The sequence below is a fragment of the Rhizobium sp. AN68 genome, from assembly GCF_030758035.1.
GTDB classification, from domain to species: domain Bacteria; phylum Pseudomonadota; class Alphaproteobacteria; order Rhizobiales; family Rhizobiaceae; genus Agrobacterium; species Agrobacterium tumefaciens.
Genome location: NZ_JARWMI010000002.1, coordinates 1,757,765 through 1,813,696 on the forward strand (window position 1 = coordinate 1,757,765; position 55,932 = coordinate 1,813,696).

At 58.8% G+C, this 55,932-nt stretch carries 52 protein-coding genes and 4 pseudogenes (1 of these 56 running past the window's edge); 29 read left to right on the forward strand and 27 right to left on the reverse strand.

The annotated features are described in order from the left end of the window. The 4 genes in view from pcaG to pcaD are tightly spaced (at most 3 nt apart) and all read right to left on the reverse strand, a layout consistent with a single transcriptional unit that may run on beyond the window. On the reverse strand, positions 1-15 hold the 5' end (the start) of the coding sequence (gene pcaG, locus RBH71_RS11425) for a protocatechuate 3,4-dioxygenase subunit alpha (protein WP_004431030.1). Its footprint begins 606 nt before the window's first position; the window shows 15 of its 621 coding nt (coding positions 1-15); its start codon is at positions 13-15; the stop codon falls past the left edge of the window. A gap of 2 nt (positions 16-17) precedes the next feature. Further along, complete coding sequence (pcaH, locus tag RBH71_RS11430; RefSeq protein WP_004431032.1) at positions 18-758, reverse strand: protocatechuate 3,4-dioxygenase subunit beta; 741 nt, start codon at positions 756-758, stop codon at positions 18-20. After that, a complete protein-coding gene (pcaC, locus tag RBH71_RS11435) occupies positions 755-1,177 on the reverse strand; it encodes a 4-carboxymuconolactone decarboxylase (protein ID WP_004431033.1) in 423 nt (140 codons plus the stop codon). The genes pcaH and pcaC overlap by 4 nt, the downstream gene beginning before the upstream one ends. 3 nt (positions 1,178-1,180) lie before the next feature. Beyond that, the gene (pcaD, locus tag RBH71_RS11440) at positions 1,181-1,978 is read right to left on the reverse strand and encodes a 3-oxoadipate enol-lactonase (protein WP_111800737.1); all 798 of its coding nucleotides are present in this window, start codon (positions 1,976-1,978) and stop codon (positions 1,181-1,183) included. A 95-nt stretch (positions 1,979-2,073) separates the two neighbouring features. Here pcaD and pcaQ point away from each other — a divergent pair, with 95 nt between their 5' ends. Continuing rightward, on the forward strand, positions 2,074-3,015 hold the full coding sequence (gene pcaQ, locus RBH71_RS11445; protein ID WP_019567002.1) for a pca operon transcription factor PcaQ: 942 nt from the start codon (positions 2,074-2,076) through the stop codon (positions 3,013-3,015). Here the strand turns inward: pcaQ and pobA are convergent. Next, a pseudogene (pobA, locus tag RBH71_RS11450) lies at positions 3,012-4,185 on the reverse strand (4-hydroxybenzoate 3-monooxygenase). The gene pcaQ and the pseudogene pobA overlap by 4 nt on opposite strands. A gap of 118 nt (positions 4,186-4,303) precedes the next feature. Here pobA and RBH71_RS11455 point away from each other — a divergent pair. Further along, positions 4,304-5,251: a helix-turn-helix domain-containing protein gene (locus RBH71_RS11455; RefSeq protein WP_038495095.1), complete on the forward strand. Its 948-nt coding sequence runs from the start codon at positions 4,304-4,306 to the stop codon at positions 5,249-5,251. Here RBH71_RS11455 and RBH71_RS11460 read toward each other — a convergent pair. Next, positions 5,197-5,958 carry an IclR family transcriptional regulator gene (locus RBH71_RS11460; RefSeq protein ID WP_323687299.1) on the reverse strand — a complete coding sequence of 254 codons (762 nt, stop codon included), beginning with the start codon at positions 5,956-5,958 and terminating at the stop codon, positions 5,197-5,199. The genes RBH71_RS11455 and RBH71_RS11460 overlap by 55 nt on opposite strands. Before the next feature lie 137 nt (positions 5,959-6,095). On the opposite strand from RBH71_RS11460, the gene RBH71_RS11465 reads away from it, so the two are divergent. The 9 genes from RBH71_RS11465 to RBH71_RS11505 all read left to right on the forward strand — a co-directional run bounded on the left by RBH71_RS11465 (position 6,096) and on the right by RBH71_RS11505 (position 15,493). Continuing rightward, positions 6,096-6,803: a 3-oxoacid CoA-transferase subunit A gene (locus RBH71_RS11465; RefSeq protein WP_038495098.1), complete on the forward strand. Its 708-nt coding sequence runs from the start codon at positions 6,096-6,098 to the stop codon at positions 6,801-6,803. Further along, a complete protein-coding gene (locus tag RBH71_RS11470) occupies positions 6,800-7,495 on the forward strand; it encodes a CoA transferase subunit B (RefSeq protein ID WP_038495101.1) in 696 nt (231 codons plus the stop codon). The genes RBH71_RS11465 and RBH71_RS11470 overlap by 4 nt, the downstream gene beginning before the upstream one ends. 10 nt (positions 7,496-7,505) lie before the next feature. Next, complete coding sequence (gene pcaF, locus RBH71_RS11475; protein ID WP_019567006.1) at positions 7,506-8,711, forward strand: 3-oxoadipyl-CoA thiolase; 1,206 nt, start codon at positions 7,506-7,508, stop codon at positions 8,709-8,711. Between the two features lie 403 nt (positions 8,712-9,114). Beyond that, positions 9,115-10,143, forward strand: a complete 1,029-nt coding sequence (locus tag RBH71_RS11480; protein WP_111800740.1) for a LacI family DNA-binding transcriptional regulator — start codon at positions 9,115-9,117, stop codon at positions 10,141-10,143. Between the two features lie 282 nt (positions 10,144-10,425). After that, entirely contained in the window at positions 10,426-11,367 is a 942-nt protein-coding gene (locus RBH71_RS11485) for a sugar ABC transporter substrate-binding protein (RefSeq protein WP_111795301.1), read from the forward strand. A gap of 143 nt (positions 11,368-11,510) precedes the next feature. Then, entirely contained in the window at positions 11,511-12,410 is a 900-nt protein-coding gene (locus RBH71_RS11490; protein WP_004431052.1) for a sugar phosphate isomerase/epimerase family protein, read from the forward strand. A 10-nt stretch (positions 12,411-12,420) separates the two neighbouring features. Next, positions 12,421-13,431, forward strand: coding sequence for a Gfo/Idh/MocA family protein (locus RBH71_RS11495; RefSeq protein WP_111800741.1), 1,011 nt, complete (start codon positions 12,421-12,423; stop codon positions 13,429-13,431). 9 nt (positions 13,432-13,440) lie between these two features. Then, complete coding sequence (locus RBH71_RS11500) at positions 13,441-14,226, forward strand: TIM barrel protein (RefSeq protein ID WP_111800742.1); 786 nt, start codon at positions 13,441-13,443, stop codon at positions 14,224-14,226. Positions 14,227-14,446: 220 nt separating this feature from the next. Then, positions 14,447-15,493, forward strand: coding sequence for a LacI family DNA-binding transcriptional regulator (locus RBH71_RS11505; RefSeq protein WP_179784459.1), 1,047 nt, complete (start codon positions 14,447-14,449; stop codon positions 15,491-15,493). Positions 15,494-15,503: 10 nt separating this feature from the next. On the opposite strand, the gene RBH71_RS11510 is transcribed toward RBH71_RS11505, so the two are convergent. The 6 genes and pseudogenes from RBH71_RS11510 to RBH71_RS11535 all read right to left on the reverse strand — a co-directional run bounded on the left by RBH71_RS11510 (position 15,504) and on the right by RBH71_RS11535 (position 23,650). After that, positions 15,504-16,550 carry a carbohydrate ABC transporter permease gene (locus RBH71_RS11510; RefSeq protein WP_188348448.1) on the reverse strand — a complete coding sequence of 349 codons (1,047 nt, stop codon included), beginning with the start codon at positions 16,548-16,550 and terminating at the stop codon, positions 15,504-15,506. 14 nt (positions 16,551-16,564) lie between these two features. Then, on the reverse strand, positions 16,565-17,560 hold the full coding sequence (locus tag RBH71_RS11515; protein ID WP_004431062.1) for a carbohydrate ABC transporter permease: 996 nt from the start codon (positions 17,558-17,560) through the stop codon (positions 16,565-16,567). A gap of 1 nt (position 17,561) precedes the next feature. Further along, positions 17,562-18,668 carry a sn-glycerol-3-phosphate ABC transporter ATP-binding protein UgpC gene (locus tag RBH71_RS11520; protein ID WP_323687300.1) on the reverse strand — a complete coding sequence of 369 codons (1,107 nt, stop codon included), beginning with the start codon at positions 18,666-18,668 and terminating at the stop codon, positions 17,562-17,564. After that, positions 18,668-20,020, reverse strand: coding sequence for a glycoside hydrolase family 28 protein (locus RBH71_RS11525; RefSeq protein ID WP_111800745.1), 1,353 nt, complete (start codon positions 20,018-20,020; stop codon positions 18,668-18,670). Before RBH71_RS11525 ends, RBH71_RS11520 begins: the two co-directional genes overlap by 1 nt. Next, entirely contained in the window at positions 20,017-21,111 is a 1,095-nt protein-coding gene (locus tag RBH71_RS11530; protein ID WP_013762386.1) for a glycoside hydrolase family 88 protein, read from the reverse strand. The genes RBH71_RS11525 and RBH71_RS11530 overlap by 4 nt, the downstream gene beginning before the upstream one ends. A 13-nt stretch (positions 21,112-21,124) precedes the next feature. Then, positions 21,125-23,650, reverse strand: a pseudogene (locus RBH71_RS11535) (hypothetical protein). Positions 23,651-23,844: 194 nt separating this feature from the next. On the opposite strand from RBH71_RS11535, the gene RBH71_RS11540 reads away from it, so the two are divergent. Continuing rightward, positions 23,845-25,125: an ABC transporter substrate-binding protein gene (locus tag RBH71_RS11540; protein WP_111800747.1), complete on the forward strand. Its 1,281-nt coding sequence runs from the start codon at positions 23,845-23,847 to the stop codon at positions 25,123-25,125. Between the two features lie 18 nt (positions 25,126-25,143). On the opposite strand, the gene RBH71_RS11545 is transcribed toward RBH71_RS11540, so the two are convergent. Further along, the gene (locus RBH71_RS11545) at positions 25,144-25,332 is read right to left on the reverse strand and encodes a hypothetical protein (protein ID WP_162632717.1); all 189 of its coding nucleotides are present in this window, start codon (positions 25,330-25,332) and stop codon (positions 25,144-25,146) included. Positions 25,333-25,355: 23 nt separating this feature from the next. On the opposite strand from RBH71_RS11545, the gene RBH71_RS11550 reads away from it, so the two are divergent. Further along, positions 25,356-27,338 (forward strand): acid phosphatase, encoded by a 1,983-nt coding sequence (locus tag RBH71_RS11550; RefSeq protein WP_111809793.1) that lies wholly within the window; start codon positions 25,356-25,358, stop codon positions 27,336-27,338. Positions 27,339-27,395: 57 nt separating this feature from the next. Here the strand turns inward: RBH71_RS11550 and RBH71_RS11555 are convergent, their stop codons facing one another. Next, positions 27,396-28,544, reverse strand: a complete 1,149-nt coding sequence (locus RBH71_RS11555) for an ROK family transcriptional regulator (protein WP_065688625.1) — start codon at positions 28,542-28,544, stop codon at positions 27,396-27,398. Between the two features lie 145 nt (positions 28,545-28,689). Here RBH71_RS11555 and RBH71_RS11560 point away from each other — a divergent pair, with 145 nt between their 5' ends. The 6 genes from RBH71_RS11560 (at position 28,690) to RBH71_RS11585 (ending at position 34,488) form a co-directional block, all read left to right on the forward strand. Then, the gene (locus RBH71_RS11560; protein WP_111800749.1) at positions 28,690-29,919 is read left to right on the forward strand and encodes an extracellular solute-binding protein; all 1,230 of its coding nucleotides are present in this window, start codon (positions 28,690-28,692) and stop codon (positions 29,917-29,919) included. Positions 29,920-30,004: 85 nt separating this feature from the next. Continuing rightward, a complete protein-coding gene (locus tag RBH71_RS11565) occupies positions 30,005-31,045 on the forward strand; it encodes an ABC transporter ATP-binding protein (RefSeq protein ID WP_111827933.1) in 1,041 nt (346 codons plus the stop codon). Continuing rightward, positions 31,045-31,899, forward strand: coding sequence for an ABC transporter permease (locus RBH71_RS11570; RefSeq protein WP_065660250.1), 855 nt, complete (start codon positions 31,045-31,047; stop codon positions 31,897-31,899). The genes RBH71_RS11565 and RBH71_RS11570 overlap by 1 nt, the downstream gene beginning before the upstream one ends. After that, on the forward strand, positions 31,899-32,762 hold the full coding sequence (locus tag RBH71_RS11575) for an ABC transporter permease (RefSeq protein WP_025594995.1): 864 nt from the start codon (positions 31,899-31,901) through the stop codon (positions 32,760-32,762). The genes RBH71_RS11570 and RBH71_RS11575 overlap by 1 nt, the downstream gene beginning before the upstream one ends. A 47-nt stretch (positions 32,763-32,809) precedes the next feature. Then, positions 32,810-33,706: a glycerophosphodiester phosphodiesterase family protein gene (locus RBH71_RS11580; RefSeq protein ID WP_111788527.1), complete on the forward strand. Its 897-nt coding sequence runs from the start codon at positions 32,810-32,812 to the stop codon at positions 33,704-33,706. Then, complete coding sequence (locus tag RBH71_RS11585; protein ID WP_162632723.1) at positions 33,694-34,488, forward strand: inositol monophosphatase family protein; 795 nt, start codon at positions 33,694-33,696, stop codon at positions 34,486-34,488. Before RBH71_RS11580 ends, RBH71_RS11585 begins: the two co-directional genes overlap by 13 nt. 91 nt (positions 34,489-34,579) lie before the next feature. Here RBH71_RS11585 and RBH71_RS11590 read toward each other — a convergent pair whose 3' ends face one another. Further along, on the reverse strand, positions 34,580-35,713 hold the full coding sequence (locus RBH71_RS11590; RefSeq protein ID WP_111827932.1) for an ROK family transcriptional regulator: 1,134 nt from the start codon (positions 35,711-35,713) through the stop codon (positions 34,580-34,582). Between the two features lie 295 nt (positions 35,714-36,008). Here RBH71_RS11590 and RBH71_RS11595 point away from each other — a divergent pair, with 295 nt between their 5' ends. The 4 genes from RBH71_RS11595 to RBH71_RS11610 all read left to right on the forward strand — a co-directional run bounded on the left by RBH71_RS11595 (position 36,009) and on the right by RBH71_RS11610 (position 40,942). Beyond that, positions 36,009-37,001, forward strand: a complete 993-nt coding sequence (locus RBH71_RS11595) for an ABC transporter substrate-binding protein (RefSeq protein WP_013762397.1) — start codon at positions 36,009-36,011, stop codon at positions 36,999-37,001. 117 nt (positions 37,002-37,118) lie between these two features. After that, the gene (locus tag RBH71_RS11600) at positions 37,119-38,204 is read left to right on the forward strand and encodes an ABC transporter ATP-binding protein (RefSeq protein ID WP_004431090.1); all 1,086 of its coding nucleotides are present in this window, start codon (positions 37,119-37,121) and stop codon (positions 38,202-38,204) included. Continuing rightward, positions 38,201-39,886, forward strand: a complete 1,686-nt coding sequence (locus RBH71_RS11605; RefSeq protein WP_035200257.1) for an ABC transporter permease — start codon at positions 38,201-38,203, stop codon at positions 39,884-39,886. The genes RBH71_RS11600 and RBH71_RS11605 overlap by 4 nt, the downstream gene beginning before the upstream one ends. Positions 39,887-39,985: 99 nt before the next feature. After that, a complete protein-coding gene (locus RBH71_RS11610; protein WP_111827931.1) occupies positions 39,986-40,942 on the forward strand; it encodes a hypothetical protein in 957 nt (318 codons plus the stop codon). Positions 40,943-41,126: 184 nt separating this feature from the next. Here the strand turns inward: RBH71_RS11610 and RBH71_RS11615 are convergent. The 4 genes and pseudogenes from RBH71_RS11615 to RBH71_RS11630 all read right to left on the reverse strand — a co-directional run bounded on the left by RBH71_RS11615 (position 41,127) and on the right by RBH71_RS11630 (position 43,476). Then, positions 41,127-41,691 (reverse strand): annotated as a pseudogene (locus tag RBH71_RS11615) (flavin reductase family protein). 11 nt (positions 41,692-41,702) lie between these two features. After that, a complete protein-coding gene (gene fdxA, locus RBH71_RS11620) occupies positions 41,703-42,038 on the reverse strand; it encodes a ferredoxin FdxA (protein WP_111800756.1) in 336 nt (111 codons plus the stop codon). Positions 42,039-42,142: 104 nt separating this feature from the next. Further along, the gene (locus RBH71_RS11625) at positions 42,143-42,742 is read right to left on the reverse strand and encodes a superoxide dismutase (protein WP_038495165.1); all 600 of its coding nucleotides are present in this window, start codon (positions 42,740-42,742) and stop codon (positions 42,143-42,145) included. Between the two features lie 164 nt (positions 42,743-42,906). Beyond that, positions 42,907-43,476, reverse strand: a complete 570-nt coding sequence (locus tag RBH71_RS11630; protein WP_111827929.1) for a TetR/AcrR family transcriptional regulator — start codon at positions 43,474-43,476, stop codon at positions 42,907-42,909. 46 nt (positions 43,477-43,522) lie between these two features. On the opposite strand from RBH71_RS11630, the gene RBH71_RS11635 reads away from it, so the two are divergent. Then, a complete protein-coding gene (locus RBH71_RS11635) occupies positions 43,523-44,050 on the forward strand; it encodes a dihydrofolate reductase family protein (protein WP_038495171.1) in 528 nt (175 codons plus the stop codon). A 92-nt stretch (positions 44,051-44,142) separates the two neighbouring features. Here the strand turns inward: RBH71_RS11635 and RBH71_RS11640 are convergent, their stop codons facing one another. Then, positions 44,143-45,210, reverse strand: coding sequence for a linear amide C-N hydrolase (locus RBH71_RS11640; RefSeq protein WP_323687301.1), 1,068 nt, complete (start codon positions 45,208-45,210; stop codon positions 44,143-44,145). 140 nt (positions 45,211-45,350) lie between these two features. Here RBH71_RS11640 and RBH71_RS11645 point away from each other — a divergent pair, with 140 nt between their 5' ends. From RBH71_RS11645 to RBH71_RS11655, 3 genes are all read left to right on the forward strand, one after another. After that, positions 45,351-46,154, forward strand: a complete 804-nt coding sequence (locus RBH71_RS11645; RefSeq protein ID WP_323687386.1) for a hypothetical protein — start codon at positions 45,351-45,353, stop codon at positions 46,152-46,154. Positions 46,155-46,291: 137 nt separating this feature from the next. Further along, positions 46,292-46,693 (forward strand): hypothetical protein, encoded by a 402-nt coding sequence (locus tag RBH71_RS11650; RefSeq protein WP_323687302.1) that lies wholly within the window; start codon positions 46,292-46,294, stop codon positions 46,691-46,693. Positions 46,694-46,731: 38 nt separating this feature from the next. Continuing rightward, positions 46,732-46,902 carry a toxin C-terminal domain-containing protein gene (locus RBH71_RS11655; protein WP_323687387.1) on the forward strand — a complete coding sequence of 57 codons (171 nt, stop codon included), beginning with the start codon at positions 46,732-46,734 and terminating at the stop codon, positions 46,900-46,902. 431 nt (positions 46,903-47,333) lie between these two features. On the opposite strand, the pseudogene RBH71_RS11660 reads toward RBH71_RS11655, so the two are convergent. Beyond that, positions 47,334-47,650, reverse strand: a pseudogene (locus tag RBH71_RS11660) (ATP-binding protein); the annotation flags it as partial. Between the two features lie 523 nt (positions 47,651-48,173). On the opposite strand from RBH71_RS11660, the gene RBH71_RS11665 reads away from it, so the two are divergent. Continuing rightward, complete coding sequence (locus tag RBH71_RS11665) at positions 48,174-49,088, forward strand: nucleotidyltransferase and HEPN domain-containing protein (RefSeq protein ID WP_111803176.1); 915 nt, start codon at positions 48,174-48,176, stop codon at positions 49,086-49,088. Between the two features lie 725 nt (positions 49,089-49,813). Beyond that, complete coding sequence (locus RBH71_RS11670) at positions 49,814-50,761, forward strand: bile acid:sodium symporter family protein (protein ID WP_111800763.1); 948 nt, start codon at positions 49,814-49,816, stop codon at positions 50,759-50,761. A 143-nt stretch (positions 50,762-50,904) separates the two neighbouring features. On the opposite strand, the gene RBH71_RS11675 is transcribed toward RBH71_RS11670, so the two are convergent. From RBH71_RS11675 to RBH71_RS11700, 6 genes are all read right to left on the reverse strand, one after another. After that, positions 50,905-51,684 carry a 2-keto-4-pentenoate hydratase gene (locus tag RBH71_RS11675; protein WP_111800764.1) on the reverse strand — a complete coding sequence of 260 codons (780 nt, stop codon included), beginning with the start codon at positions 51,682-51,684 and terminating at the stop codon, positions 50,905-50,907. A gap of 24 nt (positions 51,685-51,708) precedes the next feature. Further along, the gene (locus RBH71_RS11680) at positions 51,709-52,557 is read right to left on the reverse strand and encodes a fumarylacetoacetate hydrolase family protein (protein WP_111800765.1); all 849 of its coding nucleotides are present in this window, start codon (positions 52,555-52,557) and stop codon (positions 51,709-51,711) included. Between the two features lie 10 nt (positions 52,558-52,567). Next, positions 52,568-53,254 (reverse strand): DUF4286 family protein, encoded by a 687-nt coding sequence (locus tag RBH71_RS11685; RefSeq protein ID WP_111827927.1) that lies wholly within the window; start codon positions 53,252-53,254, stop codon positions 52,568-52,570. Between the two features lie 8 nt (positions 53,255-53,262). Then, positions 53,263-54,012, reverse strand: coding sequence for an SDR family NAD(P)-dependent oxidoreductase (locus RBH71_RS11690; RefSeq protein ID WP_111800767.1), 750 nt, complete (start codon positions 54,010-54,012; stop codon positions 53,263-53,265). Positions 54,013-54,074: 62 nt separating this feature from the next. Further along, a complete protein-coding gene (locus RBH71_RS11695) occupies positions 54,075-55,064 on the reverse strand; it encodes an ABC transporter substrate-binding protein (protein WP_111800768.1) in 990 nt (329 codons plus the stop codon). A 32-nt stretch (positions 55,065-55,096) separates the two neighbouring features. Continuing rightward, positions 55,097-55,900 (reverse strand): ABC transporter permease, encoded by an 804-nt coding sequence (locus tag RBH71_RS11700; protein ID WP_111800769.1) that lies wholly within the window; start codon positions 55,898-55,900, stop codon positions 55,097-55,099. Positions 55,901-55,932: the final 32 nt, after the last annotated feature.

Sequence of the window (55,932 nt, forward strand, 5' to 3'; positions counted from 1 at the left end):
GAGCGGCTGGACCATGATCAGTTGCCTTCCTTGCGATTTTCGAAAAACGTGGAGCGGCGGCCGCGAAGCACGATGTCGAACTTGTATGCCAGCATGTCCATGGGAATGTTTGAATTCATATCCAGCGGCGCGATCAGCCGCTTGATCGCATCCTCGTCCGGGATGGTTTTGACGATCGGACATTTCCAGATCAGCGGATCGCCTTCGAAATACATCTGAGTTATCAGCCGCTGGGCAAAACCGTGGCCGAAGACCGAGAAGTGGATATGGGCAGGCCGCCAGTCGTTGACGCCGTTCGGCCAGGGGTAAGCGCCAGGCTGGATGGTCTTGAACCAGTAATAACCGTTCTCATCCGTGATCGTGCGGCCGACGCCGCCAAAATTCGGATCGATGGCGGCGAGATAGGTTTCCTTCTTGTGGCGATACCGCCCGCCGGCATTGGCCTGCCAGAATTCCACGAGCGCACCGTCCACGCCGCGGCCGCGCTCGTCCAGCACCCGGCCGTGGACCAGAATACGCGGGCCAATCGGCATTTCGCCAGGGCGGGCATAATTGAGGATCAGGTCGTTATCCAGCTCGTTCAGCAGGCTGTGGCCGAAAACCGGCCCGGTGATCTCGCTTTTGGTGCCTTCCAGCGAAATCAGGGCGCGCTGCGGAGAACGCAGGATAGAGGTCTTGTACCAGGGAGCATAGGCCAGCGGATGAATATCGCGGTCGCGTGCGAAGAACGGCCCGGTTTCGGGCTTTGTATTACTCATTTCGTCTCCTCCTCGTCGCGGGAACTATCGGCTTTCATGCCGGCCAGAGCAAGCTTGGCGGTCTTGAAAGCGTGGTTGGCGGCGGGCACGCCGGCATAGATTGCGACATGCAGCAGCGCTTCGCGAATATCCGCTTCGGTGGCGCCGGTATTGGCGGTGGCGCGCACATGCATGGCAAGCTCCTCGTCCTGACCGAGTGCGGCAAGCAAGGCGATGGTGACCATCGAGCGCTCGCGCTTCGTCCAGTGGTTACCGGACCACACCGTGCCCCAGGCCGCTTCGGTGATGAGCTGCTGAAACGGCTGGTCGAACCCCGTCGTCACCGTCTGCGCGCGGTCGACATGCGCGTCACCGAGCACGGCGCGGCGCGTTTTCATGCCCTGCTCAAATCTCTCGTTCTTGTCGATATTGTCCGCCATCTGTCAGTGCTCCGGCAAGGTCTTCAGAAAATCACCGACCGCCTGCGCATAGGCGAGCGGTTGTTCAAGGCAAGGAATGTGGCCGCAGCGTGCAATGGTGGCGAGACGGCTTGCGGGAATGAGGTCCGCCAGTGATTGCACCAGTACTGGCGGTGTCGACCCGTCTTCATCGCCCGCCACGCAGAGCGTCGGAACAGCGATGCGGCCCGCTTCGTGCGTGAAATCGGCATCGCGTATGGCGGCGCAGGTGCCGCTGTAACCGGCCTCCGGCTGTTGGGAAAGCATGTTGCGCGCGCCCGCATAAACCACGTTGTCCGGCTGGCGAAAGGCTGGTGTGAACCAGCGCTCCATCACCGGATCGATCAGCGAGGCAAGGCCGTCAGCGGCGATCTTGTCGATGCGCGCGTTCCACATCTCGGCGGTGCCAATCCTGTGGGCGGTATTGCTGAGCACAAGGGCACGCACGAGATCGGGACGCCGGGCATAAATTCCCTGTGCAACCAGTCCACCGACCGACAGACCCCAGATGACCGCATTTTCGACGGAAAGATGATCGAGGATGGCAATCAGGTCGTCCGCGTGATCGTCTATCGAATAGGCAGGGCGGCCGATATCGGACAGGCCATGGCCACGTTTGTCGTGCAGGACGAAAGCATATTTGTCGCCAAGTTCCGCAATCACCGCATCCCAGATACGGAAATCGGTGCCAAGCGAATTGATAAAGGCGATGACCGGCTTGCCGCTTTCCAGTTCGTGCGCACGATAATGGATCGCGTTTTCGCCACAGCGCAGAAAATGCATGATGTACGTCCTCCTGTTGACGATATTGCAAGCACGTTCCGGTTAAGTAAAATGACATTATCGGTGAAAAATATAACCAATGGATTATATGTTCGATGGTCGAGCAGCGTATAAAGTTCCGGCATCTTCAGACCTTCGTGGAGGTGGCGCGCCAGAAAAGCGTCATTCGTGCGGCGGAAATCCTGCATGTCAGCCAGCCGGCGGTAACGAAAACCATCCGCGAACTCGAGGAGATTCTCGGCGTCTCGCTGTTCGACCGCGAGGGGCGCGGCATCCGCATCAGTCGCTATGGCGAGGTGTTCCTGCGCCATGCCGGGGCAACGATGACGGCACTTCGCCATGCGGTCGATTCCGTCTCGCAGGAGGCGGCGCGTGCCGGCCCGCCGGTTCGCGTCGGTGCCTTGCCGACCGTATCGGTGAGGATCATGCCGAAAGCCATGGCGGGATTTCTTTCGGAAAAAACCGGCAGCCCTGTCAAGATCGTCACCGGTGACAATGCCGTTCTTCTGGAGCAGTTGCGCGTCGGCGATCTGGATCTCGTCGTCGGGCGCCTGGCTGCGCCGGAAAAGATGGCGGGCTTTTCCTTCGAGCATCTCTATTCCGAAAAGGTGCGGTTCGTCGTGCGCGCCGGCCATCCGCTGCTGTCACCGGGCATTTCGGTTTTCGATCACCTGCACGAGTTCCCGGTATTGATCCCCACCCGCCAGTCGGTGATCGGTCCCATCGTCGAGCAGTTCTTGATCGCCAATGGGGTGCCGGCCTTGCCGATCCGCATCGAAACGGTATCGGATGCGTTTGGTCGCGCGTTCCTGCGCACCAGTGATGCCGTCTGGATCATTTCGGAAGGGGTGGTCGCAGGCGATGTGGCGGATGGAACTCTGGCGATCCTGCCGGTCGATACCGGCGATACCAGCGGCCCGGTCGGATTGACGGTGCGGGCCGATACGCAGCCCTCACTGCCGCTGTCGCTGCTGATACAGGCCATTCGCGAAGCTGCGCGCGAACTGCTCGACCCGAAGCCCGAAACTGTTTCCTAATAGGGAAGCCCGACATAGTTTTCCGCAAGCGCCGTGGAGGCAGCGCGGGAATGCACGAGGTAATCCAGCTCCGCTTCCTGGATGCGCTGGCCAAATTCGCCGGTATCGGGAAAGCGGTGCATCATTGTCGTCATCCACCAGGAAAAGCGTACGGCCTTCCAGACGCGGGATAGCGCTTTCTGCGAATAGGAATCGATGCCTGCTTCCGACCCTTCACGGTAAAATTCGACCAGCGCCTCGCTGAGATAATGCACGTCGCTGGCAGCAAGGTTGAGGCCCTTGGCGCCGGTTGGCGGCACGATGTGGGCGGCGTCGCCCGCCAGAAACAATCGCCCGAAGCGCATCGGTTCGCACACGAAGGACCGAAGCGGTGCAATGGATTTTTCAAATGACGGCCCAGTCACCAGGGCATCGGCGTGGTTTTCCGGCAGGCGGCGGCGGATTTCATCCCAGAAGCGCTCATCGCTCCAGTCCTCCGTCCGGTCTTCCAGCGAACATTGCAGGTAATAGCGGCTGCGCGTGTGCGAGCGCATCGAACAGAGCGCAAAACCACCTGGGATGGTTGGCATAGATGAGTTCGTGGCTGACGGGTGGCACTTCGGCCAGAATACCGAGCCAGCCGAAGGGATATATTTTTTCGAATTCCTTGATCGACCGCTCAGGCACGGATTTGCGGCTGACGCCGTGAAACCCATCGCATCCGGCAATAAAATCACAATCGATCCGGTGGCTTACGCCGTCTTTCTCATAGGTGACATAGGGGCTGGTACCATCGAAATCATGCGGCTCCACATTCGAGGCTTCATAGATTGTGGTGAGCCCCGCTTTTTCGCGGGCATCCATCAGGTCGTGCGTCACCTCCGTCTGACCGTAGACCATTACACGTTTGCCGCCGGTAAGATCGAAGAGGTCGATACGGTGATCGCGCCCGTCAAAGGCCAGCGAGAAACCGTCATGTGGCAGACCTTCCTTGTGCAGGCGTTTGTCGGCGCCAACCTTTTCCAGAAGGTGCACTGTGCCTTCTTCCAGCACCCCGGCGCGGACCCGACCGAGGATGTAGTCCTTGCCGGCCCGGTCGAGAATGACGGTATCGATGCCTTCATTGGCAAGCAGCTGACCAAGCAGCAGACCCGAAGGGCCGGAGCCGATGATGACGACCTTGGTGCGCATTATTTTCCTCCCGGAATTGTCTCCTGTCAGGAAATTGACCAAAGCGCGCGACAAGCTCAATGGACTTTCTGATCCGTAAATTGCACAATTCGACCATGATGCGGGGAGCTGGGGTGACATGCGGGTTGCGGCGAATGAAGGCCTATATGGCGAGGAGACTGCGCAAGGAACCGCTTTCCGCTTTCATTGCGAGACGCTTTTTTCCAGAAGCAGCCTGCATCGCTTTGAAATCGGCCTGCACCGGCATGCCGCGTTCCTGCAAATCTTGTACATTTGGGGCGGCGAGGGCGATGCATTGCTGGATGGCCTCACCGAGGCTATCCGCCCACCGGTCGCCATTGTCGTACCGCCGGGTTTCGAGCACGGCTTTCGTTTTTCGCGTGATATTGGCGGGGTGATCGTCACCGTGCTGCCGGGCGCGCTTGCCGCATCCGTGCAGGCGCTGCTGCTGCGGAATTTCCAGCAGCCCGTGTTGTTGCCGTTACAGGATTTCTCCGAGGGCGAGCGATTGCGCAGGGATTTCGAACATATCTCCGCGGAGTATGAAAGCCACGAGATAGGCCGGGAGGCGATGATCGAAGGTCAGCTTGCCACCGTGGCTGCACTTCTTGCACGAGCGGCGCGGCCTCTACTGGAAAGAACCGGGGAAGGCCCTGCGGAACAGCGCTTCGAACTCCTGCTGTCACTGATCGCCCGACATATTCGCGAGCCGCGCAAGGCGGCGTTTTATGCGCAGAAGCTCGGCCTTTCCGAGACCCATCTCAACCGTCTCGTCCGTTCCGTTTCCGGCCTCAGCCTGCAACGGCTTGTTGCCAGGCGCCAGATCGAGATCGCCCAGCAGGAACTGATCTTCACCGTATCGACCGTGCAGATGATTGCGGAAGATCTCGGTTTTGCCGACCCGGCCTATTTCAACCGCTTCTTCAAGCGGGAAACAGGCATGACACCGCGGGCATGGCGATTGGCTGAACGGCGGAAAATGGGAGATGACGGCGCGGCTTCGGCCTCACCTCAGGCAAGCATTCTCCCCAGCTCACGCTGGACGGAAAGCAGTGGCGGCAAATAACGTTCCACCAGATCCTCCATGGACGCTACCGAGGCGGCAAGCCCGACATTGAGTGCTGCGACCGTCTGCCCGCGCACCATTTTCACCGGCACGGCAATGGAGCGAAGGCCGATCTCCACCTCCTGATCGATCAGGGCATAACCACGATTGCGGGTCGCCTCGAGTTCGTCAAGCAGGGCGTCGATACCGGTCATCGTCTTTTCCGTCCGTGCCACCAGCCGCGAGTGTTCCAGGACCTCGCGCTGCCGTTCCGGTGTAAGGGCTGAGAGGAGAACGCGGCCCATGGAGGTGCAATAGGCGGGCAGGCGCGAGCCAGGCATGAGGGCGATGGACATGACCCGCTGCTGGGCGGCGCGCGCCACGTAGACGATTTCGGTATCGTCCAGAATGGAGACTGATGTGCTGTGGCCGATCTCTTCCGAAAGACGGTCGAGAAGGGGCTGGACGATGCGCGGCAGCGGCATGGTGGCAAGACAGCCGGTGCCAAGCCGCAGCACCTTGGGCGTCACAGTGAAGAACTTGCCGTCATAGGCGGCGTAACCCATTTCCGACAGTGTCAGCAGACAGCGCCGCGTGGTGGCGCGGTCGAGCCCGGCGATTTCTGCCGCGTCGGAAATGGAGAGGCGTGGACGCTCGGCGCTGAACGCCTCGATCACCTTCAGCCCCTTGGCGAGACCGCCCATCATGTCTCTTTCGTTGACGGCCATGTCGCGGCTCCAGTTGTGCGATATACAAACAAAAATCATATAACGCACAAAATTGTTGCCGTCGAGGCGGATTCGGATTTAGCTCTGCGCCAAGCAGCCTTGCGAGTTCCCATTGCTGGGCTGGATGGAGGATTGATATGGACAAGACAATCAAAAGCGCGGCTGATGCCATTTCCGGTATCGGCGACGGCGCGACGGTGATGATCGGCGGTTTTGGCGGCTCCGGCGCGCCCATCGAGCTGATCCACGCCCTGATCGACAAGGGACCGAAAAACCTGACGGTCATCAACAACAACGCCGGCAATGGCCGTATCGGCATTGCCGCAATGATCGATGCGGGCATGGTCAAGAAGATGATCTGCTCGTTTCCGCGCTCTTCGGATCCGCGCGCTTTCACCGACAGATATCTGGCCGGCGAAATCGAGCTGGAACTTGTGCCGCAGGGCACGCTTGCCGAGCGCATCCGTGCCGGTGGCGCCGGCATTCCGGCATTCTACACCCCGACTGCCTTCGGCACGGAGCTTGCCAATGGCAAGCCGATCGCCGAATTCGACGGCCGGTCGTATGTTCAGGAACGCTGGCTGAAGGCGGATTTCGCCATCGTTAAGGCTGAGCTTGGCGATACCTACGGCAATCTCACCTACAACAAGGCGGGGCGCAATTTTAACCCACTGATGTGCATGGCGGCAGCCACCACCATCGCCCAGGTCTCCAAGATCGTCGCTGCCGGCGAGATCGACCCCGAGCATGTCGTCACGCCCGGCATTTTCGTCAACGGCGTCGTGGAGATCGCCAATCCGCAACAGGAGGAAATCCTCATTCGTGCGGGAGTAGCCTACGCATGACCCAGCCAATCAACACTCGCGACGATATCAAGCTTTCCAACGCCCAGATCGCCTGGCGCGCGGCGCAGGACATCGAGGATGGAGCTTACGTCAATCTCGGTATCGGTTTTCCCGAAATGGTCGCCCGTTACCAGCCGCCCGGCCGTCAGGCTATCTTCCACACCGAAAACGGCATCCTGAATTTCGGCGAAGCGCCGCCGGAAGGTGAAGAGGACTGGAACCTCATCAATGCCGGCAAGAAGGCCGTGACGCTGAAGCCGGGTGCCTCCTTCTTCCACCATGCCGACAGCTTCGCCATGGTGCGCGGCGGGCATCTGGATGTGGCGATCCTCGGCGCCTATCAGGTGGCGCAGAATGGTGATCTCGCCAATTGGCGCGTTGGCTCCAAGGGCGTGCCCGCCGTTGGCGGCGCCATGGATCTGGTGCATGGCGCCAAGCAGGTTTTCGTCATCACCGAACATGTGACGAAGAACGGCGAGCCGAAGCTTGTCGAAAAATGCGCCTTTCCGCTGACTGGCGTCGGCTGCATCACCCGCATCTACACCAGCCATGCGGTGATTGACGTCGTGGATGGCCGTTTCGTTTTGCGCGAAAAGCTGGCGGCGATGAGCTTCGATGAATTGCAGGCCATGACCGGCGCGCGTCTCCATGTCGATGGCGAAGTCGCCGATCTTGTCGCCCCGGAACTTTGAGGAACAACCGATGACCGATGCATTCATCTGCGACTATATCCGCACACCGATCGGCCGTTTCGGCGGTGCATTGTCTTCAGTGCGGGCTGACGATCTCGGTGCTGTGCCCTTGCGGGCGCTTGTCGAGCGTAACCCGTCCGTGGATTGGGAAGCCGTTGAGGACGTGATCTTTGGCTGCGCCAACCAGGCGGGTGAAGATAACCGCAATGTTGCCCGCATGTCACTGCTGCTGGCAGGCCTGCCGGTTTCGGTGACCGGAACCACCATCAACCGGTTGTGCGGTTCGGGCATGGACGCTGTCATCGCCGCTGCCCGTGCCGTCAAATCCGGCGAGGCGGAATTGATGATCGCAGGCGGCGTGGAAAGCATGAGCCGCGCGCCCTTCGTGCTGCCCAAGGCCGAAAGTGCCTTTTCACGCAATGCCGAAATCTACGACACGACCATCGGCTGGCGTTTCGTCAACCCGCTGATGAAGGCGCAATATGGCGTCGATTCCATGCCGGAGACCGGTGATAACGTCGCCGTCGATTATCAGGTCTCCCGCGAAGATCAGGACGCCTTTGCCGTTCGCAGCCAGCAAAAGGCAGCCGACGCGCAGGCCAATGGCCGCCTCGACAAGGAAATCGTCTCGGTCACGATCCCGCAGCGCAAGGGCGATCCGCTGGTGGTGTCTAAAGACGAACATCCGCGCGCGACGAGCCTTGAGGCCCTTGCAAAGCTGAAGCCGGTCAACAAGCGCGACGGTGCGACAGTGACGGCGGGCAATGCATCCGGCGTCAATGACGGTGCGGCGGCTCTCATCATCGCTTCGGCTGAAGCCGCAAAGAAATACGGCCTGACGCCGATTGCCCGCATTCTCGGCGGAGCAACTGCCGGCGTTCCGCCGCGCGTCATGGGCATCGGCCCTGCGCCTGCCTCAGCCAAGCTTCTGGCGCGTCTAGGCCTGAAACAGGAAGAGCTTGACGTGATCGAGCTGAACGAAGCCTTCGCCAGCCAGGGTCTCGCAACGCTTCGCCAGCTCGGCATTGCCGATGACGATGCGCGGGTGAATGCAAATGGCGGCGCGATTGCGCTTGGGCATCCGCTTGGCATGTCCGGTGCGCGCATTGCCGGCACCGCAGCACTCGAGCTTTCTCTGACCGGCAAGCGTTATGCGCTTTCGACCATGTGCATCGGCGTCGGGCAGGGCATTGCCGTGGCGCTCGAGCGGGTCTGACGGGACCGCGGCATTCGGTTCTGTTGAACGGTCCGGATGCCGCTGCCGCCGTGTCTTCAGCTATGTCGGCAGGTGCTCAGGAACTCCACGCATGATTTTCTCGCGTTGGTGCATTCCAACTCCCCTCATTCCTGTGCTTGTCGCAGGAATCCAGCCGACGCGCGCCTGCGCGGCGGAGGGAGTCTTTTCAGCCCAAGGATTTGGGCTGGCTGGATCTCTGTGACAAGCACAAAGATGAGGGAAGTGGAAAAGCAGGCCTCGCACCGGACACCCCAGCCATCAATATTTATGCCGCGTGCTATGGCACCCCTCGCCGAAATCTCGGTTTGCGTTGGATTCTATCATGATCTGTGACATGTTTTGCGGGGTATGACAGGATTCTTTCCGTGTAAGGGGTGTCTTCATGAAGCGTCCGACAATCACAGATGTTGCAAACGCCGCCGGCGTCAGCGTTGCGACTGTCGACAGGGTATTGAATGGTCGCCTGCCGGTGCGGGAGGAAACCTCGCGGCGGGTGTTCGAGGCGGCGGAAAAGATCGGTTTCCATGCCACCAACATTATCCGCCAGCGCATGCTGGCCGATCTGCCGTCCTATAATCTCGGAATCATTCTGCGGAAAGAACGGCACTCCTTTTACCAGGCATTTGCCGATGAGCTGGAGCTTGCGGCGCGTAACGTGAGGGATCGCCATCTGAACCTGCGCATCGAATTTGCGCAGTCGGGCGAGCCGAGCGAGCTTGCGGCCCTTCTGTCCGGCATGAAAGGTCGGGTGCAGGCCGTTGCGGCCACCGGGCCTGACCATCATGACGTTACGGCGGCCGTTGAGGCGCTGAAGGCGAAGGGTATTCCCACCTTTTCCCTGCTTTCCGATTTCGCGCAGGGTGTGCGGGAGGCCTATCTTGGCGCGAATAACATGAAGGTCGGGCGCACGGCGGCGTGGATGATCTCGCGGCTGGCGCGCAGCAAGGGCAAGGTGCTGCTATTGCTAGGTGGCCACCGTTTTCACGGCCATTCACTGCGGGAAACCGGTTTTCGCAGCTATATCAGGGAATATGCGCCGGAATTTGAGGTGATGGATGCGCTGATCACGTTGGAAACGCGGCGGCTGACCTACGAGCTTGTCATGGACACCATCGCCAAACACCAAGATCTCATCGGCATCTATTGCATCGGCGGCGGCATGGAAGGTGTGATCGAGGCCTTGCAGCAGGAGAACCGCCAGGAAACCATCGTCTGCCTCGTCAACGAGTTGACGCCGGAATCCCGTCAGGCGCTGCTCGAGCGGCGTATTACCGGCGTGTTCCAGACACCGCTTCGCGAACTATGCACGGACCTTGTTGCCACGATGGTTCACACCATCGAACACGGCATGGCGGAAACGCCGGGACAGAGATTTGTGCCCGCTCATCTATGGGTTCCTGAGAGCCTTTGATCGTTTGATAGATTCTATCATAAATGCCGCGTCTATTTCTATCAGCCATGATGGTTTTGCCCGCCGAAGACGCGTTGACGCCGGCCCCGGACTAGGATCATGTTGCCGGCATGTGGAGCGGGCAGGAGGCTGATCCACGACAATAACGATGTTTCAAGGTTGCCGAACGCCGCAGATTTCCATCTTCGGCGACGGGTATCCTTTTGCCGGCGATCGGCTGTGGCGCGATGCACTTGCGGCTGTGCGACCGGTTTCTTTTCAAGAGTTTCGGAGGAGGATGACATGAAAAGACATTTTGCGATTGCGGCTCTGGCCACCATGCTGGCGACCACGGCTTCGGCTCAGACCATCGGCGTTTCGATGGCCCTGTTCGACGACAATTTCCTGACCGTGCTGCGTAACGGCATGATCGACTATTCGAAGGGCATGAGCGGTGTCTCGCTGCAGATCGAGGACGCCCAGAACGATGTCGGCAAACAATTGAGCCAGGTGCAGAACTTTGTCGCGGCTGGCGTCGACGCCATCATCGTCAATCCCGTCGATACGGATGCGACGGTGGCGCTTTCGCAGGCGGCTGCCGCAGCCGGCATTCCGCTTGTCTACGTCAACCGCCAGCCGGTCAATCTCGACAACCTGCCGGACAAGCAGGCCTTCGTCGCTTCCGATGAAAAACAGTCGGGAACGTTGCAGACGCAGGAAGTCTGCCGGCTTCTGAAGGCTGCCGGCAAGACGGAAGCCAAGGCCGTGGTGATGATGGGCGAACTCTCCAACCAGGCGGCGCGCATGCGGACTGAGGACATCAAGGAGGTCGTCGCCACTCCGGATTGCAGCTTCATCAAGCTCGTTGAGGAGCAATCAGCCAACTGGTCGCGCACGCAGGGGTCGGACCTGATGACCAACTGGCTCTCGGCTGGCGTTGAGTTCGATGCGGTGATTTCCAACAATGACGAGATGGCGATCGGCGCGATCCAGTCGTTGAAGGCGACCGGCCGGCCGATGGACGGCGTCATCATTGCGGGTATCGACGCGACCCAGGATGCACTTGCCGCGATGGCGGCGGGCGAACTGGATGTCAGTGTTTTCCAGAATGCCGCCGGCCAGGGCAAGGGCGCGGTGGATGCCGCGCTGAAACTCGCCAAGGGCGAGACGATCGACAAGAAGGTCTTCGTGCCCTTCGAACTCGTCACGCCCGCCAACCTCAAGGATTATCAGGCGAAGAACTGAGGCCAGCATTCACTGGGAATGCCGGCAATAAACCAAGGGGCCGCTCATGGACAAGCAGGCCCAAGGCCGCGGTCTCTTCTCCCGGACCGCGGCCTAACCTGTCCGCAACGACCTCAACAGATACCGACGACAAGGAAGCGTAAATGCGCATCGCCATCGACCCGTTCATGCACCGCCATCTCAGCCTCGAGGCCCTTCCCGCCAAAGTTAGGGAGCTCGGCTACGACTGGATCGAGCTCAGCCCGCGCGCCGATTTCCTCGAATGGTTCAAGGCGCCACGCGTGTTTCCCGAAAGGATCCGCTCGTTCAAGAAGGCGCTGGCGGCCGAAAACGTCAAGATTGCCTCGCTGCTGCCGATGTATCGCTGGGCCTCCAATGACGAGACCGAGCGGCAGGCGGCAGTGAAGCACTGGAAACGCGCCATCGAGATCGCCGTCGAACTGGAGGTCGATACGATGAACTCCGAATTTGGCCGGGGACCGCATCCCGACAAGGGTTCCTGCTATTGCTGCCATACCGGCTCGATGATCGAGGCCTGCGAGGATGCCTGGTGGCGTTCAATGGAAGAACTTGTGCCGATCTTCGAGCGCGAAGGCATCAATCTGCATGTCGAGCCGCATCCGGAAGACTGGTGCGAGACACTTCAGCCGGCGCTCGACATCATCCGCACCGTCAATTCGAAGAATGTGAAGTTTCTCTATTGCGCCCCGCACACCTTCTATTTCGGTGACGACACCAAGGCGATGCTGCGCGAAGCGAAGGATGTGCTCGCCCACGTACATGTCGGTGATACCTTCAATCACAAGGCCAGTTCAGGGCTGCGCTACATTCTCAACCCGCCCGGCACGCAGGCGCGCGTGCACCAGCACTTGAACATCGGCCAGGGTGAGGTGCCGTGGGACGACTTCTTCGGCACGCTTTCCGAAATCGGCTTCGACGGCATCATGACCTCCTGTGTTTTCGCGTGGGAGGACAGGGCCGATGAATCGGGCAGGTTCATGTGCGCCGAGATCAACAACTATATCGAAAAGTACCGCAAGTGAGGTTTTTCCCATGACTGTGAGAATTGGTGTCATCGGCACCGGCGCGATTGGCCGTGACCATGCCCGCCGCATCAACAAGGTCCTCGGAGGCGCAAAGGTCGTGGCGCTGAGTGACGTCAACCCTGCATCCGCCGAGGCGGTGAAGAACGACATTGCTGCGGACGCCGTCATTTTCGCCACCGGCGAGGAACTGATTGCATCGCCGGATGTGGACGCCGTTCTGGTGACATCCTGGGGTGCCACGCATGAGCAATATGTGCTGGCCGCCATTGCCGCCGGCAAGCCCTGCTTTTGCGAAAAGCCGCTGGCGACAACGGCGGAAGGGGCAAAGCGCATCGTTGACGCCGAGGTGGCGCAGGGCAAGCGGCTGGTTCAGGTGGGCTTCATGCGCCGTTATGACGCCGGTTATGTGGCGTTGAAACAGGCCGTCGACACCAAGATCGGCGCGCCGATCATGGTGCACGCCGCCCATCGCAATCCGGCGGTTCCGGAGCAATATGTGACTGCTATGGCCATCCACGACACGATGATCCACGAGATCGACGTGCTGCGCTGGCTGCTCGACGATGATTATGTTTCGGCGCGGGTCCTCTTTCCCCGCTCGGCGGCCAGAAGCCATGCGCAGCTGAAGGATCCGCAGATCGTCATTCTGGAGACCACCAGGGGCACGCTCATCGACGTCGAAATTTTCGTCAATTGCCATTATGGCTATGATATTCAGTGCCAGGTGGTGGGAGAGGATGGCATCGCCAGCCTGCCAGAACCGATGTCCGTCCAGACCCGCCTTGGCGCCAAGCTGCAGAACGATATCCTGACAGACTGGAAGGATCGCTTTATCGCGAGCTATGATGTCGAGCTGCAGGATTTCATCCATGCGGCGGCGAAGGGGACTGCGGCCGGACCAAATTCCTGGGACGGTTACGTGGCCGCCATCACATCCGATGCCTGCGTCGCCGCGCAGGAAACCGGTGGCGCTGCGGTCGCCATCGACCTTCCCGCGCGTCCTGCCCTTTATAAGTGAGGATATCTCATGCGTTTTGCCATCAACCACATCACCGCACCAAAACTCTCCCTCGAGGACTTCTTCGCGACAGCGCGCAATCTTGGCCTTAGCGAAGTCGAAATCCGCAACGACCTGCCTGACATCGTCGGCGCGGTGGACCCGGCTGCCGTGAAGGCCGCGGCCGAAAAGGCCGGTGTGACGATCATCTCCATCAACGCGCTATACCCATTCAACGTCTGGTCGGGTGATCTGCCAAAAAGGGCAGTCGTGATGGCTGATTACGCCGCCGCAAGTGGCGCTAAGGCGCTTGTCATGTGCCCGCTCAACGAGGGCCGACAGGTACCCTTCGACGATCTCGTGGCCGCGCTGAAGGCCATGAAGCCCATCGTCGCGGAACGTGGGCTGATCGGCCTTGTCGAACCACTCGGTTTCCCCGTCTCGTCGCTGCGCACCAAGGCTGAGGCCGTCAAGGCCATCGACGCGGCAGATGGAGGCGATGTCTACAGGCTGGTGCACGACACTTTCCATCATCATCTGGCAGGAGAGACGGTGTTTTTCCCCGAACGCACCGGCCTCGTCCACATATCAGGCGTGACAGACCCCGCTGTCTCCGTCGCCGACATGCTGGACGCCCACCGCGTTCTGGTGGATAGCGACGACCGGCTGGAGAATCTTGCCCAGATCAGGACGCTGGAGGCAGCTGGCTACAAGGGGCCTTACAGCTTCGAGCCTTTCGCGGCTGAGGTGCACGAGTTGAAAGACCCGGCTGCTGCCGTCAGAGACAGTATCGACCATATCTCCCAGGCGCTATGACCGCCTCACCGCCTGCGGTTTGCTGCAGGCGGTGCTTGCGTTCGAATACGCGCTGATTGGTAGAAAACACAGAGAAATCAATTCCGCTTTTACGGATGATGCTGTAATCTTTGCGTGACAAAACAGAGCAGCAATCGGGCTCGGGTATTCTTGAAATCAACTGCTTTGTGCCGGTTTCTTGCCTGCCCCATCCTTAAAAGAGCGGGTGAATTTCCCTTTTATGAAAATAGACAGGAAAACGACGCTTAAGGATGTGGCGCAGCAGGCGAATGTTTCGCTCAGCACCGCTTCGCACGCCCTTAACGGCACGGCCCCCCTGACCACGCTGGTGCGCGAGCGGGTGCTGGAAGCGGCCCGTTCGCTCGGTTATCTCGAAAACCGCCGGCAGAAGGCGACGATTGCGACCCTGCGCGTGGTGTTGCTGGCAATGACCAACGATGCGGCTCCGCAAAGTGATCTCAACATGGTCAGCTGGACGATGCTGAACGGCTTCCGGCGCGAATGCGAACGGCGCGGCATTCGCATCGTGCCCTTCGTCAGCGCCACAAGCCGGCTTGACCCTGTCGCGGTGGCGCAGGCGGCGGATGCCGACAATGTGGATGGCATCGTGGTGTTGAACGATGACCGGTCGCAACTGGTTCAGGCGCTTTCGGCGCTCGGCAAACCGGTGGTGCTGATCAATGGCGAGGACCCGGCCATGATCGTAGATACGGTGACGGCCGAGAACCGTTTCGGCGCCCGCCTCGGCATCGAGCACCTGCTTTCCCTTGGGCACCGCAATATTTTGCACATTACCTGGAAGGGGCGCACGACGATCCGCCGCCGTTACGACGGCTATAGCGACGCATTTCTTGCGGCGGGGTTTCCGGTGCCTGCGGATATGGTCATTGAGGTGGAGAGTTATGAACCCCAATGGGGCGAAACCGCCATTCGTCGCCTGCTGGCCGAGGAGCGCCCGCTCAGAAATGCAACGGCGATTTTCTGCGCTGCCGACAATCTGGCCCTTGGCTGTCTGAAAGCACTGACGGATGCCGGTGTCCGGGTTCCCGATGACGTTTCGGTATTGGGTTTTGACGATATCATGCCGGCGGCCTTCAGTGCGCCGCCGCTCAGCACCATTCAATTGCCCGCCGACAGGCTGGGTGGTGCGGCACTTTCCCTGCTGGAGCAGCGGCTTGTCGCCGCCGACCCGACCCGGCCTGCGCACCGGCTGGAACTTGGCTGTCGACTTGTGCTGAGGGGCAGCATCGCACCGCCCCCCAAGTGATACCGAGCTTTTACTTCATGCCCGTCCCAGCAATGCCTGTCGTGATATAGCGTTGCAGGAACAGGAACACGACGGTGACCGGCGCCAGGCTGAGGAAGGTCATGGCAAGAATATAGTGCCATTGCACCGAGAACTCGCCCTGGAAGGCGTTCAGACCCACCTGCAGTGTGAAGTTCTCGCGGCTGCTGAGGACGATCAACGGCCAGAGGAAGTCGTTCCAGCGCCACAGCACCGAGAAGATTGCGAGAACCGCTAGTGCAGGTGCCGTCAGCGGCAGGATGATGCGCCAGAAGATGCGGAATTCGCTGGCCGCATCGACGCGCGCGGCTTCGATCAGTTCGTCCGGGATCGTCAGCATGTATTGCCTGAGCAGGAACACGCCGGTTGGCGTCGCGACGGTGGGAATGATGACACCCCAGAGATTGTCAACGAGGCCGACACCGACAATAACAAGATAGGCTGGCACCATGACGACGGTAAGTGGGATCATCAGCGTGGAGATGATCAGCACGAAAATCGCCTTCTCGCCGCGGAAGCGGTATTTCGAGAGAGCAAACGCCGCCATGGCGTTGACGATCAAGGTTAAAACGGTCGCGACAACAGTGACGAAGACCGAGTTTTTCAGGAAAGTCAGGAAGTTGAACTGGGTCAAGGGATCGGTAAAATTCTGCGTCGCGATCGTCAGTTTCTGGACGGGCGACATTTCGCGCGTGTCGACGCTGACCGGCGGGCCGGGATTGGCCGGATCCACCATCTGCGCCTTGATGCCAACGCGCCGGACCATGGCCATCTCCCGCGCCATGCCGTCGATGGTGACGGTCCAGAGGCTGAGCGGCCTGTCATAACCTGGAACTTCCACCTGCACGGCGGCGCGCGGCAGAAGGCTCGGCGGAAACCGTGTGATCTCGGCTTCCGGCTTCAGCGAAGACATGGCGGCCCAGACAACGGGTATGAGCACCGCGAGCGTTCCGCCAATGAGCCACACCCAGGAGAGAATATCGGTGAGGCCGATCCTGCCGGGGCGGCGGGTTCGCGTCAGGAAAGTGACTGCGTTCATATTGCCGGACATGATCAGGACTCCATCTTTTTGCCGAGGCGCAGTTGCACGAGCGTCAGCGCGAGAAGAACAAGGCCCATCAGAACCGATGCGGCGGATGCGAGGCCGAAGAGCCTGAGATCGCTGCCGAAGGCCATCTGGTAGATATATTGCACCACGAATGTATTGGCCGTGCCCGGCCCGCCGCCATTGGTCAAAACCCAGGCTTCATCAAATATTTGCACTGAGCGGATCATCAAAAGGATCAGTACGACGAGAAGGTTGGGAGCCAGCAGCGGCAGGGTGATGCGCAGCAATGTGCGTCGGGGCGAAGCGGCGTCGATTGCGGCTGCTTCATAAAGGTCTTTGGGAATGGCCTGCAGCCCTGCCAGCAGGATGAGCGTGTAAAAGCCCATGTGGAACCAGACGGATACGACCACGACGAAGAAGCGCGACCAGCCGACATCCAGCAGGAAGATTTCCGGCGGCACGCCGAGCATCTGGAAGAAGGCGTTCAGCAGTCCGTTGCGGTCAAGGAACCATTTCCAGATGAGGCCGATGACGACAGGTGACAGCAGCACGGGATAAAAGAACATGGCGCGGAAGAAGCCGCGCGCGGCAATCGCCCTGTTAAGAATGAGGGCCGTGACCAGCGCGACGAACAGCGTGGCGACAACGTTGAAGCCGACGAACCAGAGCGTGTTCCAGATCGCTGTCCAGAACAGCGATTCCCGGCAGCTTCCGGGGTCCATATAGCTCTGGCAATCGAGTAGCTTGCCGAAATTCTCCAGACCGACAAACGGACGGTCTGTGATCAGCAGCTCGGTGCCGCCGGTAAAGGCGTAACCGACGGCAATGGCAATCGGCAGGAAGGTGAAGATGCCGAAGAGAACGAGGTTCGGCATCAGGAAAATATAGGGCATGCGTCTTTTGCCGATCAGCCGCTCTATGAGGTTGAGCGGCACTTCGGCAATCGCCATCACGGCGTCGAGCACGCGGTCGGACAGTCTCGCAAGCGTCGGATTGGCCATGCTAATCTCTCCCGTGGCTGTCAAGGCGGGGCAGCGCCAGTTCGGTTTCGGGGTCGAAGACATGCACCCTTTCGCGCGCCGGCATGATGTTCAGAACTGAGCCTGAAGCGGGTGCGAAGTGGCCAGCCTGGTGCACGATGATCTGCTCTTTCTGGCCCTGAAGATTGCCGTAGAGATAGGTCTCGGTGCCGAGGCTTTCGTGGTACTGCACCTCGAAGGGCAGGCCCTTTTCCTGCGTGATGATAAAATGCGAGGGGCGGATGCCCGCCAGAACTGCCTTTCCGGGGGTAGCCACGGCGGGATCGACGAGGCAGGGCAGGGACACGCCGTATCCGGTGTCGATTGCGAAGCCGCCGTCGCTGCCGGCGACGAATGTGCCCTTTAATATGTTCATGCGCGGTGAACCGAGGAAGCCGGCGACGAAGAGGTTGCGCGGATTGTCGAAAAGCTCGAGCGGGCTGCCAACCCGTTCGATGCGGCCTGCACGCAGCACCACGATCTTGTCGGCCATGGTCATGGCTTCCACCTGATCGTGGGTCACATAGATCATCGTCGTCTTGATATCGCGATGCAGCCTTGTGATTTCGGCGCGGGTCTGCACGCGCAGCGCCGCATCGAGGTTCGACAGCGGCTCGTCAAACAGGAAAATGTCAGGCTCGCGCACGATGGCACGGCCGATGGCAACGCGCTGGCGCTGGCCGCCGGAAAGCTGTTTCGGCTTGCGGTCGAGATAGGGTTCGATGGCCAGCATGCGCGCTGCCTCGTTGATGCGGCTTTCGATTTCTGCCCGCTTGAAACGCAGGTTTTCAAGGCCGAAGGCGAGGTTCTTGCGCACACTCATATGTGGATAGAGCGCATAGGACTGGAAGACCATGGCGATCTTGCGCTCGGCCGGCGAGAGCGCGCTGACATCGCGTCCGCCAATGCCGATGGTACCTGACGTCACATCCTCAAGGCCGGCGATGATGCGCAGCAGCGTGGATTTTCCGCAGCCGGAAGGACCGACGAAAACGACGAATTCCCCGTTCTCGATCTGAAGATCGATATCATGCAGGACATGAACGGCACCGAATGCCTTATTGAGGTTTTCCAGCTTTAGACTTCCCATTACCTGCTCCCTTCGGGCAAGGTCGTCTCTGCGACGATCTCTTTTGCATTCCAGCCCTCGGGTAAGGGCATCGTTCTTCCAATGGCAACGTCGCGCGCAGAATATCCGTGAACGCCGGACAGATAGACCGCAGGCATGCCGCCGGGGTAATCTTCAAGTCCGACGATCCTGCCGTCGGCGCTGCGTGTCCAGGCATTGGCGCGGCCGGCAGCCTCCGGACTTGGCGCAATGTCCGCATTGGTCGGGCGAAGATCATATTGCAGGCCGGTGCCGAGTTTGCCGGGCTGTTGCGACAGTGAAATGCGCGCGAGCGTGACATTGTGGATGCCGGCGCTCGAGGTGGCGACGAGGTTTATCGCCCCTTCCATCGAACCGCTCACGTCTTCCACCACAAGGTTTTCAACCTTGCCAGCCTGACGTTCCGGCCGACGGTCTACCACGGTGACAGTCACGGCTTCGCCCGATCCCCAGAACCCGCCCGGCGTTTCGTGGCACTCCGCCTCGATCCGCGAAAAGCGGATATTGCGCATGGCGCCGCCATCGCGGGAGAAAAGGCCGATGCCGCGATTGGATGCGATGACCTTGCAGTCCTCGAACGCCACATCGGTGAAATCGCCGAAGGATTCCGTGCCGAGCTTCAAGGCGCAGCTCATGCTTGAGACAGTGCAGCGGCGAACCGTGATATCGGCGCAGGCGCCAACAGCCTTGCCATCCGGTCCGACGCTGGTCTTCAGGCAGATACCGTCATCGGCGGTGGAGATGGAGCAATCCTCGATCAGTGCGCGCCGGCAGGCATCCAGCACGATGCCGTCGGTGTTGGGCAGGCGGCGATCGTTTTCGACACGGATGTTGCGGAAACTCAGATCTTCGCAATCGACCATGTGCAGGGTCCACATTGGCGAACCGCTGACGACGAGGTTTTCAAGGCGAACGTCGCGGCAGGATTCCAGAACCATGACACGCGGCCTCTTTTTCGCGGGCACATAGGTTCCCATGGCTTCGTCGTCACCGATGATGAAGTTCTCACCGCCAGCCTCGATACGGCCGGGGCCGGTGACGGCGATGTTGCTCGCGCCCTTTGCGACGATCATGCCGCGGTCGGAATCCTCGGCGATGACAGAAACGGACGTATGGGCATAGGCGTCGTAGTCGGAAATCGGCGCGAGAACAGCGTCTTGTGCAAGGTGAAGTTCCACGTCGCTTTTAAGATGAAGGCCGCCGCTGACATGCCGTCCGGCCAAGAGCGACACGACGCCGCCGCCTGCGGCCGATGCTGTATCTATTGCCTGCTGGATATCGGCAGTGGCGTCACGTCCCTCAGCGGCAATCGTGATATTGGTGTGAGCACTCATGATGCCTGCGGCCTTTTCAGAAAGACGTCGATCAGCAGCAGCATCGTCAGCGCCTGCCCATAGGGTGTCGGCAAATTGGGAATGCGGCGGTAGAAATCGAGGTCGTGGCCCATGGGCGTTCCGTCCGACACACCGTGCACGACGCCTTCATCATCGATATTGCCCAGCACCGCCTTCAGCGCCCGCTCGGCATGGGCGCGGTTTTCTTCGCCGAGAATACCTGCCTCGATGCCGCGCAGAATGCCATAGGCGATGCCAGCGGTTGCCGACGTCTCGACCGGCGAAGTCGGATCGTCGAGGAGCGTGTGGAACATGCCATCCTCGCGCTGATACTGGCGCAGCGAACGCACCTGGCTTGCAAGCACATTGGCGAGGAAACGTTTGTCCTTTTCGGCAAGCGTCGGCACCAGTTCGAAGAGTTCGGGGATTGCAACGGTGATCCAGGAATTGCCGCGTGCCCAGAAGGCATGCGCAAAATTGTGGCGTCCGATGAAGGTCCAGCCGTGATACCACAGCCCGGTCACGGGGTCTGACAGGTAACGCGCATGGATCATGAACTGGTAGACTGCCTCATCGATCCAGTCCTGACGTTTGCAGACCACACCGGCGCGGGCAAGGAACAGACAAGCCATGAACAGCGTGTCGTCCCAGAGTTCACCCTCGTTAAGCCGTTCCTTGACCACGTGCTGGAAGCCGCCATCTTCGGTTTTCGGCAATTTGTGCACAAGCCAGTCGGCCCAGTCTTCTACCAGCGCCCGGAAATCCGGCCGGTCGACATGTTCTGTGAGGATGACGAGCGGCAGCATTGGCGCGGAACTGTTGATCTGGCGTGGCGGCAGGCCACGATCGATCTGCCAGCCGTACCAGGTCACGAGATCGTCCAGAGCTTTCTGGTCGTTTGCGGCAAGCGCCCGGCGCAGGAAGCCGTAAAGGCCAACGCCCACTTCCCAATCCCATTCATCGAACTGAATCTTGCCGTCGGAACTGCCGCTTGCCAGGCCTTCCTGTATGCCCTTGAGGCGGCTGAAGGCGGCGGCGACGCTGTCGATCGTCGTTCTGAGAGTGTCTTTCTCGATGCTTTGCTGGTTCATCTGGTCATTCCGCTTAGGAGTAAAATGGCTGTGCCACGCCGTTGCCTGCGGCGGTTTTGGCACTGTCGAAGGTGATCTGTGGCTGTGGCTGCTCGTGGTCGAAGGCCATGGCTTGCCCGCCGATGGTGAAGTTGCCGTCCCAGTTGAGGGAGAGTTCGGGGCCACCGGGCGGCGTGACAGACAGCAGGCGCCTGTCGGCGTCGAACATGACCTGCGTGGCGAGAATTCTTTCGCGGAAGTGCGCGAATGCGTTCGTATCTCCGCAGCCGATAATGCCGATCCAGCCAGCGCGGCGGCCAGGTGATCTGATCTCGCGGTCGGCGGTGGCGCCTGCTGTTACAGGTTCAAGCCCATTGGTCGCATAAAGTGCTGCAAAGCCGCGGCCCGCGCGGGTGATGAGCCAGTTACCCTTCGTCACCACCTCGTCCAGCCCGTCGCGACCGAGATAGGCATGGGTCCAATCATTGCGGTGATCATCCGTATCGAAGATCATCATGGCGATATCCCGGTGCTGCGCCACGCGCGGCAGGATGCCGCTGCCGGCCCAATAAGAGGGGCGCTGTGTGCCCCACGGATCATCTTCGCCGGGATGGTTGACCCACAGCCGCGCCATCGGATGGCCAGCAAGCTTGATGTCCATGACGTGCTGCTGGTGGCCCTTGCGACCTGTCTTGTGGTCCACCACAGTGGAAAGCTGGGCTGCTTCGTTCTTGAAAAGCACGAGTTTGCCGGGCTCCAGTCCCTGCGCATAACGCGCCTCGACCATGCGGCCGCCTGTCAGTTGCGACAGGGCGGCAAGATGCGGAGGCGGCAGGTAATCTCCACAGCAGAACATCGGCAGCGAGGCGACGCCATTGTTGAGCCAGCCCTGACCGAAGGCAACTTGCGCAAAAGGTGCAAGTTCCGTCAGCGGCCCGGCGCGCAGCTCCTTGTCATAGGCTCTGCCCTGGGAACCGGAGGGAACGCCACCAAGCGTGTGCAGAGCGATCATTTCGAAAATGAGATCGAGCTGGTGGCGGGCGCGGGCGGCAAGTTCCGGTTCGGCCCAATGTTCGATGGCGAGAAGGCCGATGAAATCCACCGGGTAATAGGCGGCCGAATTCCATTCGGCGAGACCGTGCGCCTCGACGCTGCCGAACCAGCGCTGCAGCCGGTCTGCGGCCAGCGCCGCCTGCTCCCTGCCGGTGCGCCCGGAGGCGCTGAAGATGGCGTCCGGCAGATAGTCTCCCGCGAGCAGCTGGCTGGTATGGAAGCACAGAACGTGGTTTTCGCTCCAGAACCACATGACGTCGTTGCCGGGTTCGTCCACCCCAGTAGCGATAGGAGAGAATAGAAGAGTTGATCCGCTCAAGCATCTGAGGGGGAAGCCGGTCACCATAGGCGCGCACCAGCCAGAGAAGCGGCACCAGCACGAAATCGGAGCAATCCTCGCGCCGGTCGATGGACCGCAGCGTTGCGTCGACGATGCCGGAAATCGTCTTCATGTCACCGCTGCCGGTAGCGACCATTGCCAGCGCGCGGCCGATGCGCCATGCACCAAAGCGGGCGCTGAAGGACAATGCCGCTTTCTTTCGCTCGGCAATATCGGTGGCGGCCGGTTGTGGCGCCATATCGCCCATGAAGGCTGCGTCGATGACGCGCGTTACCGTTCCGGCACCTGAACCGATGGTGATCCTGACGCCATGATATCCGTCCGAAATGCCTGCCGTCTCGGGGATCGTCAGGGTCGATTGCCCGGCTTTCAGCACGGTCTCGACCTCGGCAAGGGCGGCGCGCTCGTGGCCGTGGCTTTTCACCGCAATGTGGACGGGAAGGTCGCTGGCAGGTGCTGCCCCGAAAACCAGCTCGAGGGCCGCGCCGGAAAAACGTCGCGTGCGGGGCGAACATCGCGCACCAGTGCGGCAAGACGTTTCGTTTCTTCCCGGTCGAGCGGCACCGGCAGCACGACGGTGAGCGGCGTGGCGTCCGTAACCTCAAGCTCGAAGAACCAGATGATGTCACGTTCCGCCAGATCTTCGCAAAGCAGCAGCACTTCGTTATCGCCGGCCGCAAGTTCGAGCGTGATATCGCGGCTGCTTTCGACATTGCGGATAAAGGGCTCAAAGCGGACCTGCTCCACGCCGCCCACCCAGATGCGCACGCCGCCGCAGGTGCGCAGCCGGAAATGCGCCAGTCTTGTGGTGTCGCTGCGGAACGTGCCCTTCAGCCAGCGCTGCACATGGGTCGGAACGTGCCAGAAACCGGTGAATTCAACGCGTCGGTTAGAACCCGGCAGGTTGAGGTGCGAAACCGTAAAGCTGGAGTCGGGCGCGATGTCACGGCCGATCATCGTCTCTTGAAAGGCCTTGCGGCAGGGCAGGTCGCCAACATCCACAAAGCCGTTGATGAAGCGATAATCGACCCGGTCTTCCGCCGGTGCCGCAATTCCCGGAAATGAGGTTTCCACCAGATCCGAGACGATCCAGGCGGTAACCGTTTCGCTTGGCGGTACGGTATATGTGGGCTGCGACATGCCCGTCGCCAATGGTACATCCGTCATAATGGATCGCCTCCCGTCGATCTTTATGAAATTATTTTCACAAATCTATTTTCGCTTTGTTGCGGCGATTTGTGCGATTTAGCCGAAACAAACAGCTTGACGTTTATTCTGTCAAGTCGCAAAACAAGCGAAATCGAATTAAGACGAGGAGCTTCAATTCGATTTGTGAAAAGTTTTTCATTGGGAGGATGAGCATGCTGAAACTGTTTTCGGGCGTTAGCGCCCTCGTATTGGCCTCTTTCGCCGGCCTTTCGGTCGCAGAGGCCGAGACAAGAACGATCACGTTCCTTTTTACGGATGACGACCAGGGTTATGTGCAGCGCATGTCTGAACTCAGCAAGGAGTTCGAGGCGGCCAATCCGGGCGTGAAGATCAACTTCGTGTCTTCCGGTTATGATGCCGTTTCCAAGCAGCTGCCGGTACAGCTAGCGGTGGGCGAGGGGCCGGATGTTGCCAAGATCACCGACTGGCAGCTCGCTTCCTACTATCTCGACATGCGCCCCTACATGAAAGATGCGGATGGCTTTGCCAAACTGCACGGCTCGAGCCTTGCCCAGCTTCGTCTGCCTGGTGTCAACGATCCGCAGTCGATCAACGGTTACATGGCCTCGCAGACGCTGAACCTGCCCTTCGTCAACAAGACGCTGTTCGAGCAGGCGGGTGAACCCTTGCCCGGCCCGACCGCGAAATTGAGCGAGATTGTCGAGGCGTCCGCCCGCGTTGCCAAGTCGACCGGCGTGCAGATTCCCTTCACCATGGACCGCTCCGGCCACCGCTTCTCTGGCGGCGCCTTCGCTTATGGTGCGACCTATGTGAAGGACGGCAAGTTCAGCTTCCCCGACGACGCGGCGAAAAAATACATCTCCGACATCTATTCATGGACGCAGAACGGCAGCTTCCCAAAGGAAATGTGGGGTGCTGCGGGTGGCTCGCAATACAAGAACATGGGCGATGAATTCGTCAACGGCAATGTCGTGACCTATCTGGCCGGCAACTGGATGGTCAATCCGTTCCAGAACAAGATCGGTGACAGCTTCGAATGGACCGCGATCAACGCCCCCTGCGGCGATGCCGGTTGCTATGCCATGCCCGGCGGCACGGCGATTGTCGGCTTCAAGCGCACCAAATATCCCGAAGATGTCGCCCATTTCGTCGAATTCCTCGGCTCTGAAAAGGTGCAGCGGGAAATCGCCGAAAATTACGTGATCCTGACGGGTGCCGAAATCGTCGATCCGCAATACAAGCTGAAGAGCGAAAACGCCAAGGCGGCGATGAAGGTCTTCCTGGACAACAAGAAGAATGTGCCGCAGGCCGCCCGCGAATTCGAGCACGCCAAGGGTGGCACTGCCATGTATCAGCAGATCGTCCAGCGCATGAGCCAGCTCATCGTCGGCGAACTGACGCTCGACCAGACCTACAAGGTCCTGGAAGACGATGTCGCCAAGATCAATGAGGCCGTTGCGGTCAAGAAATGATGAGCGCCCGTTCTTTCATCACGAAATAACGATGCTCTCGATCTGCCCGGAGTTATGCTCCGGGCATACTTCGCCGCTTGTTCGCCGGCTGTTGTGGCATATGCGATCTGACTTAATCAGCAAGTCGAAAAAAAACTGCAATACGCCCGGCATAAAGCTGACGGCGAGGCGCGCCGGAAGCTGCGTGCGCGCTTCGTCACGCGTCATCCGCTGAAATCATAGGATTCGTCATGGCTAAACTGAAGATGTCGTCTTTTCCGTTCGTGCGGTCGGCCTTGCTTGCCTCCGTCGCATTGCTGGTTCTTGTCCCGAACGCACAGGCATTCGAGCGCACTCAACCCGCAGGTCAGGGTTATGCCATTACGGTACCCGAACCCGCAGCAAGATATCCGCTGCCGCTTTCCGACACCTATCGCAACCAGACTGGCAAGAATGCCAAGGGCGAAGACGTCCGTGCCTATGACGACCGCGACAATCCCGTCATCGAAATCCTCTCGGGTTTTAATCGCATCTGGACGCTGGGCGATGAAAAATGGGCGGATGGCGGCGCCAATGGCGACGGTCCTGCCGATTTCAGCCATGTGAAGGCCGTCAATCCCGCTGTGTGGCAGGAAAACATGCGTTACGTGCTTTCCGTAACCGGTGAGAACCGCACCCCCGCCGCGGCCTTGAACGCCTATATGAAAGACCGCCGCTCGCAGGGTTACAGCATGATCGACGGCATGGGGCCGCTTGCTCCGTGGTATCGCGAAGGCGCGGGCGCGACGACGACCATCAACCACACCCTGGCGGATTTCGATCCGAACGAGGTCATCACGCGCAAGGAAGAGGACAAGGGCACCGAGGCTGGAGCGGCCGATTCCGAGCTGAAGGATGTCGTGGCCCTCATGAAGGTAATGCGTGGCCCGGAAGGCACGACGTCGCCAGCGAAATATTTCTATTCCACGCCGCGCCCATGGCGCATGAATGCCAAGGGCGAGGTGATAGAGACAGGCACCGAGACCATCGGCGACCGCAAGTTTGAAACTTACGAAACCGATCCCGGCGTCATTGTGCCCGCGCTCAAATATGCGCGCGAGAACCGTGGACGCGGCAAGGATGGCGGCTTTCCGAGCGGTCACACCAATGCCGCCTATCTCGCTGCCATCACTTATGCTTACGTTGTGCCGGAGCGGTTTTCCGAATTGCTGACTGCCGCTTCCGAGCTCGGCGAAAGCCGTATCGTTGCAGGGATGCATTCGCCAGTCGACGTGATCGGCGGCCGCATTACGGCCACCGCCATAGCCGCCGCTATTCTGCAGGATCCGAAAAACGCCGATCTCAAGAAGGCCGCGCATGATGAATTGCAGGCCTATTTTGCCAAACGCTTACCAGCGGGACAGTCCCTGATCGACTTTGCCCATAGCGCGAAACCGGATGTAGACCCTTTTGCCGATGCGGCGACCAACGAGGCTGATTATCGCCGGCGTATGACCATGTCCTTCAGCCGCGACAAAACCGTTGGCGATGCGCCCATGGTGGTGCCGAAGGGTGCCGAGGTTCTGCTGGAGACACGCCTGCCTTATCTCGATGCCGCGCAACGCCGCGCCGTCCTGTTCTCCACCGGTATCGAGGCCGGTTATCCGCTGCTTGACGACAGCAATGGCTGGGGCCGGATTAATCTGGTGGCCGCCGCTGCCGGTTACGGTGCCTTTAACGGCGATGTCGACGTGACGATGGATGCTGCAGCCGGCGGGTTCAATGCGGCTGACCGCTGGACGAACGATATTGCCGGGGCAGGGCGTCTCGTCAAATCAGGCAGTGGTGCGCTCACGCTCACCGGCGCCAACAGCTATAGCGGCGGCACCGTCTTGCAGGACGGAACGCTTGTGGCATTTTCCACAAACGCGCTTGGTACAGGCGGCGTGCTTGTCTCCGGCGGAACGCTTTTGCTGAACGGCGACAGTGACATCGTCATTGGCGGCGATTATGCCCAGACGGGCGGCACGCTGGCGCTTGATCCGCAAAAGGCTCCGCTGCGGGTCAAGGGTAACGCGACGCTTGATGGCGCAACCCTGCGGCTCGCCTTCGATGGGGCCGCACCCGCTGTCGGCACGCGCTTCAACGTCATCGCCGCAGACGGCCTGACTGGCACCTTCGCTGCGATCGACGCGGGCAATGTGAAGGTGCGGCCGGTTTATACCGGCTCGTCGCTGTCCGTGGTGGTCGAATAAGGCTGCGAGGCCAAGGTTTTGCGGGCGCGGTTTAATCGCCGCGCCCGGCCGGCCCGGTTACAGGAAATAACGGATCCTGAGCGGCAGCAATGTGGCGCCGAGTGCCGAGGAATCGCCTTCTGTCTCGCTGAGCACCAGTTTTGCTTCCTGCGGGCCGATGCCGTAACGGTGTTCGCGTTGCGAGGGCATGTGTACACGTTCGATCATCATCCGGCCGAGTGCGCGCGGCAATTGTCCACCAAAGACGATCGCCTGTGGATCGAGAACCGCAATCAGGCTCGCCACCAGCCGGTCCACCTGCGGCATGGTCCGCTCAAGCCATTCCTCGACGCCCGGCCAGGCAGGGTCAAAATGCTGATAGAGCGCTTCGATCGAATCTATCTCGCTCCCGTGTTTCTGCAGCGTCGCGATCAGATATTGCAGCGCCGGCCGCCTGTCGGCTTCATCCGGGTTGAAGATGCCGCTGAATTCACCGGCATTGCCGTGAAAACCGTAGAATGGCTGACCTCCCAGAATGAGACCGCCGCCGAAACCATAGTTGAAGGATAGATAGGCGAAGGTCTGGCACCACAGTCCCACGCCGCGAAGGCTTTCGCCGATCGCGCCGGTGGTTGCGTTGTTTTCCAGCCAGACCGGCAGACGGAATTTCTCTTCAAGGATCGGTTTCAGGTCCATCAGCGACCAGTCGCGCAATGGTTCCGGCGCGTTGAACGCCCGATCTTCCGACACGAAAAATCCCGACATGGAAAAGCCGAGGCCGAGCAGGCGTTCGCGCGGGATGCCGTGGTCCGCCAGCAACCGGTCCAGAGCGAGCGACAGTGCGGCAAGCGTCATTTCGCGATCGCTGGGAAGCATCCGCAATTTTTCTTCGACAACCACCATGCAGCGGAAATCGGCGATGCAGATCACCACGGAGTCAGTGTTGATGGAAATTCCGAGCGAATAGGCCGCCTCAGGCACCAGTTCAATGGTCGGGCTCGGCTGGCCACGCGTTCCTTTAAGCGGTGCGCCGGTACGCAAAAGGCCGCGTTCCAGCAGACCTTCGATCAACCGATGCACGGATTGCTGCGTCAGGTTCGTGTGACCGGTGATTGTTGCACGGGCAATGGGGCCGTGGCGGCGCACGATATCGAGAATGAGGCGCTCATTCTCGCTGGCAAGCGGCTGGCGGTCGAAGGTCTGGCGCGGTGTCTTATCTGTTGTCATGGCCTTGGATAGCGGCTGCACAAGGCCTTCGCAACTCGGGCCGCGCACCGGGGACGGCATTTTTCACTGGACTGTCACAAATAATACACTTAGAGTGTAGTAATAAGAAGCCGGTCAATAACGGATCCCCAGGAGGAACCATTCAATGAGCATGAAATTTATTGCGATCGCCGCGCTTGCGCTGGCGACGACGGTAGCGCCTTGCCTTGCGGCGGACACCAACATGAAGAACCTCGACTTCGATCTGTCGAAGGTCACGCGCGAAAATTTCTATGACATCGTCGTTCCCGCTGCCAAAGCGGAAGGCACGGTGACGATGTACAATTTTGCCGGCAGTTTCGCGGATACGTGGAAAGAACTGATCACCCGGTTCGAGGCCAAATATGGCATCAAGGTTACCTATAGCGACGTGAAGGGTGATCAGGCGAACCAGCAGCTCATCGCCGTGCAGGCGGCTGGGCAGGATTCACCCGTCGACGCCTATTTCGCTGGCGGTGGCGGTTATCCGCTTTTGTCTTCCAAGGGCGTCGTCGGCAATATTCCGCTGACGAAGATCTTGCCCAACATGGCCAATTACAATCCGGAACTGGCCGAGACCGTTTTCGGCAAGGCGCATGGCGGCAGTTTCCCTCTGGTGCATCTCAACCAGACCGCCCTCGGTTACGATTCCGCCTTCGTGAAAGCCGAAGACGTGCCGAAGAGCTTCGACGATCTTCTCGTCTGGGCTGAAAAGAACCCGAAGCGCCTTGGAGTCACCCTGCCAGCCAAGGGCGGCTCCGGCGGCGGCTTCATCTATTCGGTGGCGCTCAATTATCTCACCGGCGACTGCCGCAAGCAGCTTACCGACTATAATCAGACGCCGCAGCAGGCCGAAGACTGGGCAATGACGTCCGAGTGCCTTACGCCGGTCTGGGATTATTACCGTCGTCTTCTTGCCGTGGCTGAACTGACAAACGGCAACGCCGACACGCTCAACCTGATCAACAACCAGCAGCTCTACATGGGCACCGTCTGGGAAGACCAGGTCATGAGCTTCCTCGGCACCAAGCAGCTGCCGGAAAGCTTCCGCGTCACGCTGCTGGAAAAAGGCCAGGTCGGCTCGGGCGATGCCATTTTCGTGCCGGCAAATGCCAAGAACGTCGCATCCGCGCTCCTTCTCATCGATATGGCGATGAGCAAGGAGTTCCAGCTCTGGAAGCTGGAGAACAAGGCTTCGCGCTCTCCGCGGGCGGATGTCACCAACGACCTGATGCCCAGAGCCGTACAGGAGCATGTTCTGCCGCAAAGCGTTTATCCGCGCCTGTCGGTTCCGGCGTTCTGGGACATGTCGACGGCCCTTGCCGAAGCGCTCGATGAAAAAGTGCTCAACCAGTAACACCTGCCCGGATCGACCGGACCGTGGGGCTGGAAACCGCCAAACGGTCCGGGAGCCTTGGTCGCAACCATGAGGGAGCCTCGCCATGAGTGAACTCGAGATCAGCAATATCAGCAAGGATTACGGTTTGAGCCGGGCGCTTCATCCCGTGTCGATCACTGTCGAGCGGGGCGAATTCGTCACCATTCTCGGCCCCTCGGGCTGCGGCAAGTCCACGCTTTTGCGCATCCTCACCGGCATCAGCCAGCCTTCGGGAGGCGAAATCCGGCTGGGCGGCAAGCGTATCGATCAGGCGCCGCCGGAAGCGCGCGACATCGCCATGGTATTCCAGTCCTATGCGCTTTTCCCGCATATGTCGGTTGCCAAAAACCTTGGCTTCGGCCTGAAGATGAAGAAGGTCCCGAAGGACGAGCGCGCGCGCCGCATCGCCCATGCGCTTGAAATCTGTAATCTTGCCGGCCTGGTGGACCGCATGCCGCGGCAACTGTCCGGCGGGCAGCAGCAGCGCGTTGCGCTGGCGCGCGCCATTGTCATGCAGCCAAGCCTGTTGCTGTTCGATGAGCCGCTCTCGAACCTCGACGCCAAGCTCCGCGACACGCTGCGTCATGAACTGACTGAACTTCACCGCCGGATCGGCGCGACCAGCCTTTATGTGACGCATGATCAGGCCGAGGCCATGGCGATGTCGGACCGGATCGTGGTGATGAATGCCGGCCGCGTCGTCGAAGTGGGAACGCCGCTCGAACTTTACCGTGCGCCCAAACACGCCTTTACTGCCGGTTTTCTGGGGCAGACCAACCTTTTGCCGGTTTTGGCTGAGGGTAGGCAGGCGCAATTGCCCTGGGAGCAGTCCGTAACGCTGGATGCGACTGCTGCCGGCTCCGCACAGATTTCGGTTCGTCCGGAAAACATCCACATCAGCGCCGACGAGGCGGGTGCCGGCACGGTCGCTGCCGTTTCCTTCATGGGCGCCAATGCGCTTTATACGGTCGAAATCGGCGGCCACCAGATCAAGATCAGCCAGTCCGGTGCGGAAAATCTTATCGATGCGGGACGCAGGGTCGCCTTGCGTTTTCCCGGATCGGTGCATTTGCTCGATGACGGGCTGGCAGGGGAGGCGGCGTGATGCGCGGGGTGCTTCGCGACAGGCGCGCCCAGCTTCTGGTCCTGCTTGCGCCGGGGGTGGGTTATTTGCTGATCTTCTTCGGCGGTCCGCTGCTTTCGGCACTGATCGGCAGCTTCAGGCAGGACGATGGCAGCTTCACGCTGATGTTCTACGAGCGGATCTTCACACGTCCGTCGATGATCCGCGGCCTGACGACGTCCATCTATTACGGTGTCATGCCGGTGATGGTGTCGCTTGCGGCTTCGGTGCCGCTGGCGCTTCTGATCCGCAAGAGCTTTCTTGGCCGCAGGCTGTTCAGCGGCCTTTACAAGCTGCCGATGGCGGTGCCCGGCATTATCGTTGGCCTGATGGTGATCGTCGTTTTCGAAAGGGGCGGTTTTCTCGACCGGCTGGTCGCGCCGCTCGGGCTTGAATTGCCCAAACTCGTGCGTGACGACTGGGGCATTGGCGTCATTCTCGCCAGTGTCTGGAAGCAGATACCTTTCATGACGCTGATCATCACCAGTGCCTTTGCCGCCATTCCGGAGGACATCCGTTACGCGTCGCGCACGCTCGGCGCCTCGAGGCTGAAGACCTTTCTGTTCGTGGAAGTTCCGCTTGCCATGCCCGGCATCACCGCCGCCATCCTTCTTACCTTCATCGGCTCGATGGGCTCCTACGCCATACCCGATATTGTCGGTCCGCCCACTGCCCGGCCGCTTTCGGTTCTCATGGTCACGGAGTTCAATCAGGGGCGGTTCAATCAGGTCTATGCCATGGGCATGGTGCTGAGCCTCTTCGCGGTCTCCGTCCTGCTTCTGTATTACTCCCTGACATCCCGCATCGGCCCCGGCCAAACCCGAGGAGACGCATAATGAGCGCCATTGCCCTCGATCCCGTCACCATGACACGCCGCCGCACCTTCACGCCGGACGACCGGATTTTCGTCTCCATCGGGCTCTTTACCGCGCTGGCGCTCGCTATCGCCGTGCCTCTGGTGCTGATGTTCCTGTGGAGCATTGCCGATGGATGGACGCCGCCTCTGGTGGTGCCGAAGGATTACACCATCACGCGCTGGGCGAGCATTCTTGGCGATGCAAGCCTCATCCAGGCCGCCGTCAACAGCATCCTCATCGCCATCGTCGTGACTTTCTCGACGGCCGCTATTGCCCTGCCGACCGCTTGGGCCATGGCCCGTTTTCCCTTCCGGCTGAAACGGCTGGTGGAGATCTTCATTCTGGCCCCCATCATCATTCCGGGGCTGGTCGTCGCTGTCGGCATCGGCCAGGTGTTTCTTCTTTTCGGTCTCGCTTATTCGGTGACCGGGGTCATCCTTGTGCAGATCGTCGGCACGCTGCCGCTGATGATACGGCTGATGACGGCGACGCTCGAAACCATTCCCGACGACCTGATCCATGCCGCCCGTTCGCTCGGCGCGGGAACGGTCGGCATCGTCATCCACATCATCCTGCCGCTTGCGGTGCCCGGCCTTCTGGCCGGTGGCCTGATGTCTTTCATCGGCAGCTTCGAGGAATTCGACAAGTCCTTCATCGTCGGCGCGCCTGTCGTGCAGACGCTGCCGATCAAGCTCTACATGTATCTCGACCCCTATTCGATGCAGATCCCGCTCGCCTCCATCGTCTCCTTCATCCTGCTTCTTCCCGCACTCGTCGTTTTCATCATCGCCGGCCGCATTCTGCGTGACGACCTGATGGCGGCGGGCATGGGGAAAATCTGATCCGGGCAACCCAACTCCGGTAAACGCAACATCCGAAAGTGAAAAAAATGCCTCAAACCCTTGCAGCCCAACGAAAAGTCTCCAATCCGTGTAATGTTCTCGCCCTCTGCTCGCGCGACAATCCCGCGATCCTCACCATCGCCCATCGTGGGTTCTGGACCGCGACCGCTGAAAATTCGCTGGCTTCGGTTCGCGCAGCGGTCGCTGCCGGTGTGGAGATGATCGAGATCGACACGCAGGCGACAGCCGATGGCCGGCTGGTCGTCATTCACGACGAGACGCTCGACCGCACGACGACGGGGCGGGGGACAGTGAGCGAACTGGCCTTTGATGTCGTCCGTTCCGCACGGCTGAAGGCAGGTGCTGGCGGCGATGCAGCCGATGTGACGGAGGAATGCGTACCGACGCTGGAAGAATTGCTGGAAGAGGCGCGTGGCAAAATCACCGTCAATATCGATACCAAGTTCACCCGTGACCTGCCGCAGGTCATGGAAACCGTACTGCGCCTTGGCGTCGCGGATCAGGTTCTGGTGAAAACCGATATCGATCCTGAAGCCGAGCATTTCGGTGTGCTGGATACCGACTGGTTCGGCAAAATCCCGCATATGCCGATGTTTCCGGTGAGAAAGGGCAAGTTTGCCGAGGATCTGCGCCGCATCGAAGCGTTGCGCGCGCCGATGATCGAGGTAAAATTTACCGATATCGCTGATCTGGTTGAAGGCCGCGCCGAAATGGAGCGTCAGAATATCCGCCTCTGGATCAACACGCTCGACGTTTCCCATTGCCTCGATCTCAACGACACGCGCGCACTTTCCGATGCAGAAGGTGTGTGGGGCGCACTGGCGCAGGTCGGCGTCGGTGCAATCCAGACGGATGAAGTCGAGGCCTTCACGGGCTGGTTGAAGGCTGATGCAGGCGAGACGGGCAGGTCATGGACACGATGAACCAGCGCCTCGAGCGCGCAGCCGGCATCATAGAGGAGGCGATGGGTCTTGCCCTTCGCTTTTTCGAAGCGCGCGGCAGCATCGCCACCCGCACCAAGGGTTTTCAGGACTTCGTCTCGGAAGCGGATACCGCGGTTGAAAGGCTGGTGCGCGACCGGCTGGCGGCGGCATTTCCGGGTGAAACCGTTCTCGGCGAGGAGATGGGCGGGATCGCAGATGACGCCTATTGGATCATCGATCCCATCGACGGCACCGCAAACTTCCTTCGCGGCTCACCACTCTGGGGCATCTCGCTGGGCTTCGTGCGCAACGGCGTCCCGAAAATCGGGGTCGTCGCCATGCCAGTCTTCCAGGAGATCTATTCGGCTGCGGAAGGAACAGGGTTGCTGCTGAACGGCAAGCCGCATGCGCGCGATGTTCCATTTAAGGAGGTGCAGGTGATGTCGCTCGGTGACAGCGCGTCTGCCGATGCCGCGGAGGTGGCGGCGCTCAATGTCGGTTTGAGGCATGCCGGCTGGGTGGTGGAATCCATCCGTTCGACCTCGATTTCACTGGTTTTTGCAGCGCGCGGTATCTTCGATGGCCATCTGCAAAAACTGACGACCATGTGGGATATTGCCGGTGGCGTTGTCCTGGCACGGGAGGCGGGTCTTGACGTTCGGATTGGAACGCGCGGCGAAACCGGCATTCCCTGGGTTGTCGCCGCAACGCCTGAATTGATGGCCGTGACGGAAACGCTCTGGCCGGAGATCGCGGAATTGGTGCCGGCCGAACTTGCCTGAAATTCCCATAAAAACCGGTGCCGGGTGAGAGATCCAGACACCCGGCGCCTTCCACCGGCAACTGGACCGAAAAGCCTCTGACGACTGGCGGTTATGCCCAACCCTTCAGCGCCCGGCCGGAATAATAGCTGGGCGTTGTGGCGCGGTAGATCGGTATGCTGGCGGCACCGAGATGGGGTAGGTCGCTCATCATCGATTTGCGTATTTCAGGCGGCTCGACGAAAAAGTCTTCGCCGAGCATTTCAAGCGAGCCGATGCGCTGGACGATGTGTTCAAGAACCCAGTCAGGTAGCGATCCGCCAAAAATGATGGCGCCGGGATCCATCGTCCGGGCAACCGTCAGCGCCAGCAGACGAAGCTGGTCGGTCGCCCTTTCCAGCCAGGCAACCACGGCGGGGTGGTCGCAATAGCTTTCATCAATATCTTTCAAACGCCGGATGCCCACTCCGTGGGCGGCCAGCGTGTCGCAAAGGTCCTGTCCAGAGGGACGTGGATGGGATTTGGGAAACAGGCCGCCAAACTCGCCGGCATTGCCGTTCGTGCCGCGATAGAGATGGCGCTGAACCACAACGGCGCCGCCTATGCCGTATGTCAGCCAGATCATCGCAAAATTGCGGATGCTTCGACCCGCTCCGTAATACAGCTCCGAGAGGATGACGGTATTGCCGTCATTTTCGTGAAAGACCGGGAAATCGAAATAGGGCTGGAAGTCCTTGTCTACGTCGATGTCGCGCCAGCTCTCGAATTGCTTGATGCGAAAGACATGGCCTCGATCACGTTTGAAGTGGCCTGGAAAGCTGATGCCGCAGCCAAGCACATCCTTCTGTTTGATCTTCGCCTTTTCAACCACCTGTCGGGCGCCCGTCTCGGCCATCTCCATAATATGCTCGAAACTGTGCCCCTCAAGCTCCGACCTGATTTCCTGCCTGATCGTGCCGTTGAGATCGGCCAGGCAGACACGCAGATCGTCCGGGTTGAAATAGACCCCGAGTGTGAAAAGTCCGTTCGGATTGATCTCGATGGCAGTGGATGGCTTCCCCCTTTTGCCGTCGCTGCGCGCTTCCTCGGCTTCGAGGATCAGGCCGGATTCCAGAAGATTAGCCGTCAGGCGGGTGAGGGTCGGTGCGGAAACATCCATCTCGCGCGCCAGTTCGATGCGCGACATGCCTCCCTTGCCGCGCAGGATTTCGAGCAGACGCCGTTCATTGTAGCCGAGGTCGATCAACCAGGTCTCCCACGAGAAGTTAAGTCGGATGATTAGCGCAATTTCAGTGGCTGTGCACCCTGTTTTCCGGAACGTCCTGACTTTTCGGCTTCGCAGAGGAGACAAGGCCATCTTCAAATGTTGAGTTTTTTCAGACGGATATTTAATTTTTGTATTCAAGATAAATTGCAGCTTGACTAATTAATTTACGTAAAGAAAATAAATAGTAGACGGCGGGTAGCGACACGCAAAATCAATAAGAAATTATGTCGTACTGCCTTGCCAGTCAGGGAACAAAAAAAACGGAGCACCCTTTATGCGTCAATCATGCACTATTTTCGCGCGCCTTGTTGCTGGCGCAACTTTCCTTGCCAGTGCGGCTTTCGCCCATGCGGAAGGTACCGTCGTGGTCTATTCGGCAGCGCCGCAGCAGCTCATGGATGAGTTGCTGCCCATGTTTGAAAAGAAGACCGGCACCAAGGTCGAGCTTGTCAAAGCCGGGTCCGGCGAGCTGATGAACCGCATCAAGGCGGAAAGCGGCAAGGCGGCGGGCGACGTGATCTGGAGCGTTGATGGCACCGTCATCGACTTTTCCGCCGACCTCTTCGAACCTTACAAGCCTGTCGAGGCAGCATCGATCAACCCTGCCTTTTCGCCGAGCACCAACTGGGTTCCTTTTACCGCAGTCGTTACGGCCTTCATCGTCAACAAGGAAGCGCTGAAAGGTGCGCCGGTTCCGACATCCTGGGCCGATCTTGCCAAGCCTGAATACAAGGGCCTGATTTCCTCGGCCCGTGCAGATCAGTCCGGCTCCGCCTATATCCAGATGGCGACGGTTTTGCAGGATTTCGACAGTGAGGAGAAGGGCTGGGAAGTTTATACCGGCATTCTCGGCAACTCCGTTCTTTCCACCTCTTCAGGCGCTGTTCCGCGTTTCGTCAATGATGGCGAGCAGGCGGTAGGTATCACGCTCGAAGACGCCGCCCTGCGCTACAAGCTTGGCAGCGCCCCGGTAGAGATCGTTTATCCGAAAGAAGGCACGGCAATCGCGCCTGACGGCATGGCGCTCGTCAAGGGTGCGCCGAACGCCGAAAACGGCAAGGCCTTCATCGATTTCATCGTCTCCAAGGAAGCGCAGGAAGTCGTGGTGAAAGCCGGTCGTCGCTCGGTCAGAACCGATGTTCCTGCCAATTCGGCGCTCGTTCCGCTGTCCGATGTTCCGGATGCGAAGTACGACTTCAAATGGGCTGCGGACAACCGCTCGCGTCTGATGGAAAAGTGGAACGAGATCCTGCTCGACGTCCAGTAAGAACATTGCCGGGGGCGGTGCGTCAGGCAACAGTCCCCTGCTTACCTCTTTCACAACAGCATTTTCGTTCCGTCCACCGTGGTCGTGTGCCGCGCAGGATATGTCATGGAGCAGCACATGGCCGCCGTAGAAATTACCAGCATCAAGAAAAGTTACCGGGATGTCGTTGCCCTCTCCGACATCAACATCTCCATTCCCTCCGGATCGTTTTTTACGCTTCTTGGACCCAGCGGTTGTGGCAAGACGACCCTTTTGCGCACGATTGCCGGTTTTCACCAGCAGGATAGCGGCAGCATCAGCATCGAAAGACAGGCGATCGAACATGTGCCCGCCCACAAGCGCGATGTCGGCATGGTATTTCAGGATTACGCGGTGTTTCCGCATATTTCGGTGTTTGACAACATTGCCTTCGGTCTGAAACAGCGCAAGGCATCTTCAGCCGAGATCCGCGAACGGGTCGGCAAGATTCTCGATGTCGTGCAGCTCGCTCCCTATGCCAAGCGTATGCCTCACGAACTCTCCGGCGGCCAGCAGCAGCGTGTGGGTCTTGCGCGCGCACTCGTCATCAACCCGAAAGTGTTGTTGATGGACGAGCCGCTGTCCAACCTCGACGCCAAACTTCGCGTGGACCTGCGCCGGGAACTGCGTGAAATCCAGCAGGCCATGAACATCACCACCGTTTATGTCACGCATGATCAGGAAGAGGCGCTCGCCATGTCCGATCTGGTTTGCGTCATGTATGGCGGCGTCATTCAGCAGGCTGCACCACCGTGGGAAGTCTATAACAATCCCGCCAACCGCTTCGTCGCGTCGTTCGTGGGCGCAAACAACTTCCTGACGCTTGACCGTGCAGGCGGGCAGACATCCATTTCCGGCCACAAGGTCGCATTGCCGCAGGCGGATGCGATTTCCCCGCAGCGGAAGATCGTCGCCGCCATCCGCCCGGAGGCGATTTCTGTCGGTCCTGCCGCGATCGATGGTGACGAGCGCATCGAACTGCCCGTGACCATAAGACTGGTCAGCTTCACGGGGCGTGAGATGAACGTTGCAGCCGTTCTCTCGTCGGGCGAGGAAATCGAGGCGATCACCAAGCCATCGCCTGAGATCATTGCACTGCAGCCCAACCAGAAGACCACTTTCTCCTGGCGCGCGGCCGATGCGAAGCTGTTCGGCGAGGGCGTAACCGGGGAGCGCCTGTCATGACGGATATGACTGCGACTGCAACTCCCGGCGGTTTCCGCCTGCGACTGCCAGGTTTTTGGACAAGTGTGACGGTGTTTGCCGTCATCCTGCTGGCGATCTTCCTGATCCTGCCGATTTTCAGCGTCTTCTTCATCAGTTTCTTCGATGCCAAAACCGGTGCGTTCGGTCTCAGCAACTATGCGGAAGTGTTCACACGGCGTTTTTATACCGTCGCACTCTGGAATACGCTTCTGATCGGCGTGCTGGGCATGCTGGGCGCCTGCCTTCTCGGTATTCCGCTTGCCTTCTGCACCTCTCGCTATCGCATAAAGGGGCGCACTTTCATTGCCACCTTCGCGGTTCTGGTTCTGTGCGCACCGCCGTTCATTGGTGCTTATGCCTGGATTATGCTGTTCGGTGCCAACGGCGCGGTCACCAATCTCTTGTCCTTCGCCGGCATTTCGTTGCCGACGATCTACGGGATCCCGGGCATCGTAATGGTCTTCAGCCTGAAGTTCTTTCCCTACATCTTCCTGATGACGGAGAACGCGCTGAACACCATCAACAAGTCCTATGAGGACGCGGCGGAAAATCTCGGCTGCACGGCGTTCGAACGTTTCCGCAAGATCACCTTGCCGCTGGTCTTCCCGGCAGTCAGCACCGGCGCGATCATCTGCTTCGTGCTGTCCATCGCCGACTTCGGAACGCCGGCAATCCTCGGCAAGGGCATCAGAACGCTTTCGACCATCGCCTATGCGCAATACACCTCCGAAATGGCCGGTACGCCGACCATGGCGGTGACGATTTCCATGGTGATGATTGCAATTTCGATGGCGGCACTTCTGTTGCAGCGGCACATTCTTGCCAAGCGCCGTTACGCCAGTTCACTGACCAACAGGCCGGTAAAGCAGTCCATGCGCCCATTGAAGTCGTTCATCGTGCACGGCTTCTGCTATCTGGTCGTCTTCATCGCCATGCTGCCGTCGCTCACGGTCATCTACACCTCGTTTCTCGCAACCAGCGGTCCCGTCTTTACCGGCGGCTTCGGGTTGGACAGCTATGCCCGTATCCTTCGTGATTCACCGCAGGCGATTGCCAACAGTTTCACGTTTGCACTGGCTGCCGTGGTACTGATTGCGATCGTTTCCGGCCTGCTGTCCTTTATCGTGGTGCGACGCGACAATGCGGTCTCCGGCTCGCTCGATCTCCTGCTGATGGTGCCTTACCTCATTCCCGGCGTTGTCATGGCGATCGGCTACGTCACGACGTTCCGCTATCCACCCTTTGATATCACCGGGACGGCGCTCATCATCATCGTCCTGGTGTTTATCCGCCGGCTGCCCTACGGCGTCCGCTCCACGACATCGATCCTCAGGCAGATCAAACCGTCCATCGAGGAGGCTGCGGTCAATCTCGGGGCTTCGCCGGCAAAGACCTTCGTGTCGGTGACGGTGCCGCTGATGCTGCCCGGTCTCATCATCGGTTCGCTGATGAGCTTCATAACGGCTATCAACGAGTTATCCTCGACGCTGATCCTCTACACGGCACGAACGATCACCATGCCGGTTCTCATCTATGTTCAGGTGATTGACGGCGAGTTTGGCACGGCCGCGGCGCTTTCAACCGTTCTTCTGGTCAGCACCGGGCTTTGCGTCTTCATCGTGTTCCGTCTCTCGGAAGACAAAGAAGCCTCTTTCGTCTGAAACCATACCATCCCTCACCAAACGACTGCAGGAGCGGCGACATACGTGTCGCCGCCAGCCTCCCTCTGCCCAGCCTCCCTCTGCAAGGAATACACGACGATGAATATCGCGAGCTTTTCGCAATCGAAATACAAGAACGCCGCAAAGCCCGGGGACGATGTGGCACTGATCATACCGGGACGGGTTCTGGCCGTTTTTGACGGTGCGACCGACCCGACCGGTGCAAGTTACGGCGGCTTGAGCTCGGGCCGTATCGCAGCACTTGCTGCCGCAAATGCCGTGGCGAAGATGGGCCTCGATGGCACGCTGGAAAAAATTGCCGCTCCTCAGCTTTTTCAAGAGATCAGCGATATCCTAAAAAGCGAGGCGGAGCGCATCAATGCCAGCCATCCACCGTCGACAACCCTGGCAATCGTTGCCGACCTTGGAGACAGTTTCCGCCTGCTTCTGGCCGGCGATTCCGGTGTGCGTATCAACGGCTCCCGGTTGCTGCAGCACGCCAAGCTTATAGACAAGGTAAGTACATCGGCGCGCATCCTTGTTTTCAAACATCTTTTTGCCGCTTTGAGGGATGGTGATGCAGCTGAGGCACGCACGCGCGGGACCATCTTTTCCGGCCTGCGTTCCGCTGTCGAAAACGGCATCATGCCTGCGCAGGAGGCGGAGAATGTTGTCATTGCCGCAGCCCGCATGAGCGGTCTTGAGAGCGATATCGAAGCGGTCGAGGAATTCCTGATGGGCGGAATTCGCGTCCAGCCGCAATTCGCAAACAGGCAGGGACACGTGCTGGGATACGCCTCGGTCAATGGTGGGATGGTTATTGAGGACGGGACGGTCGACCTGTCGCTCGCCAAGGACACGATCAACAGTCTGGAAATCTTTACTGACGGCTATCTCTCACTACCCACCGGGATCGACGTCGTCGACTGGGAAGCCGAATTCGCTCGCGTTGAAGGGGCGGATTTTCACAAGATCAACGAGTACCCGTCGGTTAAGGGGTCAACATCGAGCGAATTCAGCGACGACAGGACCGTGTTGTGCATGAAGGCGCGGTGAAGAGATATCGGCGCCGAAAAGTATTTCGAAGCTGTCCGTCTTTCGAAATGACAACCGTGAAAATTCCACCGCTCATTGGCAGTGTTTGTCGTCCGCTATCGCCCCCATTGGAAAGGTCTTGCCCTTGAGGGCGAAAAAAGACGCTGCGCACATGAGATCATGGGAAGGTAAGTCTATGGTTTAGCTAACGGCTTACCTCCGTGCCTAGATAGTTGCGTTCACTCCAGAGCAAGGGTTTGCGCAGTGGATCAAAGCTCGCTTCGATGATCGATCCAATAAACAGGATGTGGTCGGCGGCATCAATGGAGCCAACGAGTTCGCAATCCATCGAGAGCAGCGCGTCGGCAAGCCTTGAGCTTCCTGACGGCCAGACGTCCCAATGGCCGACGGAAAAACGGTCCGGCAGGTTTCCTTTTCCGGCGAACACATCGGCGATCTCCTCCTGCCCTCTGGACAGCGCCGTGACGGAAAAGCGCCGGCTTGCTGCGACAACATCGACCATACGGCTACTGGCATCGATGGAGATCATTAGAAGCGGCGGTTCGGCGCTGAGCGGCATGAAGGACGTGATCGTACGTCCGATCTCGCTCGCCCGCATGGGAGGCCGTGGCCACGGCCACGGTGAAGACGAGGTTCGCCATAGCGTCCTTGAATTCACGCGGCGAGATTGTCGGAGAGGGGGAGGCTTTCAGCGGGACATGCGCGTGATTGACCACACCGCCATCGATCAGCGTAAAATTATGAGACATGCAGTGCCGGGCTAACCGCCCGCTCCCGGGTTCTTCGAAAAAATGGAAAACTTGGCCGCAGCACCCTTCATGATGTCGGCATCATCAGGCGGCGTTCTTTTCTGGTGCACGCGCGGCCAGATGTCGGAATAGTGGCGGTTGAGGTCGAGCCAGACATGCAGACCCGCCTCAGTATCCGGCCGGATTGCCGCGGCCGGACATTCGCGCTCGCAGATGCCGCAATCGATACATTGATCCGGGTGAATGACGAGCATGTTCTCGCCTTCATAAAAACATTCGACCGGGCAGACCTCCACGCAGTCCGTGTATTTGCAGGCGATGCAGTTTTCGGTGACGACATAGGGCATGGGAATGCTCGAATGGAGTTGCAGCCGGACGGCGGCTGTCCGGCTGCGCCTGATCCGGCCAGCCGCCCAGGGCAGCGGGGCCGGCCGGATCAGTGGGGCTCAAATTAAAAACGGGCGGCGACTGCCTGCCAGTTCACCAGATTGTCGAGGAAGTTCTCGACATAGGCCGGACGCTTGTTGCGGAAATCGATGTAATAGCTGTGTTCCCACACGTCGCAGCCCAGAAGCGCCTTCTGGCCGAAGCACAGCGGGTTGACGCCGTTTTCGGTGCGGGTGATCTTCAGCGAACCGTCGGTATCCACCACCAGCCACGCCCAGCCCGAGCCGAATTGCGAGGCGCCGGCAAGCGCAAAATTCTGCTTGAACAGTGCCACCGAGCCGAAAGACTGCGTCAGCGCATCTTCCAGCACCTTGGGGATCGCGTGTTTTTGTGGCCCCATGATTTCCCAGAAGAGATTGTGGTTCCAATGCTGGGAGGCATTGTTGAAGATGCCGGATTGCGCCACCGCACCCTTCTCATAGGTGCCCCGGACGATGTCCTCAAGGTTGCTTTTCTCCCATTCGGTGCCTGATATCGCCTTGTTGAGGTTATCGACATAGGCCTTGTGATGGAGATCATGATGAAACTTCAGCGTCTCCTCGGACATGCCAGAAGGGGCGAGCGCATCATGGGCATAGGGGAGGTCGGGAAGCTGGAAAGACATGAGGTATTCCTTTGTCACTGTTTGCTCAAGAGCATGGAAAAAGCCTTGCGAAAACAAGGTGACAATACTTCTAGGACCTCAATCACAGTTGAGGTCAAGCGGTTTTCGGGGGGATAAATACACGAGCTGGCGGGCTTATGAAACATGCGCCACGATGGCGCGGATTATCGCTCGTCGACGTTCACCGCGGCGACCCATTCTTCGAGTGCCCTGCGAATTGCCGAGTTCGCATCTTCCCCGCGGACGAATGCCCACCATGTATGTGCGCCTTGCCACAAGGCGGCCATCTGCCAGCCAAGCCGTTCCTCGCTAGCCTTGTCGTGGGTAAGGCGGCAGCCAAGCGCCTGGGCGAGGGTGTGTCCCCAGAGCGCACCTCTCGCGCGCAGCTTCGGATTGCGAATGTCTTCTCTCAGCAGCAGCAACCCGTCACTGGCATTTTGTTCTGCGGCTTCGGGGGGTATGAGGCGCATGAGAAGGGATATGGCGCCCTGCGGCGTCAATGGTTCCTCCTCATCGGCTGTTTCCGTTTCCGCCTGCAGCTTGTCCCAGGCGCGCAGAAGCACGGTTTCGACAAGGTCTTCGCGCTTGCCGTAACGCTGCACCAGGGTTGCCGCAGATAGGCCGCAGGCCTTTGCGGCTGCGGCAAAAGTCAGCCCGTCGGGGCCTGTCTGCAACATGAGGGGCAGCAGGACATCCAGAACCTGATAATCTGAAATCGACTTGTGTCTTGGCATGACATATATATAAACGTATATTCATTTATAAATCAAGGAGGATAATATGGCGATCATTCGCGGATATATCGCGGCGAGCCTGGACGGGCGGATCGTTTCTGGAGACGGCTCGCTAGACTGGCTCTACAAATATGATGATATGGACCTCGGCGAACACGATTATCGCCTTTTCCTGAAAAGAATTCGGACGGTGGTCATGGGGCGGGCGACCTATGATTTCATCGCCCGTGAACAGTCGCCTTGGGCTTATGGAGATCAACGCGTCATCGTCGTCACCTCAAGGCCGATCGAGGAGCCCAAGGGACCTCTGGAGGTGAGCACCGATCTGGGCTCGTTGATCGAAAAACTGCGCGCCCTCGATGATGGCGATGTCTGGATGCTGGGCGGCGGAAAGCTGCAGATGGCCTTTCTGGAGCGTGATGCACTGGATGAGATCGAGATTTATGTCATCCCGGAAATCCTCGGCTCAGGTGAGCCCCTTTTTCCGCTCACCGGGCATCGGACCAGTCCCACTCTCGTCAGCGCAACGGCAATCGAAAAGGGCTGTGTTCGATTACACTACCGCTTCTCGTAATGCTCTCGGATTCATGATGTTAGTGGGGCGGCGAGGAATGGTCGATACAGACCTTGCCAGCTGCTCCCGGCCTGACTGCGTGGTTTCCGCCCTCAAAGCCCGAGAAACTTAAAGGGCTTGGTATCCTTCAAGCTCTCGTTCGCCATGCCCGAATAGATGTGGATCTGATTGGGCCCCAGGTCGAGTTTCTTGACCTTACCCGTCTCTTTCGAAAGGTCGAGTTGAGTCATGTCGATCCAGAAGATGTTCGGCGTCAATGCGGATTCGAAGAAATAGAGCTTGCGTTTGTGGTCAATCACGGTGCGCCAGCGGGTGGAGGAAATATTTGGCTGGTCCGGCGTGGTTATGCCGTATGGAACCGACACATTGCGGATGACGCTAAAGACGCTGGCGATGGCTTCGACCGGATTTTCGCTCTTGGGTATGGCGTTTGCGTAGAAAGAAGCCCGGGCGAACCGGTCCGAGGCGCGATTGGTGCCCGGCAGCATGACGGTGCCGCCAATCTGCTTCCAATATTCGTTGAGCGCCAGCTGGTGATCGAAGGTCGGCGAATTGGTCATCACCTGATATTGACGACCGTGGTGGATGACCTGCTTGCCATCAATATATTCGATGATCGCGCTGTCACCAGTCGCATCCGATAGGGAGAGGTGTAAGGTCGCCAGACGTTCTTCGCCGGGAACATTGTCGGTGACAATGGTGAATGGGTTCTTCTCGAGCGCGCTGACGGCTTCGTCCACCGTTGCGAAATTATCGAGCGCATATTGAGCCCAGGCGGCGATGGAAAGGCCCGGCGATTTCCCGTCATAAACGGGATAGCTCGACTCGACCAGCCAGAGAACATTTGCAGCAAGGCCTGCCTCATTCATGCCGTCTGTCGTCGAAATATCGTAACCTGAAGCAATGACGCTGCCGTATTTCGAGGTCCATTTGACCGAATTCGGCCCGGCCTCGCCGGAGCGTTCCATGCCGCGCGGAAATACCCAGATGTTGGTTCCGACATCCGTCTTCCAATCCATCGACCGGGCCGTCATCACCTGATCATTTTCGCCCAGATAGACGAAGCGCGTGCAGGCTTCGGCCACCGATGTCGTCAGTGTTGCGACAGACAATATCGCGGCGGTGCAGGTGGAAAAAATCGGCAAGGTCTTCAGGCGCATGGAAAAGCCTCCGGTGTTCGCGGCACAAGATACAGCGTATGATAGAAAATCGGACTTGTTGCCGGAAGTCAAATACGCTTAGCTACGGACGATTGTTGGGGGAGAAGGCATTGCTAAAATTATCAATTTTTTCGGCCCTTATGGCTTTTTCCGCAACCGCGGCCACTGCTGCAGACGACGTTGTTGCCACACCCGCGACGGTTGATGTGGCACCAGACTGGGCATTTCAGGCGACGGGTTACCTCTGGGCGACCGGCTTGAATGGCAACGTGTCGCCGTTCCAACGTGCCCCGACCCTCCATGTGGAGAAATCCTTTTCAGATGTCATGGATGATCTCAATTTCGGTGGGTTTCTCAACATCTGGGGACGTTACGACCGTTTCGTCCTTTCCGGCGATTTGATGTATGTCGATACCACCGACAGCAAGGCAGCCGGTCCGCTACCGGCGCTGCAAATTCCGGGTTTGCCAACCTTGCCTGCCGGTGCCGCCATCAATGCGAATGTGGATACACAGGAATTCATGGCGACGTTGCAGGCAGGGTACCGTGTCATCGATGCAGACGGGTTTTCGCTCGACGCGCTCGCAGGCGCGCGCTTCTGGCACATTTCAAACGAAGTTGCGGTCACTGCCAGCCATCCGTTGATCGGCAGCGTTTCCGCCACCCACAGAGAGAGTTTCGGCTGGGTCGACCCCGTCATCGGCGCACGCGCCTTTTTCGGCCTCACGGATATGCTGTCCGTTCAGGGGCAGGTGGATATCGGCGGTTTCGGTGCGGGATCCGATCTCACCTGGTCAGCACTCGCGACGGTGAACTACATCTTTACCGACACATTGTCGGTCTCGGCAGGCTACAAGGTGCTCGACGTTGATTACTCGCACGATGGTTACGTCTTCGATTCACGGCTGAGCGGACCGGTTGTCGGGTTGACGTACCGGTTTTAGTCACTGTTGTCGCGTGTCTCATCGCCTTTTCTCACCCGTCCCAGAAACAATTTTAGTTTCTTCTTAACTTTGGTTTTCATCTCGACTTTTTTGACGAAACAACTCGCGCGGCGGTCAGTGCCAAGACGTTAAACACGTTGACTGATCCCAAACTCGCGAACCTGACGCAAGCTGAACGAGTGCAGGTCCTGCGCTCCACCGGATTTGCGGCCGGTAGCAGCATTTCCTCGAGTGGCGAGGGAGCAATGATGTCTTGGTGGCTGATGAACGCCATCGACAAGCTTGACGGGCGGCCGTATGGCGGCAATCTCAAAGCCTATCTTGAAGGAACGGGTGAAGGTGCACGGTTCGCGGAAGAGTTCGGACCTGAGCGCTGGGCGATCTGGAACGACTCGTCGCTAACGTGGGATGAGAAGTTTGCCCAGCTCGAAAAGACTGGTCTTGACGTCGGCACAATCATTGCAATGGCTATATTGGGCAGGGTGGCCAAAACTGGCGGTAGAGGGCCGGTTTATCGGTCCAATAAAGAGGCAAGATAGCAGCCGAGGCGCTTGGATTTAAGAAAATAAATGAAACGATTCACGGTGGGCAACCGGTATACAAAAATGGGACTTTATACATAACGAGAGATTTGGATGGCCATAATGGAGGCGCTTGGAAGATGGCCACTTCCGTTAAGGACCTCGCAGGTAAGGGGAGGCGCCTCGGAACTTATGACTCAAATCTGAAACGTATAGGGGATGGATAATGAACGTTAAAACACAGACGATAGGAATTTGGCTAATAAAGGGAAAACTATTGAAGAGCTGATAAAAGAACTTCGGTCCTTTGAAAGTCAAGAATTGCCGGTAGAAATATCTATTGATGGAGGTGATGATGTTCGATCGGCCGGTCTTGTGGGGAAAAAGGACGGGAAATGCTTACTTATCTACTTGAATAAATAGATTTTATCAACTCCCACTAGCCCGCTACATACAGCACTATTACCAATAAAAGCCGTCTAGTATCTGCGTAATCCTGCCAAACCTGTGGACTCCGTATCCATGGTTCCGGGCAGATATCCCGACATGGAATGCGGTCGGTCAATGGAGGCTTCGGTGGCCTCTTGAACCAGGAGCTGAAGAACGACTGCGAGAAGCCGGTTGGCGATGTGGTCAGGGCGCACTTGCGTTTCTCCTATTCGAGCGCGTTGACCAGTTCGACGGCACCGATTGCCGCCGCGAGATGCGTCTTGCCTGTGTCTGGACCGCCGACCGGAAAGATGTTGTTGGCGTCGTCGAGGAAGTTGCAGCGATGAAGTTCACGGACCAGCGCCTCGTTGATCTCGCCGGTGGTAAAATCGAAGCCATTCAGATCACGATTTGCGGGAAAGCAGGAGGTTCTGGGCCAATAGGCACTCGATCCCACCTCCGTGAGTTCGCCGACGGCTTGTGCCATGCCGTGAGTCTCTGCCTAAGCATGATAACGACCGCTCCACTTGCTGGATTATGACGTATTGCGGGCCTTCGCCTTTCTAAGGGCATCGTATCATTTGACATTCGCCTTCGGCTCGTTGATGAGCGTCAGGGCTTGCGGCGCATCGGCGGGCGTAATCGTGGGCGCCTACTATCGACTCTGTCCAAGCCCCCCCCCGAGACCTGGCAAGCTTGCCGTCTAATTGCGCCCCTGCCTGTTTGCCGAGGGAGACGCTAGCAACATCGAATGGGTATTTCGACTACTAAAAGTAGCAGTCGCCAACAGGTATTGCTCGTGTTTGAATAGGAAACAAACGCATCAATCCGGGGAGGGCGATACGCGCAAACCCGATCGCATGGCGGATCAGGGACAAGTGACAAGGGAGATGGACGATAGGAGGAGTGAGTTTGCAGGCGCGACTGGGCAAACAGGAGCGGGCGCAGGCAACGCGGCGGAAGATTTTGGGTGCGGGAGACAGGCACTCGATTGGCGGCTGCCAATAATCGGAGTTTTAAAGAAGTTCACAATGGCCCATACAGGATACCGTCCAGAAACGGAGCAGACATGAAGACCAGCCTTGAACATTTGCCGGAACGAAAGCAACGCGAGCTCGCGCGCGTCGTCGGAATTATTCAGGAAGAGTTTGCTGATCTGGTGGAGCGCTCGAAGTCTGATGCCAAAAAGGACGGACGGATTTTCAAAATCATTCTGTTCGGTTCTTACGCACGTGGCACCTGGGTGGATGAACCGCATACGTCGAAAGGCTACCGCTCGGATTTCGATATCCTAGTCATCGTCAGCAACAAGGAACTTGCCGATCCCAAATACTGGGACAAGACAACAGACCGGCTGATGTGGGACAAGGAGATTGAGACACCCGTTGGTCTCATCGTGCATGGCGCCCGCGAGATCAGCAATTTTTTACATGATGGCCAATACTTCTTCGTCGACCTCGCTCGAGAAGGCATCCTCCTCTACGAATTCGACGATCGGCCGCTGGCTGAAGCGAAACCACTTAGCCCTGCCGACGCGCTTAGGGTTGCCGAGGAGCATTTCCGCAGGCATTTTCCTGATGCACAAACCTTCATCAAGTTGGCTGGCTATGCCCTGAAGGACAACAATGCCAACATCGCCGCCTTCCAACTGCATCAGGCAGTGGAGACTGCCTACAACTGCTACCTCCTGACACTGACAAACTATTCGCCTGCGTCGCACAACCTCAAATTCCTGCGTGGACTTTCCGAAGGTCGTGATCACCGTTTGATCGACATCTGGCCACGCGATCGTCAGCGATTTACCACATGGTACAACATCCTGAATGAGGCCTACGTCAAGGCACGCTATTCGAAGGGTTTCGAGGTTTCCGAAGAGGCGCTCACCTGGCTTCAGGAGCGGACCGCGGAACTTCATAAGCTGGTTGAGACGCTTTGCCGCGAACACATCGAAAAGCTCGAACAGGCCGCGAACGCCAGCGACTGAGCTTCACGGGTCGCACAAAGTCTCCTGTACTCAGGTGGCAGCCATCGCAAGGTGATGAACCACAGGGTGCAACCCATTCTTTCAGTCCTGTTCATCGTCACGTTTTGGTCGGCATGGGCGGCCGCCATTGCCTCGAGCAAACGGGTTTCGGTCGCTGCTCGCTTGTCTACATCACCCAGGTTTCTTAACGCTGCTGGCGCTTGCCGCTATAAGCGTCCGCACACGCGCTGTAGACTGGTAACCCAGTGGTGCCGACGCCACTCGTATAGTGAAGATGAACCGAATGAAGTCCACGGGATGCGGCTTATGGACCTGCCTCGCTTCGAAACAAGACCTTTGGCGTCGATGACATAGGCCGTCATGATCCTTATGCGCCCAGGCGAGCTTTTTCGGGGAGACGGATCGAAGCCGCTGATAAAATAAGCATTCGCGAACACAAATGGGGATATGAAAAAGCAAGGCCAAATGAAAATTCGAGTCGCGCTAGATATGGTTGCGTCCCCTTGGGTTTTCCCACAAATCTGGCTTCATATTTGGTGGGGCAGATGTTGAGGAGAATGTTGGCTAGATTTGGCCAACGTAGCTTGTTGACCCCGAGGTATTCGATCTTCTCGGATTTGCGACGTATCGTTTTTGACCGCGAGGTTGTAGCAACGGCGTAATGACCTTGACAGAGCACCCTAGGAGTCTAGACGGGGTTTCATGTTCATTTTGGGAGTGAAGACATGAAATCGCTGGCAGCCGTTTCGGCTTTTGTGGGCAAAACCTTTGCGGTCTGGGTCATCTTGTTTGCCGTGCTCGGCTTTTATTTTCCAGATACGTTCAAGCAGATTGGACCGTGGATCGTCACGCTTCTGTCGATCATCATGTTCGGCATGGGGCTCACACTTTCGGTCGACGATTTTCGTGAAGTCGTAAAGCGCCCGGTCGATGTTACCATCGGGGTGCTCGGCCAGTTCCTCATCATGCCGCTGCTTGCGGTCCTGCTGACCCGGATTATTCCCATGCCGCCGGAAGTGGCAGCAGGCGTGATCCTAGTTGGCTGCTGCCCGGGAGGGACATCCTCCAATGTCATGACATATTTGTCGAAGGGCGACGTCGCCCTCTCCGTCGCCTGCACGTCAGTGACGACGCTTGCTGCTCCTCTGGTGACGCCCTTCCTCGTCTGGTTGTTTGCCAGCCAGTTCCTGCCGGTCGATGGTTGGGCAATGTTCCTGAGCATCGTCAAGGTCGTGCTGGTTCCCTTGGCCCTTGGTGCTGCCTTGCAGAAGCTTTTGCCAGGTGTCGTCAAGGCGGCCGTTCCGGCTTTGCCGCTCGTGAGCGTCATCGGTATCGTTTTGATCGTCTCGGCGGTTGTCGGCGCATCGAAGGGTGCGATCGTGCAGTCCGGCCTGATGATCTTTGCGGTCGTGGTTCTTCATAATGGGCTCGGTTATCTGCTCGGCTATTTCGCGGCAAAGGCGACCGGCCTCTCACTCACCAAGCGCAAGGCAATCGCCATCGAGGTGGGCATGCAGAACTCCGGTCTCGGTGCCGCTCTTGCGACAGCGTATTTCTCGCCGCTCGCAGCTGTGCCCAGCGCCATCTTCAGTGTCTGGCACAACATCTCCGGCGCGCTCCTTGCCAACTGGTTTTCGGGACGCGTGGATACAGAGACGACGAAAGCCGTATAAGATCGCCGGCCGGAGACTGGCCGACGTGATGTGAAGCAGCCCGAAGAGGTTCTTCGGGATATGACGCTGCAGGTCCGGAGCGCCTCGACCAAAATCGCCATCGACGTGGAAGCACTATCCGCGTCGATGGGGGAAGGCGACGATCAAGAGCATGAAAGTGTCAAAGCCCCGACCGATTTCATATCAATAAGGGTGTCGGCTGCAAGGTTGCTTGTTATCGCACCACAAAGACTGCCGGTGGTGACGATCTGTCCGCGCTTCAGCGTTCCATCCCTGTTGAGCGGGGAATTGGCGAAAGCGATAAGCGGGGCGAGCGGATCGATATTGGGGTGTTTCACCACCGCATCGAAACGAAACCCTGTACCTTCGGTCACCGTCAGATGCGGCAGTTCCCCGGTATTTTCGGCAAAGGTATTGACGATTGCCGCGTCGATTTCCGGCCCGAGAACAAACCCGCGATTGGCAAGTCGATCCGCCAGAAAGAGCGGGAAGGGGACTTGGTTCTTTTCCACCAACCGGTAGCCGAGCAGCTCGACGCCGAGATGAACGGCGTCGATATGCGTCAGTATGTCGGCTCTGCTGAGCGGTGTGGCGGTTGCGACGGGAATATCGGAGGCGAGGGTGAAGCAGATTTCCACCTCGATGCCTTCGATGTCTGCTCCGGGAAAAGACGCGATAGCGTCGTCACCGACCCGGTAACAATCGACCATCGGCGCAGCGACCGCGTTCCCGTCCGGCCGGATCGCCAGCTTCCAGCCTCCGACTGTTTTACCGGAAGCTTCAACGAAAGCGCGTTGAACGGCCATGGCTTCCTCAAGGCCGTCTGGAACGAGGCCATCCGCCTCGATTGTCGCCAGCGCAATTTTGCTGCTGTTCAGGCCTGCTTTCACAAGGCCCTGGGCCAGTTTTTCGATCGCCGTCATTCCAGTCATCATCCCTCATTCTGTCTATTGGCCGAATGCTGTCACGATTTGGCGCTGCTTGCCAAGGCCATCAATGCCAAGTTCGACGACATCTCCGGCTTTCAGGAAGACCGGCGGCTTCATGCCAAGGCCGACGCCCGGCGGCGTGCCGGTCGTGACGACGTCACCGGGCATGAGGCGCATGAAACGGCTGATATAGGAGACGAGAGTGGCGATCGGAAAGATCATCTTCGCGGTCGATCCCGTCTGCATGCGCTGGCCGTTGACATCGAGCCACAGCCCAAGGTTCTGCACATCGTCGATTTCGTCAGGGGTCACAAGCCATGGGCCAAGTGGGCCGAAGCCTGGGCCGCTTTTGCCCTTTGTCCACTGCCCGCCGCGCTCGATCTGGAACGCGCGCTCGGAAACGTCGTGGCAGACGCAATACCCGGCGATGACGGAATACGCGTCCTCTTCGCTGATATTGTATGCGGGCTCGCCGATGACGAAGGCTATTTCCACCTCCCAGTCGGCCTTTTCAGAATCCTTCAGAAGCATAATCGGGTCATTCGGGCCGGAAATGCAAGATGTGTGCTTGTTGAAAAGCACAGGCTCTTCCGGAATGGGCGTGTTAGTTTCCAAGGCGTGGTCGCTGTAATTCAGCCCAACAGCTACGAAGTTTCCGACAGCCCCGACACACGCACCGATCCTGACATCAGGTGACACAATGGGAAGAGACGAGAGATCGGTTTTGCCAAGATTATCGAGAGAACGGCGCGACAGCGTCTGCCCTGTAATGTCGATGACAATGGAAGACAGATCGCGGATATTGCCCTCGGCATCGATTGCTCCCGGCCTTTCTTGACCGGATGGGCCGTAGCGGAGAAATTTCATGTTGATTTCCTTATGCAGCCGATTGCTGAAGGGCGTTTTCGCCAAGCGAGAATTCGAGCCGGTAGAGCCCGCTTTCTACTGACCCCGTAAGGTCCTGTTTCGATAGTCTCTGTGCCAGAGCGTCGCTCGCATTTGTGACGGAAAAGGCTGAGCCGCCTTCGATCAGGATGATCCAGTTAGGCACGCCCACCTGTCGTCCCTTGCGCTCGGCGGTCTCAAGGCTGCTGGCCCGATTGTCCGCAATGCACAGGTGCACGCCGCTTACACCACTCAGTCTGCCGATCTCGGCCAGCGCCTCTGATAGTGCTGATCGTAACATCGCCTTCCGCTCATCGAATGCATCGAACCGGAAGGTGGCAATAAAACCGCCGTCACCACATGAGTGGGAGAACTCGGTATTGCACACACCGCGCGTCGTATTGCGAAAGTCGGCCGTCGATTTCTTCGTCCACGGCGTCGGGTCGTTCAGCCGCTCCAGATAGGGTTGGCCAACCAGAACCTGCGCGTCAGCCGCCTCGTAGAGCGTGAAATATTCCGGCGTGCCCCGTTCGGCGACATAACGGCGTCCGCGCAGGAAGCCGGGGATCGCTACGCGTTCCGGAATATGTTCGCGATTGTGCCATTCTATGAAGTTTTCGCGGCCTTCCGGCAGGATGTCGTTCCAGATGGCGACAACCGCTTTTCCCAAAAGAGACATAGGTTACCTCAATATGTTGCACGACCGCCAGACAGGTCAAAAACTGCGCCGGTCGAAAAACTGCATTCGGAAGAGGAGAGCCAGGCCACCATGTTGGCGACTTCGGCGGGTTCGAGGAAACGGCGCATGGGAATGCGCGAGAGAATATCGTTCAGCCGTTCCTTCGGCGCATCGATGCTCATCGCCGTCATGGAAGCCGCGGGTGTGATGGCGTTGACGAGAATGTCGGATGTCGCCAGCTCCTTGCCGAGGCTTTTCGTCAGGGCCACCAGCCCCGCCTTGGCGGCGCTGTAGGAAGATGCCTGGTGCATGCCCTCTTTCGCCTGAATCGAAGCGACATTGACGATACGACCGGAGCGGCTGGTTTTCGCCGTTTCGATCATCAGCGGCACGAGGGCGCGGCAGACCAGAAACGAACCGAAAAGATTGACGTCAATGATCCTGCGGAATTCCTCGACGGTTATTTCCCAGAGCGGCGCGACGTTGCCGACGATGCCGGCATTGTTAACGAGAATATCAAGCCTGCCGAATTGGCTCCGCAAGTCGGCGGCTGCCGTCTCGATGCTTTGAGGTTCGGTGATGTCGACGCCGGATGACGGGAGACCGGCAAAGTGGTCGTGTTTTAGGGGAGTTGGAAGATCCCAATGGACGACCGTTGCTCCGCAGTCGCGAAGGCGCTGGCTGATGGCGGAGCCAAAGCCGCCCGCAGCGCCGGTAACGACCGCCACCTTGCCCTCTAAATCATAATATGTGGACATGTTTTAAACCATTGTTTCGCGTCCCAGTCCGGCGGTATCCGCCAGACTGGGAGCGTCCATATTTACTTGGCGATCAGGCCGTTGGTGAAGAAGGCGTCTGCCGGCATATCGGTCTTGATGCCCTGATATTCCTTCATCAGTTCGAGGGTCTGCTGCCAGTCGGCGACTGCCATTTCGCCGAGCGGTGCGGAGGGAGCTGTAGGTGACGGCAGAAGCTTGAGCGAGATTTTGAGCTGCTCCTTGAGGAGCTTTGGATCGCCGGTGGGCTTTTCCTTGACTGCTGCCGCTACCGCCGCATCGGGATCGGCCTTCGCCGCCTCGATGGATTTCAGCGACGCCGCAACGAAGCGCTTGACGAGGTCCTCGTTGCTCTCCATGACCTTCGTATTCGTGACGATCGTCAGGCCTTGCGTGTTCACACCGAGTTCCGCAAAGGAAAACACCTTTTGTTGCAGGCCCTTCGAATTGAGGACGACAACCTGGTTTTCGAGCCCGCCGAGAATGCCCGACGCGCGGTCCTGCATGATGGCGATGATCTTGCCGGGGCCATCCACGTTCAGAATGTTGACCTTGGAGGCGTCGACGCCGTTTTTCTTCCAGATGGCTGGCAAAAGGGCGAGCGAGGCCTCGCCGGCGCTGGCGGCGACCGTCTTTCCTTCCACATCCTTGATGGACTTTACGCCGGAATCTGCCCGAAAAGTCATCGCATAGGGCGAGGTGTTGAGCAGGCCAAGCACGGATTTGACCGGCGCGCCCTTCGAGGCGCCAGCTATCACGCTGCCGCCATCGGCAATGCCGAACATGTCGCCACCTGTTGCGACGGATTGTACGGTGCGTGCCGAACCTTGGCCTTCGCCAATCTGCAGATCGATGCCGGCGTCCTTGTAGAAACCCTTCTCGGCGCCGTAATAAAAGATGGTGTGGACGCCGCTCAATAGGAAATTGAGCCGGAGCGTCACCTTGTCTTCGGCTGCGGCCGACTGCACGCCCGCCAGACCGACGGCGAGGGCAAGCACGCTGCCTGCCAGTGTTTCCTTCATTGCATTGAACATTTTATCCTCCCTGTTTTAATTAAAGTCCTGGTTCAGGTCGCGCTCTTGCCCACGGTGAAATCATCGCGGCGCTGGGAGACATGCCACGGGATGGCGAAGCGCTCGATCAGTTCCACGATGCCATAGAGAAGCAGGCCAAGCAGGCTCAGCACGATGATGACGGCGAAAGTCATGCTGGTATTCATGTTGCCGTTGTAATTCAGAAGCAGATATCCGAGCCCGTTATCGGAGGCGACGAACTCCGCCACCACGGCAGCAGTGGCCGACAGCGCGGCAGCGACCTTGAACCCGGCAAAAAGCGAGGGCAGGGCGCCGGGCAGTTCCACCTTCCAGAAAATCTTCAGGCGTCCCGCCCGATAGCTTTTGGCGAGATCGTAGACATCCGGCTCGATGGATTTGAAGGCCACGATGGAGTTGACGACGATCGGGAAAAACGAAAGCAGGAAGACGAGCAGGATTTTGGATGGCAGGCCGAAGCCGACCCAGATGATGAAGAGCGGTGCGATAGCGATCTTCGGGATGATCTGGAGGATCACCAACAGCGGATAAAAGATCGCCTCGAAAGCCCGCGAATAGACTACCAGAAGCGCAAGAAGAGTGCCCATGACCACTGCCACCAGAAAGCCCAGCACCATCGGCTGCAGCGTATAAAGCGATGCCGTGAACACCACCGGCACGTTGTTATAAAGGTCCGCAAACACTCGGCTCGGAGCTGGCAGAATATATTCCGGCACCTTCAGTGCCCTAACCGCGATCTCCCACACGATCCCTGCGCCCACGAGGCTGCCAATCGTGTGGGTCTGGCCTTTGACGGCCCCCAGTATTTTCGAAAACATCTTTCCTCCCAAAATTGCCCGGCTGTTCAGCG

What these genes read in the sequence shown, in the direction of transcription:
- pcaH (WP_004431032.1), bottom strand. Translation starts at nt 758, where the DNA reads ATGAGTAATACAAAGCCCGAAACCGGGCCGTTCTTCGCACGCGACCGC.
- pcaC (WP_004431033.1), bottom strand. Translation starts at nt 1,177, where the DNA reads ATGGCGGACAATATCGACAAGAACGAGAGATTTGAGCAGGGCATGAAA.
- pcaD (WP_111800737.1), bottom strand. Translation starts at nt 1,978, where the DNA reads ATGCATTTTCTGCGCTGTGGCGAAAACGCGATCCATTATCGTGCGCAC.
- pcaQ (WP_019567002.1), top strand. Translation starts at nt 2,074, where the DNA reads ATGGTCGAGCAGCGTATAAAGTTCCGGCATCTTCAGACCTTCGTGGAG.
- RBH71_RS11455 (WP_038495095.1), top strand. Translation starts at nt 4,304, where the DNA reads ATGCGGGTTGCGGCGAATGAAGGCCTATATGGCGAGGAGACTGCGCAA.
- RBH71_RS11460 (WP_323687299.1), bottom strand. Translation starts at nt 5,958, where the DNA reads ATGGCCGTCAACGAAAGAGACATGATGGGCGGTCTCGCCAAGGGGCTG.
- RBH71_RS11465 (WP_038495098.1), top strand. Translation starts at nt 6,096, where the DNA reads ATGGACAAGACAATCAAAAGCGCGGCTGATGCCATTTCCGGTATCGGC.
- RBH71_RS11470 (WP_038495101.1), top strand. Translation starts at nt 6,800, where the DNA reads ATGACCCAGCCAATCAACACTCGCGACGATATCAAGCTTTCCAACGCC.
- pcaF (WP_019567006.1), top strand. Translation starts at nt 7,506, where the DNA reads ATGACCGATGCATTCATCTGCGACTATATCCGCACACCGATCGGCCGT.
- RBH71_RS11480 (WP_111800740.1), top strand. Translation starts at nt 9,115, where the DNA reads ATGAAGCGTCCGACAATCACAGATGTTGCAAACGCCGCCGGCGTCAGC.
- RBH71_RS11485 (WP_111795301.1), top strand. Translation starts at nt 10,426, where the DNA reads ATGAAAAGACATTTTGCGATTGCGGCTCTGGCCACCATGCTGGCGACC.
- RBH71_RS11490 (WP_004431052.1), top strand. Translation starts at nt 11,511, where the DNA reads ATGCGCATCGCCATCGACCCGTTCATGCACCGCCATCTCAGCCTCGAG.
- RBH71_RS11495 (WP_111800741.1), top strand. Translation starts at nt 12,421, where the DNA reads ATGACTGTGAGAATTGGTGTCATCGGCACCGGCGCGATTGGCCGTGAC.
- RBH71_RS11500 (WP_111800742.1), top strand. Translation starts at nt 13,441, where the DNA reads ATGCGTTTTGCCATCAACCACATCACCGCACCAAAACTCTCCCTCGAG.
- RBH71_RS11505 (WP_179784459.1), top strand. Translation starts at nt 14,447, where the DNA reads ATGAAAATAGACAGGAAAACGACGCTTAAGGATGTGGCGCAGCAGGCG.
- RBH71_RS11510 (WP_188348448.1), bottom strand. Translation starts at nt 16,550, where the DNA reads ATGAACGCAGTCACTTTCCTGACGCGAACCCGCCGCCCCGGCAGGATC.
- RBH71_RS11515 (WP_004431062.1), bottom strand. Translation starts at nt 17,560, where the DNA reads ATGGCCAATCCGACGCTTGCGAGACTGTCCGACCGCGTGCTCGACGCC.
- RBH71_RS11520 (WP_323687300.1), bottom strand. Translation starts at nt 18,668, where the DNA reads ATGGGAAGTCTAAAGCTGGAAAACCTCAATAAGGCATTCGGTGCCGTT.
- RBH71_RS11525 (WP_111800745.1), bottom strand. Translation starts at nt 20,020, where the DNA reads ATGAGTGCTCACACCAATATCACGATTGCCGCTGAGGGACGTGACGCC.
- RBH71_RS11530 (WP_013762386.1), bottom strand. Translation starts at nt 21,111, where the DNA reads ATGAACCAGCAAAGCATCGAGAAAGACACTCTCAGAACGACGATCGAC.
- RBH71_RS11540 (WP_111800747.1), top strand. Translation starts at nt 23,845, where the DNA reads ATGCTGAAACTGTTTTCGGGCGTTAGCGCCCTCGTATTGGCCTCTTTC.
- RBH71_RS11545 (WP_162632717.1), bottom strand. Translation starts at nt 25,332, where the DNA reads ATGACGCGTGACGAAGCGCGCACGCAGCTTCCGGCGCGCCTCGCCGTC.
- RBH71_RS11550 (WP_111809793.1), top strand. Translation starts at nt 25,356, where the DNA reads ATGGCTAAACTGAAGATGTCGTCTTTTCCGTTCGTGCGGTCGGCCTTG.
- RBH71_RS11555 (WP_065688625.1), bottom strand. Translation starts at nt 28,544, where the DNA reads ATGACAACAGATAAGACACCGCGCCAGACCTTCGACCGCCAGCCGCTT.
- RBH71_RS11560 (WP_111800749.1), top strand. Translation starts at nt 28,690, where the DNA reads ATGAGCATGAAATTTATTGCGATCGCCGCGCTTGCGCTGGCGACGACG.
- RBH71_RS11565 (WP_111827933.1), top strand. Translation starts at nt 30,005, where the DNA reads ATGAGTGAACTCGAGATCAGCAATATCAGCAAGGATTACGGTTTGAGC.
- RBH71_RS11570 (WP_065660250.1), top strand. Translation starts at nt 31,045, where the DNA reads ATGCGCGGGGTGCTTCGCGACAGGCGCGCCCAGCTTCTGGTCCTGCTT.
- RBH71_RS11575 (WP_025594995.1), top strand. Translation starts at nt 31,899, where the DNA reads ATGAGCGCCATTGCCCTCGATCCCGTCACCATGACACGCCGCCGCACC.
- RBH71_RS11580 (WP_111788527.1), top strand. Translation starts at nt 32,810, where the DNA reads ATGCCTCAAACCCTTGCAGCCCAACGAAAAGTCTCCAATCCGTGTAAT.
- RBH71_RS11585 (WP_162632723.1), top strand. Translation starts at nt 33,694, where the DNA reads ATGGACACGATGAACCAGCGCCTCGAGCGCGCAGCCGGCATCATAGAG.
- RBH71_RS11595 (WP_013762397.1), top strand. Translation starts at nt 36,009, where the DNA reads ATGCGTCAATCATGCACTATTTTCGCGCGCCTTGTTGCTGGCGCAACT.
- RBH71_RS11600 (WP_004431090.1), top strand. Translation starts at nt 37,119, where the DNA reads ATGGCCGCCGTAGAAATTACCAGCATCAAGAAAAGTTACCGGGATGTC.
- RBH71_RS11605 (WP_035200257.1), top strand. Translation starts at nt 38,201, where the DNA reads ATGACGGATATGACTGCGACTGCAACTCCCGGCGGTTTCCGCCTGCGA.
- RBH71_RS11610 (WP_111827931.1), top strand. Translation starts at nt 39,986, where the DNA reads ATGAATATCGCGAGCTTTTCGCAATCGAAATACAAGAACGCCGCAAAG.
- fdxA (WP_111800756.1), bottom strand. Translation starts at nt 42,038, where the DNA reads ATGCCCTATGTCGTCACCGAAAACTGCATCGCCTGCAAATACACGGAC.
- RBH71_RS11625 (WP_038495165.1), bottom strand. Translation starts at nt 42,742, where the DNA reads ATGTCTTTCCAGCTTCCCGACCTCCCCTATGCCCATGATGCGCTCGCC.
- RBH71_RS11630 (WP_111827929.1), bottom strand. Translation starts at nt 43,476, where the DNA reads ATGCCAAGACACAAGTCGATTTCAGATTATCAGGTTCTGGATGTCCTG.
- RBH71_RS11635 (WP_038495171.1), top strand. Translation starts at nt 43,523, where the DNA reads ATGGCGATCATTCGCGGATATATCGCGGCGAGCCTGGACGGGCGGATC.
- RBH71_RS11640 (WP_323687301.1), bottom strand. Translation starts at nt 45,210, where the DNA reads ATGCGCCTGAAGACCTTGCCGATTTTTTCCACCTGCACCGCCGCGATA.
- RBH71_RS11645 (WP_323687386.1), top strand. Translation starts at nt 45,351, where the DNA reads ATGGCTTTTTCCGCAACCGCGGCCACTGCTGCAGACGACGTTGTTGCC.
- RBH71_RS11665 (WP_111803176.1), top strand. Translation starts at nt 48,174, where the DNA reads ATGAAGACCAGCCTTGAACATTTGCCGGAACGAAAGCAACGCGAGCTC.
- RBH71_RS11670 (WP_111800763.1), top strand. Translation starts at nt 49,814, where the DNA reads ATGAAATCGCTGGCAGCCGTTTCGGCTTTTGTGGGCAAAACCTTTGCG.
- RBH71_RS11675 (WP_111800764.1), bottom strand. Translation starts at nt 51,684, where the DNA reads ATGACGGCGATCGAAAAACTGGCCCAGGGCCTTGTGAAAGCAGGCCTG.
- RBH71_RS11680 (WP_111800765.1), bottom strand. Translation starts at nt 52,557, where the DNA reads ATGAAATTTCTCCGCTACGGCCCATCCGGTCAAGAAAGGCCGGGAGCA.
- RBH71_RS11685 (WP_111827927.1), bottom strand. Translation starts at nt 53,254, where the DNA reads ATGTCTCTTTTGGGAAAAGCGGTTGTCGCCATCTGGAACGACATCCTG.
- RBH71_RS11690 (WP_111800767.1), bottom strand. Translation starts at nt 54,012, where the DNA reads ATGTCCACATATTATGATTTAGAGGGCAAGGTGGCGGTCGTTACCGGC.
- RBH71_RS11695 (WP_111800768.1), bottom strand. Translation starts at nt 55,064, where the DNA reads ATGTTCAATGCAATGAAGGAAACACTGGCAGGCAGCGTGCTTGCCCTC.
- RBH71_RS11700 (WP_111800769.1), bottom strand. Translation starts at nt 55,900, where the DNA reads ATGTTTTCGAAAATACTGGGGGCCGTCAAAGGCCAGACCCACACGATT.